This is a genomic window from Streptomyces sp. NPDC045470 (assembly GCF_040646595.1).
Classification (GTDB): Bacteria; Actinomycetota; Actinomycetes; order Streptomycetales; family Streptomycetaceae; genus Streptomyces.
Genome location: NZ_JBEZAN010000003.1, coordinates 381,839 through 439,220, shown reverse-complemented (window position 1 = coordinate 439,220; position 57,382 = coordinate 381,839). Strand labels below are relative to the sequence as shown.

Genomic DNA, 57,382 nt, shown 5'->3' with positions numbered 1-57,382 from the left:
CGGCGCTCATGTCGATCGCGGCCCCCGTACAGTCCGGGAGGGTACGCAGCAGGTGGACGAGGAGCCCTCCGGCGCCCGCGCCCAGGTCGGCCACCTTGGCCGGACGGGAGTCCACGATCTGCGAGAACGCGTGCGGATAGAAGCCCTGCGAACCGACCCAGCGCGACGAAACGGCCACCCAGCGGCCGTCACGGTCGTACTTCTCGCCCGCCGCGTCCGGGTCGCGGAGGAATTCCAGCGCGTGCTCGATGTAAGGCCGGTTCGCGTTCATGGCCCACGACAGATATCCCGACTCGTACCTGCGGTCCGCCATGTCGGCACACGGCCGGAACCGCGGAGAGTCGTCGATACGGTCGACCAGGCCCGCGACCTGCAAGGCACGCACGAACTCGGCGCAGTTTCCCAAAGGCGCGGCGGTCGCTTCGGCCACGTCCTCGACCGTGAAAGGCTCCGGGCGGTCCAGCAGCGGGGATATTCCGAGTTCCTCGGCTACTTCGAGCAGGGCGGCCACCGCGGCCAGATCAGCGGCTGTCTCGCCGTCGTGGGTGGAATCATTGACGCTCATTCGCGGCTCCGAATTCGAGGGCGATGTCCTCGGGAAGAGGGGCGACAGGTGCGTACTCGGCGAACGACATTGTCGTGTCGCCGTCTCCGTCCAATCAAGTAATCACCACCGCACCGGGAACAGGGCGGACGTCGAACTGCCCGGCCGCTGTCCAACGCGCCGGACCCTGTCCACCGAGCGTCTTTTCCGGTAGTTACCGGGCGGTTGACGGAGGGGGTGGACGGACGGGCTTCGTACACGGCCGCCGGGGGCTCTCCGAACTCTCCACCGCGCACACCGGAAAAGGCTTCGTGGTCCTGTCGTCCTTCCGGCTTCCTGGCTACCGTCGAATCCCTTCACCCGCGGATCCCGGAGGTGCCATGCGAAGGCCGCGTATCCGGCCGGTGTTCGACGACCTGCCCGCCTATCTCCCGTCGCGGCCCGTGCGGTCCGCGACGGGGGAATTCCATCCGCTCGCGGCGAACGAGTCCCCGCGCGAGCCGCTTTCCGGCATCCTCGCGGCGGTCGACGGGGCGGCGGGCACGGTGAACCGCTACCCCGACTTCCACGGGACCGACCTGACGGCACAGCTCGCGCGGACCCACGGTGTCGCCGAGGACCAGGTGGCTCTGGGGGCCGGCTCCATCGCGCTGGTCCAGATGCTCTTCCAGGCCGTCGCCGAACCGCAGGCCGAAGTGGTCCACGCCTGGCGGACGTTCGAGCTGTACCCGGTCCTCGCCGACCTCGCCGGCGTGCGCAGCGTCCGGGTGCCGCTGGTGGCCGAGCGGCACGACCTGCCCGCGATGGCGCGGCACGTCGGCGACCGCACCCGGCTGGTCCTGCTGTGCAACCCGAACAACCCGACGGGCACCCTGCTCGACGCCGAGGAACTGCGCGCCTTCGTGGACCGGATACCCGAGGACTGTCTCGTCGCGGTGGACGAGGCGTACTTCGAGTACGTGCGTGACCCGGCGGCGCGGAGCGCGATCGCCCTGGTGGCGGACCACCCCAACCTCGTCGTGCTGCGCACGTTCTCCAAGGCGTACGGGCTCGCGGGACTGCGGATCGGCTACCTCATCGGCTCGCCGTACCTCGTCGCCCAACTGCGCAAGGCGTGCCTCCCGTACTCGCTGAGCAGCGTCGCGCAGGCCGCCGCGTCGGCCGCGCTGCACCACCGGAAGGAGCTGTTCGCCAGGGCCGACGACCTCGTCGCCGAACGGACCCGGGTGCGCGGGGCGCTGCGCGCCGACGGGTGGGACGTGCCGCACAGCGAAGCCAATTTCGTGTGGCTGCGTCTGGGCGCCGCCAGCACCGCCTTCGGCGAGTGGTGTGCCGCCCGAGGGGTCGCGGTGCGCACCTTCCCGGAAGAGGGCCTGCGGGTCTCAGTGGGGTCACCGGAGGACAACGACGCCTTCCTGGCCGCGGCCGCGGGCTGGCGGAGGAAGGTACGGGCGCCCGTCGGCGATCACTCCCGGCCGGTGCCGGACCGGCCGGCGGCGTCGGGTGATCCGGCGTCCTGACGGCGAACGGAACGGACCGGCCGGCCGGGTGCGGCGCCACGCCGCGGCCGGTCACACGAGGCCGATGTCCGCCTCCGCCGACGGGGGGTGTCCAACTGCGGATTTACGCAGTTGGACACCCCCTGAGGCGAGCGGCGTCACAGCAGTCGACTCCGGTGTCCGATCCGGTGTCGTCTGATCTGGAGCCGTCCGATCCGGCGTCGACTGATCCGGTGCCGTCCGGCTGCCGACCTGGTCGGCCAGCCGGCCCCAGTCCTCGGCGAAGGACTTGGCGAGATCGGCCATCTGCTGCGTCCGGTGGCTGGGGACGGCGCCCAGAATGCGGTCCCATTCCCTGGCGGCGGACAGGGAGACCTCCAGCCAGCGCAGCAGCAGCCGGCCCGATTCCGACAGCCGCAGTGACGGATCGCGCCGCAGGGCCTGGACGATGGCCGCCTGACGGTCGTGGGACGCCGGGCCGTTCGGGATCCGTTCGACGACCCGGCCCGGCCGTACCCGCTCGTAACTGACGTCCCGCCGGGTCCGGCCGGGCTTGCCGCGGCGGCTCTGCGGCACCGGGTCCTCACCACGGGCCAGCCGCTGCCGTACGTCCCGCACGGTCTCCGGTGAGATGCCCGCGTCCTTGGCGATCTCCCGCAGCGACGCCTCGGGCCGTGCGGCGATGAGACGGCCGGCGAGCCGGCGCCCGTCGGCGGCTTCGAGGGGCCGCGCACGGCCGTCCCGCCCCAGTCGCACCTCGTCCGCCTCCCGGACGGAGTCGCTCGACGACCGTATGTCGGCCACGGTCCTGGCGGACAGTCCGGCGACCGCGGCGATCCGCCGGTCGGACCAGTCCGGATGGGAGGACATGATCCGGACGGCGGCCGCTCGGCGCTCGGCCACGGACAGCGGCAGCCCGTGCCGGACGTTCGCCTCGACCGCCCGGACGAAGGCGCTGTCCTCGCTCCCGTCGAAGAACTCCACCCGGACGCTGTCCCGGCCGGCCAGGTGCATGGCCCGCAGGCGGTGCACACCGTCGATCACCTGCATGGTGCTCCGGTGCACGACGATGGGGGGCAGGTCGTCGACCACTTCCGACAGCAGCCGGGTGTGGGCGACGTCCTCACCTGTGAAACGCGGGCCGTCCCCCACCGCCAGTGTGCCGATCGGTACCCGCTGGGCGGAGTTCGCCTCCGCTCTCCCGCGTGTGCCGACCGTGTCCGGTGCCGTCTCCCCGGTCAGTGCAGTGAGCTCGTCCTGGTCGGTCCCGTCAAGCGTGCTGGAGTACTGATGACCGGTCATTACCTCACCTTTCGGACCTCTTCGCAGCGAGAATCAAGCGGTGCAGACCGAAAGAACGTAGCCACCTCCAGGCGGGGCGAATCGACTCCGGTTCACTCTGCCGGGCGGCGTCTTCGCGCCGTGTACGTGTACGGGGGAACCGCGCGTCGCGGACGCGTCGTGGCCGGGGCGGTGCCGGGCATGCCGCGCCGCGCCGACGGGCCCGGGGCCCGGCAGCACGGCAGGATCGGTGCACGTTCCATGTGACCCCCGTCGACGATCTCCGTCACTGCAGCACAGACATTCCTCGCGGGACTACCGGGACTTCACGAAGAGGCGGCCGGTACGGCGTCGCCGAGGTGGACGGTGTCCTCGCGCGGGCGGCACACGCGTCGCCGTACGGACGCGGCCTCTGCGGGCCGGGTCACGGGACGGGCCGCTCCGGTGCGCATGGGTTCCCCCTTCCCCGGCCCGATCACCGGTCTGGCGAAGCAGCGCGGACTCCCCGTGGACGGAGCTGAGCAGGACGGGGCGGGCGCCTGAAGCACGCTGGTAACTCGCGCCACACTACGATCGTGTCTCGGCGGGATCAATCGCCGTACACCGTCCAACGGGCTGTTCCGCGTGGGGAACCTGTGGCGACGGGCGAGCGCCGCGGAGGTGCTTTCGCCGCCCGCCGTCGGCCCCGCCCCGCGCCCACCTGAGCAGGCGTCATGCCCCGCCGGACCGGCTCCGGTGCCCCGGCAGCCCGTCCTTCACCGGCCGCTCGACGCGCTCTGTCAGCACTCCGGCACGACTCCCGGGCCGACACCGAGCGAAATGGCCGGTAAGGGTCTAGGTCGGGGATCTGGCGCCGTTGTTGAACGGTGTCTGCGCGCCATGTGTGGGCCGGGGGCCGGTGGCCCGGCCGCTTGTCCATGGACAGGGCGCAACCACGGACGCAGGCCGGGGCGTTCGGGCCAGAGCTCGAACCGGTCATGACGCGGTCCGGCCGGCGCGGCCGGTGCGGACGGCCACCGGTCGGGCTCCGGTCGGGCTCCGGCCGTTCGCGCCGGTCCGAGCTGGGAATCCTCGGTCATGGGCCGCGGTTTCCGCGCTTTTCGCTGACCGTAAGTGCACTGGTGCGCGATATCGCGCGCGTGACAGGATGCGGGCTGCGGTTTCGGCGGTGGCAACTGCGTGCGGGGCGCGGGGCGGCCGGAATCCGGGGGAACGCAGCCGGGGGGCGGATGCTGATGGGGGGCGCGCGGACCGGGAACGGGGCGCGGAGCGTGCGTACGAAACGGTGGGGCCGCCTGCGCGCCGGGCCCGCGGGCCCGGCGCGCACGGTACCGGTGCCGCCGACTGATCACGGAACTCGGCCTGCCCGGACCGACAATCCAGGCGGACGTGTGCGACGCCGTCGCGGCGCGCCTGGGGGAGCCCGTACGGATCGTGCCGACGAGGCTGGGTGGTACCACGTCCGGCCTGACGTCCCGTACCGCCGACGGGTACCGGATCTTCTGCGAACGCCGGACCGCACCCTGGCACCGGACACACACCGTGCTGGTCGCGCTGCTCATGGAGCGGGTGGCGCCCTCGGCGCCCGACCACGGGCCCGGCCCGACGGGACGAGCCGCCGGCCTCGCCGCGGCCCGGGAGCCCGCACTGCGGCACCGGCGCGCCGAGCGGAACGGCACGGGACGCGCGGGCGGCGCGGACGGGAAGGACGACGCCGCGAGCGGCGCCGGCACAGTTACCACGGACGGGGGAACGGGTGTTTGACGTGCTGTACCTGTGTTTCGGCGGGGCGGCCTGGGCCGTCGTCGTCCTCAAGACACGCGCCTGGCTCGGCGACCGCGGCAACACGGACCTGGGTCTGACCTGTGTGATGAGCGCCTGTGTCGCGACCGGGTTCGTCCTCTCCGCCCCCGGCGTGTACCGGTGGTTCGACCGGCTGACCGGTGTGCCGAACCTGTCGATGGTCGTTCTCTACTCCGCGGTCGTGGTCTTCTCGGCCGGCGCGTTCGTCCTGCTGTTGCGCTGGAACAGCGGTACGGGGGCGGAGGGCCGCGCGCGGGCCCGGAGGCGGTCCCGCGCGGCGGTGGCGGCCGTGGCCGTCGCCTGGGCGCTCGCGGTCCTGTGCTTCGCCGTCGGGCGGCCGGGCGGCGTGGAGGACTCCCGCGACTTCAGTACGGCGTACACCGGCTCGCCGGGCGTGATGACGTTCCTGGTGCTGTATCTGGCCATCTTCGGCGCGAGCCTCGCGGGGCTGGGCACCCTCTGCCCGCGCTACGCCCGCCGAGTCGGTCCGTCCTGGCTCGCCCGCGGCCTGCGGGTGCTGGCCACCGGCTGCTGGCTCGGCCTGGTGTACTGCGCCTGCAAGCTGGCCGGCTGCGTGCTGTCCTGGGCCGGGCACGAGGCGCCGTGGCTCTCCGACGGGGTGGCGCCGCTGAGCGCGTCGGTCGCCGCGGTCCTGGTGCTGGCCGGACTCGCGCTGCCGGCCGCCGGTACCCGGGCGTACGCCTGGCGCCGGCTGCGCCGCCTGCACCCGCTGTGGAAGGACGTCGCCGCGCAAGCTCCCGAGGTGGCCGCGCGGCGTCCGGCCGGGGCCGGCCGGTGGCGGCTCACCGGCCTCCAGCGGCGCGCCGACCGGCAGATGGCGGAGATCCGGGACGTCCAGCGCGGCATCCGGCGGTACGTGGAGTCGGACACCATCGACATCGCGCGGGAGCGCGGGCGCGCGGTCGTGGCGGACGAACGGCAGTTGGCGGCCGTCGCGGAGGCTGCCGCGCTGCGCCGCGGACTGGAGAACCGGGCGATCGGCCTCGTACCCGTCCTCGGTTCCGACAGTGTGGTGGTGATGGCCGAGGAGCGGGCGGGGGAGCGCGCCCGGCCGGGGGCGGCCGGGGGCCGGGAGCAACTGCCGGTCGGCCGGGCCGGTGGTGCCTGCCCCGGAGATGTGGCCGAACTGTCGGCCGAATTCGAGCACTTGGCGCGGGTCGCCGATGTCTACCACTCGCCGCTGACGGACACGGTGCTCACCGAGCTGCGGCAGCGCAGCGCCATGCAGCGGCACTGAGGCGCGGGGCGGGGTGTCGCGATGGCGCGGCGGCTTCGAGGGCACCGGCGGCCGCCCGACCGGACCGGCTGCCGACGTGTCTAGAGTCGTGCACCATGCAGAAGACCGCCGAGACCGGCCCCGACGACCTCATCGACGTGACGCACCTCCTGGACGACCCGTACGCCGGCTACGCGGCGCTGCGGGAGGCCGGGCCCGTACACCGCATCGCCGGCCCCGACGGACAGCCCGCATGGCTGGTGACACGGTACGAGGACGTGCGCCGCGGACTGTCCGACCCCCGGCTCTCGCTCGACAAACGCCATGCGGGGGGCGGTTACCGCGGGTTCTCGCTGCCACCCGCGCTGGACGCCAACCTGCTCAACATGGACCCCCCGGACCACACGCGGGTGCGCCGCCTGGTGGCGAAGGCGTTCACCCCCGCCCGGGTCGAGAAACTGCGGGAGCCCGTGCGGCGGCTCGCGGACGGCCTGCTGGACGCGGTGGCGGAGGCCGGCCGGACCGACCTGATGGCGAGTTACGCCGGTCCGTTGCCCATCGCCGTCATCTGTGACCTGCTCGGCGTACCGGAGCGGGACCGCCCGGACTTCCGGAGCTGGACGGACGCGCTGATCACGCCCGACCCGGCCCGGCCGGAGCAGACGAAGCAGGCCGTCGGGGCGATGATGCGGTACTACACCGGCCTGATCGCGGCCAAGCGGACCGCCCCGGGGGACGACCTGCTGTCCGACCTGATCATGGTCAGGGACGGCGGTACGGACGGGGAGGGGCACAGCGGTACGGACGGCGGTGCGGGCCCGGACACCGACGGGGACCGGCTGACCGAGGACGAGCTGACCTCGCTGGCCTTCCTCCTGCTCTTCGCCGGCTACGAGAACACCGTCCACCTCATCGGCAATTCCGTGCTCGCCCTGCTGGACCACCCCGAACGCCTCACGGCGTTGCGTGCGGATCCAGCCGAACTCGCGAAGGCCGTGGAGGAGTTCGCCCGCTACGACGGACCGGTCTCGCTGGCCATCCGCCGGTTCCCCGTCGAGGACGTGGAGATCGGTGGCGTGCGGGTGCCGCGGGGGGAGACCGTGCTGCTCTCCCTGGCCTCCGCCAACCGGGACCCGCACCGCTTCCCCGACGCCGGGACGCTGGACCCGGGCCGGGACGCCGGGGGCCACCTCACGTTCGGGCGCGGCATCCACCACTGCCTCGGCGCGGCCCTCGCGCGGATGGAGACGGAGACCGCGTTGGCCGCTCTCATCAGCCGTTTTCCCGGGCTGCGGCTGGATGTTCCGCGGTCCGGGCTGCGCTACCGCCGCACGCTGCGCGCACGTGGCTTGATCTCGCTCCCCGTCGCCTGGGAATCGGGGGACGAACAAGTTTTTGAGGCATAACCGTTCCTTCATGCGGTAGAAAGGTCGTGAGGCCCGCCCGGTGTGCATCCCCCGTCGCACCGGGCGGGTCCTCGTGCGTACGGGGCGGATGTGCTCCGCCTGCCGTGTCGCGGAGCGGCCGCACCGCTCCCCGCTGCCGTAGCCGCCCGTGAGCCTTTGGCCTCTGATGTGCCGGGTCGTTCGGCGCTTCGGCCGTCTGGCGTAGGCCCCTCTGCGGGCGAAGTGCGGGCTTCCTAGCGTGAAGACATGGCACTTGAGACGCTTCTGTCCCGGAATGCCGGTGTGCTGGCCGTCATCGCCGCCACCGGGCTGACGCTCACCTCCATACCGGCGGTGGCCCACGCCGAGCAGGTGGCGGTGGGCCGGCGGGCCGTGGACCCGGGGGCGGGGGCGGCCAAGGGGCAGGTGGCGGACCAACTGGGGGACCGTACGGGGCGCACGGTGGCGGGGGCCGGGGCTCCCGCGCTGCCCGACGGCGTGTCGGCCCGCGCCTGGACGGTGACGGACGTCCGTACGGGCGACGTGCTGGCGGCCAGGAACGCGCACCAGCGGCTCGCCCCGGCCAGCACCCTCAAGACCCTGTTCGCGGTCACCGTGCTGCCGAAGTTCCGCGCGGGAGCCGTGCACAAGGTCACCCCGGCGGAACTGGCGGGCATCGGCCCGGGCAGCAGCCTCGTCGGCATCAAGGAGGGCCGCAGCTACCAGGTCGCCGACCTGTGGCGCGGGGTCTTCCTGCGCTCCGGCAACGACGCCGTACGGGTGCTCGCCGCGATGAACGGCGGCTGGACGGCCACCGCCCGCGAGATGCAGGCCAGGGCGCGGCAACTGGGCGCCCGCGACACCTCGGTGAAGTCCCCGGACGGGTACGACAGCCCGGGGCAGGTGTCCTCGGCGTACGACCTGAGCGTCTTCGGCCGCGCGGGGCTCGCCAACGCCGACTTCGCCAGGTACTGCGCCACGACGACGGCCCGGTTCCCCAGCAAGGGCAGTCCCTCGTTCGAGATCCAGAACACCAACCGGCTGCTGTCCGGCGCGAACGGATTGCGGCGCTATCCGGGCATCGTCGGCGTCAAGAACGGCTACACCAGCAACGCGGGCAACACGCTGATCGCCGCGGCCGAACGGGGTGGCCGGACGCTGTTGGTGACCGTGCTGAATCCGCAGTCCGGCGCGTCCAACGCCGTTTACCACGAGGCGGGTTCGCTGCTGGACTGGGGGTTCCGTGCCGCGGGCAAGGCCCGTCCGGTCGGCTCCCTCGTGGCCGCGCCGGGCGGCCGGGCCGCCCCCTCGGCCGACGGAGCGCGGAGCGGCGCCGAGCGCCCCTCCGCCTCCGCGCGGCCGGTCGCCGCGCAGGTCTCCCGGGAACCCGGCCGGTGGTCGCAGACCACGGGGTGGGCGGTCGCCGGAGGCTTCGCCGTGGCGCTCGCGGTGGGCGCGGTCTTCGGCTGGCGCATGTACGTACGCGGACGGCGCACGCCCGGAGGCGGCTCCTGACCAGCGGCGCACCACCCGTCGTGGGCGGCTGCACGGCGCCGTCGAAATCCGGCCAATGACGAAGCCGGACCCGGGCCGCGTATCGGGCGCCGCCGCCCCCGGCGCACACCGCCCCGTCGCGCGCTGCACAATCGAACCGTGAACGTGACGCGACGCGACGAGGGCGGCGACCCGGCCTGCTGGCTGGACCAGGTGTGCCAGGAGTGCGGCCGGATCTCGGACCGCCCGGCGGAGCCCGGCTGCGAACACTGCGGAGCGGGGGACGCCGTTGCCGTGGCGAACGGCCCCGAACCGGAAGGACGGACCATGGCTGCCCGCGCCCGGAATGAAGGCCCGAGTGAAGGTCCGAGGGAAGAATCGGGTGAAGGTCTAAATGAAGACCTGGATGAGGACCTGGATGAAGGCTCGGCCGAAGCCCCGGACGAAGACCTGAACGGAAGCCCGGACGAAGCCCCGGCCGCCGCTCGGGACCGTGACCCCGAAGGCCGGGCCCGCAACGCCCGGCCGCGGGACGGTCTCGGGCGCCCGCTGCCGTACGGCGCACCGGGCGTGGCCCGCCAGCCCGAAGGCGTCGAACGCAGCCCCCGTGAGGCGCTCACCGAAGCGCAGGACCTCCTGGACCGCGGACTGCCCTTCCATGCCCACGAGGTGCTGGAGGACGCCTGGAAGATGTCGCCCGAGCCGGAGCGGCAACTGTGGCGTGGCCTCGCCCAGCTCGCCGTCGGCCTGACCCACGCCGCCCGGGGCAACGCCAAGGGCGGCGCGGCACTGCTGCTCCGGGGCGCCGGCGCCATCGCCCCGTACGCGGACACCGTCCCGTACGACATCGACGTCCCCGGACTCACGGCCTGGGCGCGGGACCTCGCGGACCGGCTCGACGGCCCGGTGGCGGCGGCCGGGATCGCGCCGCGCCTGTGCACCTCCGACGCCCAGGGCCCCCGGGCGGCCGAAACCCCCTGACGCCCCGACGCGGCCCACCCCGGCCCGACTCGCCCCGCCTCGGCCTGGCCCGCCCCGCCCCGGCTCAGCGCACCAGCGCCGGGGAAGACGCCCCGGCCACCCGAAGCGCCGGGGCGCCCGTGCCGTCCGCCGGTACGGTCCAGATGTCGCCGCCCGTCCCACCGCCGCCCGTCCCACCGCTGCCCGGCAGCGCGTAGCCGAGGGTGCGGTCGTCCAGCCAGGCTGCCTGGTCGTCCACGCTGCGCTGCTCCGCGAGCGGGTGCTCGCGCATCGTGCGCAGGTCGAGCACGTAGAGCTGCCAGGGATCGCGGGCCCCTTCGCGTACCCGCTTCTTGAAGGCGAGGCGGGTGTTGTCGGGGGAGAGGGACGGGCACTCCACGTTCTCGCGCAGGGTGCGGGCCGCCCAGCGGCGCATGTCGCCCTCGACGAGGTAGGTGCGGCCCTTCGTGGAGACGGTGGCGTAGAAGCGGTTGTCGTCGCGGGCGAAGGTGACGCCCCAGTAGTTGACGTCGGGGGAGTGGTAGCGGCGGCCGTCGAGGGTGAGCGGGATGTCCTCGATGTTCTTGATCAGGTAGCCGGTGCGGGTGTCGAGGATCGAGGTGCGGGTGGAGAAGGACGTGGTGGCGTACGAGTCGCCGGTGGCGAACATCGTCCAAGACAGCATCCGGCCGGAGGCGGAGACCCGCGCCCGGTTGGGGATGCCGGTCAGGGCGATACGGCGCTGCTCGCGCAGCCGCCCGTCCAGCACGACGGCGTACGAGGCCGGGGGGATGCCGGGGCGGCGCTGGAGGCACAGGGCGGTGCCGCCGGCCGCGTAGAAGCGCTCGCAGGCGGGGCCCCCGGTGGTGCGGCGGTCCGGGTCCGGGGCCGCTGCCGCGCTCACCGCAGCGGCGCCGTGGGCAGAGGGGCCGGAGGCAGCGGCCAGGCGCGCCACCCGCCCGGCGCCGTCCCCCTCCCGCGTACTGCGGAAGTACAACTGCCCGCGGTCCAGGCCGAACGCCGAGGGCGGGTCGGTGGATTCGGTGCGCCGGGCCGCCGTCACCGTGTACACCACGGCGACCGTGGCGAGGACGGCCGTGGCCACCGCGACGGCGATGACGCGGGCGCGCATCGAGACCCCGCCAGGGCCCGCCTTACGGGCCTGGCCGCCCGCGTCCTCAGCCTCCACCGGGCCTGCCGTGTCAGTCGCGACCATCAGGACCGCCTTTCCGTACGGGGGAGCAGCGCGGCGGCGCCCACCAGGGCAGCCGCGAGGACGACGACGGCGATGACCAGCGCCGCCCGGCTGCCCCACAGCGTCCAGGCGGCGCCGAACCCCGCCGCGGCGAGCAGTCGGCACAGTGCCTGGCCCGTTTGCAGCAGGGCCATGCCGCTCGCCTGCCGTGCCGCGGGCAGGGCCGGCCCTGCCAGGGCCATCAGCACGCCGTCGGTCGCGGCGTAGAACACGCCGACCAGGAGCAGCACACCGGCCAGCAGGACGGTGCCGTCGCCGACGGTGAGCAGCAGCAGATACGCGGCGAGCAGCGCCGCATGGCCGAAGAGGAAGGGGACCCGGCGTCCGATGCGGTCACCGAGCCGTCCGGCGGGTACCGCCAGCAGCAGATAGACCGCGGCGGTGCCGAGCGGCAGCAGCGGGAACCAGCGGACCGCGAAGTCCAGTTGCCGCTGGAGCAGCAGGTAGACGAACGAGTCGCCGATGGTGGCGGCGCCCAGCAGGGCGGCGGCCGCCATGATGCGCCGGAAGGCGGCGTCGCGCAGCGGCTCGGCGATCCTGCTGCGCAGCGGGACCCGCGGCCCGGCGGCGGGCGCGGCCACCGGCCCCAGGGTGCCCCGTCCGGGGACGAACACGACCAGCAGCAGTACGCCGAGCAGCCCGACGCAGAAGCTGACGACGAACACCGCGTCGTAGGCGTCCGCGGTCGCCCACAGCAGGGCGAACGCGGCCAGCGGGCCGAGCAGCGCGCCCGTGGTGTCCATCGCGCGGTGCACGCCGAACGCCCGGCCCAGTGCGTCGGGCGGGCTGCTGAGCGAGATCAGCGCGTCGCGCGGGGCGGTGCGTACGCCCTTGCCGATGCGGTCGGCGGCGATGGCCGCGCTGATCCCGGCCGTGCCGCCGCCCGCGAGCAGCAGGCCCAGCCGGGACAGCGCGGACAGCGCGTAGCCGGTGCCGGCCACCAGCTTGTGCCGTCCGCCGCGGTCGGCGGCGTGCCCGCCGGCCAGCCGTACGAGCGCGGTGACGCCGTTGTAGAGCCCGTCCAGGAAACCGAACTGGAGGGGGGAGAGCCCGAGCTGGAGGACGAAGTAGAGCGGCAGTACCGCGGTGACCATCTCGGAGGAGATGTCGGTGACCAGGCTGACCGTGCCGAGGGCGAGGACCGGTCCGGCGACGCGGCCACGCGTCAGCCGTGTGGTGGCGGCGGCCGCGCCGGTGGTGGCGAGATACATGGCGGGTGGGTCCCGGGCCGGTCAGTGGCACTGGTAGGACGGGCTGCTGTCCTTCGTCCTGCCGTCCGTGCCCACCAGGTCCCAGGAGAACCCGTCGTCGGTGAAGTTCAGCTTGACCACGCCGAAGGTCTTGGTCAGCCGCTTCTCGCTGTTCGGCTGGACCTCCTCGATCTTGTACGGGTTGGCGCCGCCCATCCCGGCGAGCAGTTCGACCAGGCCCTTCGGGTCGGCCTTGCCGTCCGGGTTCTGCGGCGCGAAGCGCTCGTAGTGGTGGTCGTGCCCGTTGAGCACCAGCTCGGCCTTGGCGTCGTACAGCAGCTTCCAGACGGGCTTGCCGACCGGGTTGTTGCCGTGCTCGCCGGAGGAGAACAGCGGGTGGTGCCAGTAGGCCGCCACGCACTTCTTGGTGTTGGCGGCGAGGTCGTTCTTGAGCCACTTGGTCTGCGCGGAGTCCAGGCTGTTGGAGTCCAGTGCGACGAAGTGCCAGTTGCCCTGGTCAAAGCTGTAGTAGCTCTTGCCCTGGGGGTAGGCGACGGAGCCGAAGTAGGACTTGTACCCGGCCAGTTTGCCGGCCGGGTCGTACGTCTCGTGGTTGCCGGCGACCGGGCGGGTCCTGGACTTGAAGGCGCCCCAGGAGGTGTCGTAGTACTTCTGGAAGTCCTTGAGCCGGGCGTCGTCGTACTGGTTGTCGCCCATGGTGAGCACGAAGGCCGGATCGATCTTCTTGACCTGGGCCGCGGTCTTCGGGTGCACGCAGCTACTGCTGCTCGCGGTGCACTGCTCGGCGATGTCACCGGCGGCGACCACCGTGAACCCGCCGGCCCGCGCCGCCGTCCGCTCCGGCGCGGCGTCCGCCCGGCCGGCCGGCGACCACAGCACCGCACCGCCGACGAGCGCGAGGACCGCGCCCGCGGCGGTGGGTATGCCGGTGCGGGGGTTGGTGAGGAAGGGCCTGGCCGGGCGGGTGGTGCGGGACTTCGCGGCGCGGGGGGTGGGCGTCATGTCCGTCTCCTCGGTCGGCGGAGGTGCCGTTCGGAGGAATCTTGACGACGGCGCATGTACGCGTCAATAAGCCTGACGGAGAATGGTTAGGAAACTTTCCTACTCACTGCCGCGCCGTGTCGCTCACACCAACTCCGTGTCGTGGAAGCACAGATGATCCTTGATCTGCTCGACCGCGGACTTCGGCGCAGGGTAGGCCCACGCGATGTCCTCCGGGCCACCGGAAAGTGACCAGTAGGAGGCGTCTCCCTTGAACGGGCAGTGGGTACGAGTCTCGGACGGGACCAGCAGATCCGTCCGGACGTCCTCCGGCGGCAGGTAGTAGCGCACCGGATAACCGGTCTCGCGCAGCAGCAGCGGACGGCGGCTGTCGGCGACCACCTGGCCGTCGTGGACGACCCGGACGTGCTCGGTGCCCTGCTCGACGGTGATGCGGTGCCCTGGTACGGACGGCATGACGGTTCCTCTCCGACGGGGTGTGAGGCTCCTAGGGTGACACCGCGCGGCAGGCGGACGGCCGACCCGACGGCGGCGCGGCGTGCCCCCGGACGGCCGGGGACACGCCGTGCAACGCCGCCTCACGCCTTCCGGATTCCCGGCCGCTGCACCTCCCTGATGCCCCGCCCGGCCCAGTCCGGAGCCGGACCGGCCAGTTCGGCCAAGCCCGCCAGCCGCCGGTACGCCTCCTCGGGCAGCGGCGCGGCGCGTCCCTCGCCCTGGTGGACGTGCAGGGCGAAGATCTCCTCGGTGGCCACCGGATCGCCGGCCGCGTCCCCCACGTACATCTCGTGGACGCAACGCACCTTCTTCGCGCCCACGCCCAGGACCGTGGTCCGTACGAGGAGTTCGGCGCCCCGCGGCACCTCCGCGAGGTAGCGCACATGCGCCTCGACCGTGTAGAGCGAATGGCCGGTGCGGGCGCGGTAGGCCGGGCCGAGACCGGCCGCGTCCATGAGGGCGTCCGTGGCGAAGCCGAAGACCAGGACGTAGTACGCCTCGGAGAGATGGCCGTTGTAGTCGATCCAGTCGTCCTGGACCGTCCGCCGGAACAGCGGCAGCCGCGCCGTCACCGGTCGGGCCCGTCCAGCCGGCCGGTGGCCCGCAGTACGTCGATGACGCCCTGGTCGCGCTCGGCGACGAGCTGGGCGTACGTACGGCCGTCGGCGGCCCGGTCGCAGCCGTCGACCACCGCGTCCCGCAGCGCCCGGTCCAGCTCCGGGGCCTCCAGCCGGGTCCAGGGAGACTTCAGCGACGGGCCGAAGTGGTCGAGCATGTGGGCCATCCCGCCCTCGCCGCCGGCCAGCGCGAACGTCAGCATCGGGCCCATGAACGCCCAGCGCAGCCCCGGCCCTTCGGTGATCGAGGTGTCGATGTCCTCGACCGTGGCCTCGCCGTTGGCGACCATGTGCAGCGCCTCGCGCCACAGGGCCTCCTGGAGGCGGTTGGCGATGAAGCCGGGCAGCTCCCGGTCCATGGTGATCACGGACTTGCCCGCCGCCTCGTAGAACTCCGCGGCCCATGCGACCGCCGTGCGGTCGGTCCGCTCCCCGCCGACCACCTCGACCAGCGGGATCAGGTACGGCGGGTTGAACGGGTGCCCGACGACCAGACGGCCGGGCGTGGCGGCCGTCGTCTGCATGTCGGTCATCGGGTAGCCGGAGGTGGAGGAGGCGATGACCACGCCGGGCGGGGCGGCGGCGTCGAGCTGGGCCAGCAGATCGCGCTTGAGCTCCAGCTTCTCGGGGGCGCTCTCCTGCACGAACTCGGCGTCCGCGACGGCTTCGGCGAGGGTCGGAGCCATGGTCAGACGGTCGGGCGAGGCGCCCTCGGCCAGGCCGAGCTGCTCCAGGGCCGGCCAGGCGGCCGTGACCAGGCGGCGCAGCTTGTCCTCGGCGTCCGGCGCGGGGTCCCAGGCGGTGACGTCGTAGCCGCGGGCGAGGAAGTGGGCGACCCAGCCGCCGCCTATGACGCCGGCGCCGACGCACGCCACACGGCGTACGGAAGAGGGAGGGGTGGGGGACACGAAAGGCTCCTGAGTGTGAGGGGGCGAGGGGGAACCGGGCTTCAGCCGCGCGGCTTCAGGCCGAGGCGGGCACGGGCCTGGTCCGGGGTGGCGACCGTCGCGCCCAGCAACTCCGTGATCTGCACGGCCCGTTCGACCAACTGGCCGTTGGTCGCCTTGACGCCCTTGCTCAGGTAGAGGTTGTCCTCCAGCCCCACCCGGACGTTGCCGCCGAGCAGGATGGACTGCGCGACCCACGGCATCTGCATCCGGCCGAGCGCGAAGCTGGCCCACTGCGCGCCCTCGGGGAGCATCGCGACCATCGACTGGAGCACGCCCGGGTCGGCCGGCGCGCCCCACGGCACGCCCATGCACAACTGGAAGACGGTCGGGTCGTCGAGCAGTCCTTCGGCGAGCAGTTGCCTGGCGAACCACAGCTGCCCGGTGTCGAAGATCTCCAGTTCGGGCCGTACCCCCAGCTCCTGGATGCGCCGGGCGCCCGCGCGCAGCATGTCGGGCGTGGAGACGTAGAGGTTGGAGCCCTCGCCGAAGTTCAGCGAGCCGCAGTCCAGGGTGCAGATGTCGGGCAGCAGTTCCTCGACGTGCGGCAGCCGCTCCAGGCCGCCGACCAGGTCCGTACCGGGCAGGTGCCGCAGTGGCTCGTCCGGGTCGATGACGAGGTCGCCGCCCATCCCGGCGGTCAGGTTGATGACGACGTCGGTGCCGGTCTCCTTGACGCGTTCGACGACCTCGGCGTACAGGCGCGGGTCGCGGGACGGGGCGCCGGTCTCCGGGTCGCGTACGTGGATGTGGACGACGGCGGCGCCGGCCGAGGCCGCCTCGACGGCGGACCTGGCTATCTGTTCGGGGGTGACGGGCACGTGCGGCGAGCGGCGCACGGTGTCACCGGCTCCGGTCAGCGCGCAGGTGATGATGACCTCGTTGTTCACGGCGGGTCCTTCGGTCGGTGGGGTCGGAACGGCGGGGGAGCCGCCCGCTCAGGGGGCCAGCTCGTGGTCGATGAAGGTGAGCAGCGCGGCGTGCATGGTGTCCGGGCCGGTGCTGTCGGGCGCGGTGGCCAGCACCTGGGTGGCCAGGCCGTCGATGAGCGCGGTCAGCCGCAGTGCGGTGGGCTCGGGGTCCACGGCGCGGAAGACGCCCTGGTCGACGCCCCGGCGCAGGACTTCGGCGACGGTGGTCCGCCACTGCCGGTAGTAGTGCTCGTGCAACTGCCCCACGGCGGTGGAGCGCGCGGCCTGCGCCCACAGGTCGAGCCAGACCAGCCACTGCCGCCGCTGCTGTGCGGTGCGCGGCGTCTGCAACGCGATCAGGTGCAGCAGTTCGGCGCGGGCGTCCGGCGCGTCGGCCAGGCCCGCGGCGCGCCGCGCGGTGTCCTCGTCCATGCACCAGCGCACGGCCGCTTCCAGCAGTTCGTCGCGGCCGGGGAAGTGGTAGTGCACGGCGGCCGTGCTGGTGCCGCAGGCGGCGGCGATGTCGGCGACCCGGACGCCGTGGAAGCCGTGCTCGGCGATCAGCCGGACGGTCTCCCGGACGATCTGCAGCGGCCGGCCGCCCTCGGGCACCGCGACCGGCTCCCGGCCCCGGGCCGGTGCCGGGGCGCCGCCCCGGGACCCGAGCAGCCACGCCACGTCCACGCCGCCGATGTCCGCGACGCGCACGATCTCGGCGAGGGTGAAACGCCGGGTGCCGCCCAGCGACCTGGACAGCTTCGAGGGGTCCATCACGATGCGCCGGGCGAACTCGCGGCGGCTGCAGCCGAGGCGGTCGACCACCTGTCGTACGCGGTCGCGCACGTCGCTGTCGTCGGGGATCCGGGTGCCGGGGTCTTCGTCCGTGGACATGGTCAGGGACCGTAACAGTGTGTTGAGATCATCGCAACGACCTCCACGGCGCCGACTGGGGCCAGTCTGCTGTAACAGCGCCGAGAGGCGTGTGTTGAGCACTGACTGATGCGTAAGTCAGTGGCGTCGGCGCGCCGGGTCCGGCCTCGCGGGCCGGCCGCGTACCGGACACCGGTGGACCGGCCACGTATGGGGCAAATGTGGCAAAGTTGCGGACATGGCTGACCGGGGCGCGAAGCGGCCGACCGTGTCGGTGCCGGACGACTGGCCCGCTCATCCGGACCTGACGCTGGCCCTCAACGGCATGGGCGGCTTCGACTGGGACCTCGACAGCGGCCGTATGCACATGGACGGCTCCGCTCTGGAGGTCTTCGACCTGCCGCCGGAGGAGTACGACTCCGACCCGGCCGCCCTGGGCTGCCGTCTGCCGCCGGACGAGGCGGCCCGCCTGGACAGCGTCGTCTCCCAGGCCCTGAAGGACGGCAGCGACTCCTACGGCGCCTACTTCCGCGTCCGGCTGCGGGACGGCACGGTGCGCTGGGCCCACACCCAGGCCAGCATTCGCCGCGACGGGGCCGGAAAGCCGCACCGCGTCATCGGCGTCGTCCGGGACGCCAGCCAGGAGTACGCCCAGGCGGCGGAACGGGCCCAGGCGCACGCGCGCAGACTGCGCAACACCGGCCTCGTCGAGCGCACCACGGCGGCCCTGGCGCACGCCAGGACCGTCCGCGACGTCATCGGTGTGCTCGGCGACGACCAGGCGCTGACCCGGCTGGGCGCGCGGAACGTCATCGTCGGCCTGGTCGAGGCGGGCCGCATCCGGGTGGTTCACGAAGGGCTGGCGGGCAGCTTCGTACCGCAGCACGAGGTGCTGCGGGTCGAGGAGGAGTTCCCGATGAGCGAGGCGGTGCGCACCCTCCAGCCGTGCTTCATCCGCTCCCGCGCCGAGTTCGCCGAACGCTACCCGGCGCTCTGGCCGCACCTCGAAAGGATGGACTTCGGCTCCGCCGCGTACCTGCCGCTCATCGCGCAGGCCCGGCCGATCGGAGTGGTGGGCCTGTTCTACCGCTCGGAGAACCCGTTCGGCGTACAGGAGCGCAACCTGCTGCTGGCGCTCGGCTCCAGCGTCGCGCAGAGCCTGGCCCGCGCCATGCTCTACGACCAGGAGCACGACCTCGCCGAGGGCCTCCAGCAGGCCATGCTGCCGCGCCGCATCCCCGGCATCCCAGGCGCCCAGATCGCCGTACGCTACCGGGCCGCCCGGATCGGCCGGGACATCGGCGGCGACTGGTACGACGTGATCCCGCTGCCCGAAGGCCGGGTCGCCGCGGTCATCGGCGATGTACAAGGGCACGACACCCACGCCGCGACCGTCATGGGCCAGCTACGGATCGTGCTGCGCGCCTACGCCGCCGAGGGGCACCCGCCCGCCACCGTCATGGCCCGCGCCTCCGCCTTCCTCGGCGAACTGGACACCGACCGCTTCGCCACCTGCACGTACGCGGACGCCGACCTGGCCACCGGGACGGTGCGGCTGGTGCGGGCCGGGCACGTGGACCCGCTGCTGCGGCACGCCGAGGGGCTGTGCCGGCGCCTGGAGGTGGCCGGTGGCCTGCCGCTGGGCATAGCGACCGGTTTCCGCGACCTGGACTACCCCGTCACCACCGCCCACCTGGGCATCGGGGAGACCCTGGTGCTGTACACCGACGGGCTGGTGGAAGAGCCGGGCATCGACATCGAGGACGGCGTACGGCACCTGGCCAGAGTGATCCGCGACGGCCCCCAGGACGTCCAGCAACTGGCCGACCGGCTCTGCGACCTGGCGGCCGAGCAGACCGGCGACGACGACATGGCGATGCTGATCCTGCGGCGCGGCGGGGAGCCCGCCGCGCCGGCCGCCGGACGGCTCCAGCAGCACGTCGCACCCGACGACGCCCGGGGGCTGTCCGCCGCCCGCCACATGATCCGCGCCGCGGTACGGGCCTGGGGCGCACCGGAGCGCGCCGAGGAGGTCGAACTGGCCGCCGACGAGCTGATCACCAACGCGCTGCTGCACACCGACGGCGCGGCGGTGGTGACGGTACGGATGCCGCACGGCACCGACCGGCGGCTGCGGCTGGAGGTGGCCGACCGCTCCAGCGCCCTGCCGCGCCGCCGGGACAGTGACGAGTCCGCGATGTCCGGGCGCGGACTGCTCCTGGTGGAGCGGCTGTCGGATGTCTGGGGTGTGGAGCCGCGCGGCAACGGAAAGTGCGTATGGTGCGAGTTCGACTGTCCGTGACGGCCGGTACGGCCCCCGGGAGCGGGACGGCCGCGCCTGCCGTCCGGCGGGACACCCGCGGCAACCGCCCCTGAACGGGGCACCGCGGCACGGGCAGCGGACAGGGCACAGTTCGATCGGCCGCCGAGTGAGCGGCCCGGCGGAATGAGGACACGCGCTATGGAACCGGGGCCTGCGCAGCAGTGGGGCGACGCCCGCCGGACGGCGGCACGGCTGGACGCGGAGCACGTCCGCGCCATCGCCCTCACCTGGGTCGACAACGCGGGCATCGCCCGTACCAAGACCGTGCCGACGGCCCGGCTGGCGCCCGCCGTGCAGCGCGGCGTCGGCATGTCACCGGTCTTCGACGTCTTCACCTCCGACGACGCGATCACCGCGTCCGCGCACCTCGGCGGACCCGACGGTGACCTGCGGCTCTTCCCCGACCTGGAGCGGGTCACGGTGCTGGCCGCGCAACCCGGCTGGGCCTGGGCGCCGGTCGACCGCTACGACCAGCTCGGCACGCCGCACCCCGGATGCCAGCGGCAGTTCGCCCGCCGCATGGTGGACCGGGCCGCCGACGCGGGACTGGTCCTGCGGATGGGGTTCGAGACGGAGTGGGTGGTCACCCGCGCGCCGGAGGCCGGCGGCGGTCGCCCCGACAGCTCCACGGGCGCCGAGGAAACCCTCGACTACGCCTGCGCCGGCCCCGCCTACGGCATGACCCGCGTCGTCGAACTCTCCGACTACCTCCGCGACGTGGCCGAGGCGCTGGCCCTCCAGGACATCGACGTCCTCCAGCTCCACCCCGAGTACGCGCCGGGCCAGTTCGAGGTGTCCACCGCGTCGGCCGACCCGCTGCGCGCCGCCGACGAGCTGGTCCTCGTCCGCGAGACCGTACGGGCCGTCTCGCTCCGGCACGGCCTGCGGGCCAGCTTCGCGCCCTCCGTCGTGGCCGGCCAGGTCGGCAACGGCTGCCACCTCCATCTCAGCCTGCACCGCGGCGAACGCAGCCTGCACCGGGCCCGGGACGCCGAACACGGCCTGGACCCGGACGCCGTACGGTTCCTCGGCGGCGTCCTGGAGACGATGCCCGCGCTGCTCGCCGTCGGCTGCCCCTCGCCCGCGAGTTACCTGCGGCTGGCCCCGTCCGTGTGGGCCGGCGCCTACCAGTGCTGGGGCGTGGAGAACCGGGAGGCCGCGCTGCGCCTGGTCACCGGCGCCCCCGACGATCCGGACGGGGGGCACGCCGAGATCAAGCCGTTCGACGCCGCGGCCAACCCGTACCTGGCGGTCGGTGCGGTGATCGCCGCCGGGCTGCACGGCCTGTCCACGGGCGCGGCGCTGCCCCCGCCGGTCACCGGCGACCCGGGCGTCCTGGGGGTCCGTGAACGCTCCCGGCGCGGCATCGTCCGGCTGCCCTCGTCGCTGACCGAGTCCACCGACCGGCTGGCGGAGTCGGCGGTGCTGCGGGAGGCCATGGGCGAGGTGCTGTACGGCGCCGTGATCGCCGTACGCCGCGCCGAGGCGGCGCACTTCGCGGACAGCGAGCCCGAAGAGATCGCCGCGGCGACGCGCTGGAGGTACTGATGGCCGTGCCCGCCCTCGTGCCCGCCCCCGGTGCGCCGGCCGCCCACGGACGGCGGGGCCGATGACCGCGCAGGCCACCGGCGGCGCCCCGGACCCGTTCCCGGACCTGCCGCCGCTGATCGACCAGCACTGCCACGGAGTGCTGCGCGGCGACCTGACGGCCGCCGAGTTCGAGTCGTACCTGACCGAGTCCAACCGGCCCGCCGCCGCGGGCACGACCTTCTTCGACACCCAGGCGGGCTTCGCCGTCCGCCGCTGGTGCCCGCCGCTGCTCGGCCTCGCGCCGCACTGCACGCCCGGCGCGTACCTCGCCCGGCGGCGCGAACTGGGCGCGGCCGAGACCCGCCGCCTGCTGCTGGGGGGCACCGGCATCGGCACGTACCTGGTGGACACCGGTCTGCCCGGCGACCTCACCGGGGCGCACGAGACGGCCGAGGCGGGCGGCGGCACCGGGCACGAGATCGTCCGCCTGGAGACGCTGGCGGAACGGGTCGCGGCAGGCGTACGGGCGGCACGGACGGCGGGGGAGGAGACCGCGGACGTGGCCGCCGAGGTGTTCGCTGCCGGGCTCGCCGACGCCGTACGGGACGCGGCCCGCACCGCCGCGGGCTTCAAGTCCGTCGCCGCCTACCGGCACGGGCTGGCCCTGGCTCCCGAGCCGCCCACCGCCGCCGACGTCGTGACCGCCGCCCGCGACTGGCTCGCCGCCGGCCCCCACCGCCTGACCGACCCGGTCCTGCTGCGCCACCTGCTGTGGCTCGCCGTCGGCACCGGCCGCCCCCTGCAACTGCACACCGGCTTCGGCGACCCCGACCTGCGCCTGCACCACGCCGACCCGGCCCTGCTCACCGACTTCGCCCACGCCATCGCGGGCGCCGGCACCGACCTGATCCTGCTGCACTGCTACCCGTACCACCGCCAGGCCGCCTACCTGGCCCATGCCTTCCCGCACGTGTACGCCGACGTCGGCCTGGCCCTCGGGCACACCGGGCCCCGCGCGGCAGCCGTGCTCGCCGGATTCCTCGAACTGGCCCCCTTCGGCAAGCTCCTCTTCTCCACCGACGCCTACGGCCTGCCGGAGCTGTACACCGTCGGCAGCGCCGCCTTCCGTACGGCGCTGGCGGAGGTGCTGACCGGCTGGGTGCGCGTGGGCGCCTGGTCGGCGGCGGACGCCGACCGTGTCGCGGCGCTGGTCGCGGCCGGTAACGCCCGCCGGGTGTACGGGCTTTCGGAGGGCCGGTAGCCGTGCGGCCGGTGTCATGATCAGGCCACCCGGGTAAGTGGCACCACCACGGACCGTGCTTTACTGCCCCGTGCCTCCTGCCATATCCGACACCGAGCCCCGTCCTCCGCTGTACACCCGCCTCTTCGCCGACATCACCCCGCTGCGCATCTCCGCCGACTACCGGCGCCTGTGGTTCGGCAACACCGTCTCCTGGGTCGGCCAGCAGATGACCGCCCTGGCCGTCTCCCTCCAGGTGTACGCCCTCACCGGCTCCACCTTCGCCGTCGGCGCGGTCGGCCTGTGCTCCCTGGTCCCGCTGGTCGTCTTCGGGCTGTACGGCGGCGTCATCGCCGACACCGTCGACCGCCGCAAACTCGGCCTGTACAGCGCGGTGGGCGCCACCGTGCTCTCCGTCGCGCTGGCCGCCGCCGCGCTCGCGGACGTACGACAGGTGTGGGTGCTCTACACGGTCGTCGCCCTCCAGGCCGTCTGCTTCGCGATGAACGCGCCCGCCCGCTCGTCGATGATCCCGCGTCTGCTGCCGGCCGAGCAGTTGCCCGCCGCCAACGCCCTCTCCTCGCTCACCAGCAACCTCGGGATGATGGGCGGCCCGATGCTCGGCGGTGTCTTCGTCGGCCTGTGGGGCTACCAGGCCGCCTACCTGATCGACGTGGTCTGCTTCTCGGCCGCGCTGTACGCCATGTGGCGGCTGCCCGCCATGCGCCCCGACCACGGTGACGGCGACGAGGCGCCGCGCCGCCCGTCCGTCCTGGAAGGGCTGCGCTTCCTCGCCACCCGGCCCAACCTGCGGATGACCTTCTTCGCCGACCTGGCGGCCATGGTGCTGGCACAGCCCCGCGCGCTGTTCCCCGCCGTCGCCGTCCTCTGGTTCGGCGGTGACGCCAAGACGGTGGGCCTGCTCGTCGCGGCGCCCGCGGTCGGCGCGGTGCTCGGCGCGCTGTTCTCCGGGTGGCTCGGTGCCGTCCGCCGGCACGGCCTGGCGATCCTCGTCTCGGTCGCCGCCTGGGGAGCGGCCGTCGCCTGCTTCGGCCTCACCCGCCACCTGTGGCTCGGCCTGTTCTTCCTCGCCGTCGCCGGGTGCGCGGACACCGTCTCGATGGTCTTCCGCGGCACCATGCTGCAGGCCGCCGCGCCGGACCGGATGCGCGGCCGCCTGCAAGGCGTGTTCATCGTCGTCGTGGCGGGCGGCCCCCGGCTCGGCGACTTCCTGGCCGGGTCGGCGGCCGACCTCGCCTCACCGGCCGTGGCGGTCGTCGGCGGGGGACTCGCCTGCGTCGTGACGGTGTTGCTGCTGGCCCTGTGGCGGCGCGACTTCGCCCGCTACGACGCTCGCGACCCGCAGCCCTGACGGGCGGCCCCGGGGCCGGTTCCGCACCCGGCCCCGGGGCCACCCGCCGCCGTCACCGGCCGCCGCCCGGCCAGTTCCACTCCTCGACCTCCGGCAGGTCCGTGCCGTGCTCGCGGATCCAGGCGTGGTGGCGCTGCCGCACGTCCGCCATCGCCTGCCGTACTCCGGCGGCCCGTACGGCCAGCCCCGGCACCCGGTCGATCACGTCCATCACCAGCCGGTAGCGGTCCATGTCGTTGGTGACCACCATGTCGAACGGCGTGGTCGTGGTGCCCATCTCCTTGTAGCCCCGCACGTGCAGATTGGGGTGGACGGCCCGGCGGTAGGTGAGCCGGTGCACCAGCCACGGGTAGCCGTGGTACGCGAAGACCACCGGCACGTCGTGCGGCAGCAGCGCCTCGAACTCCCGCTCCGTCATGCCGTGCGGGTGCTCCTCGTGGGGTTGCAGGCGCGTCATGTCGACGACGTTGACGACCCGTACCGACAACTGCGGCAGGTGGGTACGCAGCAGGGAGGCGGCGGCCAGCGTCTCCTGCGTCGGCACGTCACCGGCGCACGCGAGCACCACCTCGGGCCGGCTGCCGGGCTGTTCGGTGCCCGCCCACTCCCAGATGCCCGCGCCGCGCGCGACGTGCCCCCGCGCCTGCTCGATGTCCAGCCAGTCGAAGCACGGCTGCTTGCCCGCGACCACCACGTTGACCACGTCACGGGTGCGCAGCACGTGGTCGGCCACGCACAGCAGGCTGTTGGTGTCCGGCGGGAGGTAGACCCGTACGGTGTGCGGGTCCTTGTTGAGGATGTGGTCGACGAAGCCGGGGTCCTGGTGCGAGAAGCCGTTGTGGTCCTGGCGCCAGACGTGCGAGGTCAGCAGGTAGTTCAGGCCCGCCACGGGCACCCGCCAGGGGATGTCGCGGGCCGACTGGAGCCATTTGACGTGCTGCGAGGCCATGCTCGACACGATGTGCGCGAACGCCTCGTACGAGGAGAACAGGCCGTGCCGGCCGGAGAGCACGTACCCCTCCAGCCAGCCCTGGCACAGGTGCTCCGAGAGCACCTCCATCACGCGCCCGTGCCGCCCCAGGTGCTCGTCGGTGGGCTCGGTCCGGGCCTGCCACGCCTTGTCGGTGGCGTCGTACACGTCCTGGAGGCGGTTGGAGGCCGTCTCGTCCGGGCCGAACAGCCGGAAGTCGCGGCGGTCGGCGGTCCGCTCCATCAGATCGCGCAGCAGGCCGCCGAGGACGCGGGTCGGTTCGTGCATCCGGGTGCCGGGCTTGTCGACGGGCACCGCGTACTTCTCGGGGTCGGGCAGCGGCAGCGTACGGACGAGGCGGCCGCCGTTGGCGTGCGGGGAGGAGCCGAGCCGCCGGTCGCCGCGCGGCACACAGGCCAGCACCCGGTCCACCGGCCGCCCCTCGCCGTCGAACAGCTCGCCCGGCGCGTACGACCGCAGCCAGCCCTCCAACTGGCGCAGATGGTCCGGGTTGTCCCGGACGCCGGACAGCGGGACCTGATGGGCGCGCCAGGTGCCCTCGACGGGCGCGCCGTCCACCTCGCCGGGGCCGGTCCAGCCCTTGGGGGTGCGCAGCACGATCATCGGCCAGCGGGGCCGGGAGCGCGCGCCGTCGCCGCGGGCGGTGCGCTGGGCGTCGTGGATGCGCAGCAGTGCGGTGTCCATGGCGGCGGCCATGTCCCGGTGGACCTGCGCGGGGTCGGAGCCGGTGACGTACAGCGGCTCGTGCCCGTAGCCACGCAGCAGCGCGTCCAGCTCGTCCTCGTCCAGCCGGGCCAGGACCGTCGGGTTGGCGATCTTGTAGCCGTTCAGGTGCAGGATCGGCAGCACAGCGCCGTCGTGCGCTGGGTCCAGGAACTTGTTCGCGTGCCAGGAGGCGGCCAGCGGCCCGGTCTCCGCCTCGCCGTCCCCGATCACGCACGCCACCAGCAGGTCCGGGTTGTCCAGCGCGGCGCCGTACGCGTGCGCGAGGGAGTAGCCCAGCTCGCCGCCCTCGTGGAAGGAGCCCGGCACGTTCGGCGCCGCGTGGCTCGGCACCCCGCCGGGGAAGGAGAACTGCTGGAACAGCCGGCCCATCCCGGCCGCGTCCCGCCCGATGTCCGGATACAGCTCCCCGTACGTGCCCTCCAGCCAGGCACCGGCGAACACCGAAGGCCCGCCGTGCCCCGGGCCCCACACGCACACCGCTTCCTGCCCGTGGGTGCTGATGACCCGGTTGACGTGGGTGTAGACGAGGTTCAGGCCCGGACAGGTGCCCCAGTGGCCGAGCAGGCGCGGTTTGATGTGCTCGGGGCGCAGTTCCTCGGTGAGCAGCGGGTTGCCGGTCAGATAGATCTGACCTGCCGCGAGGTAGTTCAGCGCCCGCCAGTGGGCGTCGAGATCGAGCAGGTCGTTCTCGGTGAGCGGGGTCGGCGACTCCATCGGGGCCCTCCGTCGGGGGAAAGGTGATCAGGGAGCGCCTCTCCACCGTACGGGCCGTCATGCACCGGCGCCGCACATAACGGGCCGACCGGACGCGCCGGGCCCTCGGAGCCGGTGTCCCGGAGCCCGTCCCTCAGAGCAGCACCGGTGTCAGGTCCGGGTCCTCGAAGCCCGCGTCGTCGAACGGGTAGAGCGGGCGGGTCACCCGGTGGTGGCCCAGGCGCGGCAGGTCCTGGTCCACGCCGCCGGGGGTGAGGGCGAGCAGCCAGTCGGCGGCCATCGCGTACAGCTCCGGCTCCAGGTAGCCGATCTTCACCACGACGATGTCGTACGCCGTCGGGTCGAGCGTGCCGAAGTCCGCGCGGGTGTGGAAGGGCTTGCGCCGCTCGGTGAGGACGGCCGTCACGCCGCCCCGGGTGACGGCGGCGGTGCGGCCGCCGCCGTCGTACGCCGGGTTGCCGCGCGGGGCACCGGCGGCGGGCGCGGCCGGGTCTTCGAGGGCGGTCACCGTGCCGGTCAGCTCGTACGGTTCGGCGTGCGGGCCGGTGCCGGCGCTGACGTGGCCGCCGACCTCCAGGGTGACGCGGGCGCCCACCCCGGCGGCGAAGCAGGCGGCCACCGCGGCCGGATCGGTGATGCCCGGGTGCAGCGCGGTGACCCGGCCGCTCGCCAGGTCCTCGTCGGCCAGCAGACGCCGCAGCATGTACGCGAGGTCGCCCGCGCCGCCCGCGGTGGGATTGTCGCCGGAGTCGCTGATCAGGAACGGGCGGGCGGGGGACGCGACGGCGTGGGCGACGCACGCGTCGGCGTCGCCGGTCGGGCCGGCGAAGACGAAGTCGCGGCGCACGTCCCAGTACTCCCGGGCCAGGCCGCGGGCCTGCTCCAGCGCCAGGTCCGGGTCGTCGCCGGTCACCACGACCGCGGCCCGGCAGCGCGCCTCGTCGGCCCAGGCGTAACCCACCCAGAGCGCCGCGTCCACGATGCCGTCCAGCGCCTCGACCGAGGCGAGCCTGCCGTACAGGGACTTGGCCGGTTCCAGGCGGGTGCTGGTCTTCTCGCCGGGGAGCAGGACCGGTACCTGCACCCAGGCGCGGTACGGACGGCCCTTGCCGGACACCAGCCGTCCGACCAGTTTGCGGGCGGCCCGCTCGCGCGTCTCCCAGGCGTCCTCGTGCGGGGCGAGGCGGTGCGCGGTGAGCAGGTCGAGGCGGTCGGCGAAGCGGCGCGAGACGTTGCCGTGCAGGTCCATGGCGGCGGAGAGCAGCACGTCCGGGCCGAGCGCGTCCCGTACGGCGTCGGTGAGGTCCGCCTCGGCGTCGTCCAGGCCGACGACGCTCATGGCGCCGTGGATGTCGTAGACCATGCCGTCCAGCGGCCCGGCCTCGTGTATCCGGGTGACCAGTTCGGACTTGATCCGGTCGTACGTCTTCCGCTCGACGGGCCCGCCGGGCAGCGCCACCGCGTGCACCAGGGGCACCCACTCCACCTGGTCCGCGAGGTCGCTGTCCGGCCGGGTCCAGGTGTAGCGGTCCAGCAGCGCGGCGCCGCGGGTCACGCGGAAATCGTCGTACGTCGAGCGGTGCGGGCAGAACTGGCTGGACTCGATGGCCATGCCGCCGATGGCGATACGCATGTCGGTCGTGCACCTTCCGTGGGGGCGTGGGGGTGTGGGGACACGGGGGACGAGGGGGACGCGGGGACCGGGGGCCGTCGGGGAGCTACGTACGGACGACGGGCAGGGCCGGCAGCCCGCCGTCGGCGGCCAGTTCGCGCAGCGCGGCGTGGCCGGCGCCGAGCAGCCCCGCGTCGGGGCCGCAGCTCGCCGCGACGATGGACAGTTCGCTGGTCGCCATCGGCAGGCACCGCTCGTACAACACCCCGCGCACCGCCGCGACCAGCGGTTCCGCGGCGGCGAGCGCGCCGCCCAGCACCACGGCCTCCGGGTTGAAGAAGTTCACCACGACGCCCAGCACCCCGCCGATGTGCCGCCCGGCCTGCCGCACCAGGGTCGTCGCGTGCGGTTCGCCGTCCTCGACGAGCCGCAGGATGTCGGTGGTGGAATCCGCCTCGATGCCCTGGCCGCGCAGCGCGGCGGCGATCGCGGCGCCGCTGGCCACCGACTCCAGACAGCCGATGTTCCCGCAGGAGCAGGGGCGTGCGGCGGCGGCGTCCACCCGTACGTGGCTGATGTCCCCGGCGCAGCCGCGGGCGCCCCGGTAGAGCCGGCCGTGGCTGATCACGCCGGAGCCGATGCCGCGGCCCGCCTTGACCACCACCAGGTGCCGCCGGGCAGGGTGGGCGGCCCGGTGCTCGCCCAGGGCCAGGACATTGGCGTCGTTGTCGACCAGCACGGGCATGCCGAGCCGGTCGGCGAGCCGGTCGCGCAGCTCGTACAGATGCCAGCCGGGCATCCGGGACGGCGCGATGACCCGGCCCGACCCGGGATCGACGGGCCCGGGGAAGCCGATGCCCGCGCCGCACACGGTGCGTCCCGCCGCGCGCTGGCGGTCGGCCAGCGCGGTCAGCCGTTCGGCGAGCAGGCCGACAGCCGGTTCCGGGCCGGTCGTCAGGTCGAAAGCGCACTCGTCGATGTCGAAGCCGGTGCCCGTCAGGCCCACCGCGCCGGTACGGATGTGATGGCTGCCCAGGTCGGCGGCGAGCGCGACGGTGCCGCCGTCCGGGACGCGCAGCAGCCGCGGCCGGCGCCCGCCACGCGAGGCGCCCTCGCCGGACTCGGTCAGCAGCCCGGCGTCGACCAGTTCCTGGACGCGGGCGGAGACGGTGGAGGCGGCGAGCCCCAGCTCCCGTACGAGGTCGGCGCGCGAGCGGGCGGTGCCGGTCGCGACGAGTTCGAGGACGTGTGCGGCGGAGCCGGGCTGTTCCTCGGCGGCGGTCACGTCGGGGCCTCGGCGGCGGTCGGGGTGGTGGTCATGGTGACGGTCATGGCGCTGCCTTTCGGCCGCGAGCGGCGGGGAACGACGGAAATCCGGCGGGTAGTTCCTCTTCTTTCTTCGAATACCGAAGAAAGAAGAGGTAAGAAGTAGCTTTCAGTACACCCCAGTTGCCGATGTTCCGCCAGACCCTTGACTTCTTTTCGCGGCCGTCCGTACTTTTCTCGCATTCTTCGACCGGCCGACCCTTTCCGGAGGCAGCATGGGCCCGCGCAGAACCCGCCGACGCGGGCCCGTCCACCCCCTGCTCCGCGCGGTGACCGCGCTGCTGCTCGGCCTGGTCACCGTCACCGGATGCGGCCCGGCGGACGGCGCCGTCACCGACGTCGGAGCCACCGGCGGTACCCGCGTCGAAGGGGGCACCGCCACCATGGCGCTGCCGCCCGCCGCCACGCCCAACTGGATCTTCCCGATCGGCACGGCCGGTTACCTGGCCTCGTACAACAACGCCGTACAGGACCTGCTCTACCCGCCGCTCTACACGGCCGAGAAGAAGGGCGCGGGCCTGACCATGGACAGCCCGCGCAACCTCGCCGGGCAGCCCCGCTACAGCGACGGCAACACCACCGTCACCATCACGCTCGAGCAGGGCCACCGCTGGTCCGACGGCACGCCCGTCACCAGCCGTGACGTGGAGTTCTGGTACGACCTGATCAAGCACGACAAGGAGGAGTGGGCGGGCTACTCGCCGGGCCTGCTGCCCGACAACGTCAAGAAGTTCGAGGTGCTGGACGACCACACCTTCCGGCTGCGCCTGGACCGCGCGTACAACCCCGCCTGGTTCACCGGCAACCAGCTCGACAACTTCACCCCCCTGCCCAAACACGCCTGGGACCCGCACGACGAGGACCCGAAGAAGGTCTTCGCGCGGCTGCTCCAGCACGCCAAGCGGCTCTCCGAGTTCGCCACCGACCCGCTCTGGAAGACCGTCAGCGGCCCCTGGCGCATCGAGAAGTGGACCACCTCCGGGCAGGTGTCCCTGGTTCCCAACAAACAGTACGGCGGCCCCGACAAGCCCCATCTCGACCGCGTCGTCCTCAAGCCCTTCACCACCGCCGACTCCGAATTCAACGTGCTGCGCGCCGGCGGAGTGGACTACGGCTACATCCCGCCGTCGGTCATGGCCCAGTCCACGCGGTTCGAGAAGATGGGCTACCGCATCGACCCGTGGGAAGGCTGGGCGATCACCTACATCGTCCTGAACTTCCACCACCCCACCGCCGGACCGATGCTCCGCCAGACCTACCTGCGCCGCGCCCTCCAGCAGCTCGTCGACCAGAAGACGATCTCCGACGTCGTCTGGCACGGCAGCGCGGCACCCACCCGCGGCCCGGTGCCCGCCGCGCAGTTGGACCACGACCCGTTCCCGTACGACCCGAAGAAGGCCGAAGCCCTGCTCGCCGCGCACGGCTGGCAGCGCACCGACGGCAGGCTGCGCTGCGCCCGCCCCGGCACCGGCCCCGGACAGTGCGGCAAGGACATCCCCGGCGGACAGCCGCTGCGCCTGGAACTCCTCTCCCAGTCCGGATCCACCGAGACCTCCAACACCATGCAGGAGATCAAGTCCGCCATGGACCGGGCCGGCATCACCCTGGACGTCCGGCAGCAGCCGCTGAACACCGTCCTCGGCACCACCGTCCCCTGCAAGCCGGCCGAACCGGTGTGCTCCGCCTGGCAGACGGGCTTCTTCGGTACCCAGGGAAGCTGGTACTTCCCGACCGTGGCCAGCGGGGAGTCGCTCTTCGCCACCGGGGCGCCCTCCAACATGGGCAACTGGTCCGACCCGAAGGCCGACGAGCTGATCAAGCGCACCGAGTTCTCCGACGACCCGACCGCGCTGCGCGACTACGCCCGCTACACGGCGGACCAGGTGCCCGTCCTGTGGACGCCCAACCCGGCCTACCAGGTCTCCGTCATCCGCAACGACCTGCGCGGCATCGACCAGAACCCCACCCTCGGCCTCGCGCCGCAGGACTGGTACTTCGTCAAGAAGGGCGGTGCGCACCGGTGATCCGTTTCCTGGTCAAACGCGTCGCACAGGCCGCCGTCGTCCTGCTGCTGGTCTCCGTCATCGTCTTCGTCCTGCTGCACCTGCTGCCCGGCGGCCCGGCCCGCGCCATCCTCGGCGTCAAGGCCACCCCGGAAGCCGTCACACACTTCAACCACCAGCAGGGCTACGACCGTCCGCTGCCGCAGCAGTACGTGATGTACCTCGGGCGGCTGCTCACCGGAGACCTCGGCGAGTCCTACAAGCTCAACCAGACCGTCACCTCCCTGCTCGGCGAACGCCTCCCGAAGACCGCGCTGCTGGCCGGCCTGTCCCTCGCGCTCGCCGCCGTACTGGCCGTACCGCTCGGCATCCTCCAGGCCGTACGCCGCGGCAGGGCCGCCGACCACCTGCTCACGGGAGCCGCCTTCCTCGCCTACGCCACCCCGGTCTTCTTCCTCGGCCTGGTCCTCGTCCTCGTCTTCAGCCAGCAGCTCCAGCTCTTCCCGGCCGAGGCACCGCAGGCCGACACGGTCGGCGGACTGCTCGCCGAGGCCCCGGCCCTGGTCCTGCCCGTGGTGACCACCGCCCTCGGCATCATCGCCGCGTTCAGCCGCTACATGCGCTCGGCCGTACTGGACAACCTCCAGGAGGACTACGTACGCACCGCGCACGCCAAGGGGCAGTCAGGCACCCGCGTCCTGGCCCGGCACGTCCTGCGCAACGCGCTGATCCCGCTCGCCACCCTCCTCGGGCTGTACCTTCCGACCCTCTTCAGCGGCACCCTCGTCGTCGAGTCGATGTTCAACTACCCCGGAATGGGACTGCTGTTCTGGAACGCCGCGCAGGGCTCGGACTTCCCCGTACTGCTCGGCGTCACCCTGATCGTCGGCGTGGCCACCGTGCTCGGCTCGCTGATCACCGACATCGCCTACGCCGTACTCGACCCCCGGATCAGGAGCGTCTCGTGACCGCACCCTCCATGGACGCGCCGGGCCACGCCGGGGCCGCCCGGCCCGGGGACGAGGACCGGGCCGCGGCGGCACCCGCCGCCCCCGGGCCGCTGCGCCGCTCCCTCGCCGTCTTCGCCCGCGGCAGACTCGCCCTGACCGGCACCGTCGTCCTCCTGGCCCTGCTGCTGTTCTGCTACGTCGGCCCGCTGCTGCACCCCACCGACCAGACGCACACCGACCTGTCCCGGGCAAGCCTGCCGCCCGGCAGCCCCGGCCACCTCCTCGGCACCACCGACCTCGGCTACGACATGCTCGGCCGGCTGATGTACGGCGGACAGACCTCCCTGGAGGTCGGCCTCGCCGCCGGACTGCTGGCCACCCTCTTCGGCACCGTGTACGGCGCGGTCGCAGGCTACTTCGGCGGCTGGGTGGACGCCGCCATGATGCGCGTCACCGACGCCGCTCTCGCCATCCCCGCACTGTTTCTGCTGGTCGTGGTCGCCGCCATCGTCACCCCCGGCAAAGCCGTGCTCATCCTCATCATCGCCTCGGTCGCCTGGCTGTCCCCGGCCCGTCTCATCCGCGGTGAGGCCCTCGCCCTGCGCAGCCGCGACTACGTGCACGCCATGCGCCTGATGGGCGGCGGCGGAGGCCGGGCCGTCTTCCGGCACATCCTGCCCGGCGCCGTCGGCACCGTCATCGTCAACGCCACCTTCCAGATCGCCGACGCCATCCTCTACGTCGCCTACCTCTCCTTCCTGGGCCTGTCCATTCCGCCCCCGGCCGCCGACTGGGGCTCCATGCTCTCCGCCGGCATCACCTACACCCAGGTCGGCCACTGGTGGCTGATCTTCCCGCCCGGCCTCGCCGTCGTCCTCGTCGTCGCCGCGTTCAACTTCGTCGGGGACGGCCTGCGGGACGCCTTCGACGTGCGCCTCCAGAAGAGCTGAGGAAGGGCCCATGACCGCCGACCCCCTGTCCGCGACCGTCCGTCCGCCGTCCGGGACCGCCGCACCGCTGCTCAGCGTCGAGGACCTGCACGTCGAGATCACCGGCCGCGGCCGTACCGTGCACGCCCTGGACGGTGTGCACCTCGACCTCGCCCCCGGGGAAGCCCTCGGCGTCGTGGGCGAATCCGGCTGCGGCAAGACCATGACCGCGCTGTCCGTCCTCGGCCTGCTGCCGAAGGGCGGCCGGATCACCGGCGGACGCATCCTCTTCCGGGACGGCGGCACCGGCGCGGACCGCACGACCGACCTGGCCGCCGCGCCCGGACCCGTCCTGCGGGGCGTCCGCGGCAACACCATCGGCATGGTCTTCCAGGACCCGCTGACCTCCCTCAACCCGACCATGACCATCGGCGCCCAGGTCGCCGAACCCCTGCTGCTGCACAAGGAGATCACCCGGCGGCAGGCCTGGGCGAAGGCCGAGGAGACCCTGCGGCTGGTCGGCATGCCGCAGCCCGCCGAACGGATGCGGAACCACCCCCACCAGCTCAGCGGCGGCATGCGGCAGCGCGTCGCCATCGCCATGGCCCTGGTGTGCGAGCCCAGACTGCTGATCGCCGACGAACCGACCACCGCCCTCGACGTCACCACCCAGCACCAGATCCTGGAGCTCATCGACGACCTGCGCACCCGCCTCGGCATGGCCATGATCCTGGTCACCCACGACCTCGGCGTCATCGCCAAGCGGGTGGACCAGGTCGCGGTCATGTACGGCGGCAAGGTCGCCGAACGCGCCGGTGTGCACCGCCTCTTCGCCACCCCCCGGCACCGCTACACCCAGGCACTCCTCGCCGCCCTCCCCGAACGCGCCACGGGCCAACGGACCACCCTCGCCACCATCCCGGGCCTGCCGCCCACGCTCGTCACCCGGCCCGTCGGCTGCCGCTTCGCACCGCGCTGCGCCTTCGCGAGCGAACGGTGCCGTACGGAGGAGCCGGAGCTGTCGGCGGACACGGACCACGGGTACGCGTGCTTCCACCCCGTGGAGAGCCCGGCGGAGGAACGGGCGACCGGCCACGAGCCGGGCACGGCCGCCACCTCATCCACCTCCGTCTCCGCCCCCGCGGCCCGGGAGCCCCTCCTCACCCTCACCGGCGTCACCAAGCACTACGCCCTGCACGCCGGCCCCTTCGCCCGGCGCAAGGGAGCCGGGGAGGTCGGCGCCGTCGCCGGGGTCAGCCTCACCGTCGCCCGCGGCGAGACCTTCGGCATCGTCGGCGAGTCCGGCTGCGGCAAGTCCACCCTGGGGCGGATGGTCGTCGGCCTCGAACCGCCGACCGACGGCACGATCCGCTTCGCGGGCCGCGACATCGGCGCTCTGACCCGCCGAGAATTGCGCGCCCACCGCCGCGACGTCCAGCTGATGTTCCAGGACTCCTACGCGTCCATGGACCCCAGGATGCGCGTCGGCACGATCCTGCGGGAGCCACTGGTCATCCAGGGCATCGGTGACCGCGCCGCGCAGGAGCGGCGGGTCGCCGCCCTGCTGGACGACGTCGGCCTGCCCCGGGGCGCCGTGGACCGCTATCCGCACGAGTTCTCCGGCGGCCAGCGCCAGCGCCTCGGACTGGCGCGCGCCCTCGCCCTCTCGCCCTCTCTCGTCGTCGCCGACGAACCGGTCTCCGCGCTCGACGTCTCCGTCCAGGCGCAGATCCTCAACCTCATGCGCGACCTGCAACGCGACAAGGGGCTGACGTACCTCTTCATCTCCCACGACCTGGCGGTGGTACGGCACCTCGCGGACACCGTCGGCGTCATGTACCTGGGCAAACTGGTGGAGACCGGACCGGCCCGGGACGTCTTCGAACACCCCCTCCACCCGTACACCCGGGGCCTCCTCGACACCGTCAACGCCCCCGACCCCGCGGCCCCTGCCGCGGGCACCCCGCTCCCCGGTGAGACCCCTTCCGCCGCCGCACCGCCCTCCGGCTGCCGCTTCCGCACCCGCTGCCCGGTGGCCCGCGCGCGCTGCGCGGAGAGCGAGCCGGAGCCCACCGGACCGACCGCTCCCGGACACCGGGTGGCCTGCCACTTCCCCCTCGCGGCGGCCCCCGGCCCGGGAGCGGTCAGTAACGCGTGACGGCCGTACGCCCGGAATCCGTACCGATCGCGATGTGCGGCCGGGCGGCCGGCCGCACCCACGCCACGATGCGGGCCATCGCCCGGGCCGGTACCGACACACAGCCCGCCGTCGCCCCACGCCCGTCGACGTGCAGGAAGATGCCCGCGCCTCGGCCGCGGACCGGACGGTGGTAGTTGAAGCCGATGACCAGGGCCCGGCGGTACTGCGCCGGATAGTCGGCCAGCCGCTCGGCCTCCTTCGCCGCGCAGTCGCGCGGGCGCGGGTCCACCCAGCGGTTGTAGGCGGACGAGCCGTTGTCCTGGCACCACCAGGACGTGTTCCGCACCGGCCGGTACGGGACCTCCGTACCGGCCGGTGCCTTCGCGAGACCGAAGGCGAACGGCAGGTCGTACAGGCCCGTGGGCGTGGTCGAGGTGCCCTGCTTGCGTGTGTCGCCCTCGGCCAGCCCGTTCGCCCCGAAGCGCGCGGGCGCCGTACCGACCCGGTGCCAGCGGCTCCCGTGCCGCTGCCACCAGCTCACCGTGCCGGTCGTCGAGCGCGGGCTCGCGGCGCGGGCCGTGACGAGCTGACTGCCGCCGCCGGTGTCGGCCATACGGGTGGGCAGCGGCTGTCCGGCAGCCGGGACGGCAGCCGGAGCGGGAGTCGGGCCGGGAGTCGGGGACGCGGCGGGGGAGCGGGTTACGGCGACGGCGGAGGCGGGCACGGTCAGGGCGAGCACGGCCGCGCAGGCCGCGGCCGCCAGGGTCCTCGCGGAGATCATGACCGCAATGTAAAGGGCCGGAAACCGTGCGTCGCCGAACGAAGCGGACAAGCCACCCGAAGGAGCGTGGCGGGCGACCGGGGGCGCAATCCGTCGCGCGTCAGTGCGATAGACCGGCGAAACCCGGGTACCGGGGCCGGAGAACCACCTGCCGTCCGACCCAGGAGGTCTGCTGTGGAGCGGCAACCGACACCGCACCGTACGCGCGAACCCGGGCAGGAGACCGAGCCCGTACCGCCGACACCCACCCCCTCGCCGGGGCCCGGCGGGCCCGAACCCGGTCCGGGGCCCGGACCCGTGCCGGGGCCCACTCCGGGACCGCCGGTGCCCGGGCCGCCCGACCCGACACCGCCCCCGCCCACGCCGCAGCCGCCGACACCCAGCCCCGACCCCGTACCGCGCCCGCCGGGCCCCGATCCCGTACCGGATCCGTCCCCGGCCCCCGGGCCGCTCACGTAGCCCGCGGCCGGCACCGGCCACCGGTCCCGCGGCGGTCTCCCGGCCGCCGCGGCCCCCAGCTTCACCCAGCCCGCCCACCACCCCACGGGAGGTGCATCCACATGGCCATCGCCACGGTCGACCCGGCCACCGGCGAGACGCTCAAGACCTTCGACGCGCTCGACACCGACGCGATCGAGGAGCGGCTCGCCCGCGCCGAAGCAGCATTCCGCAGCTACCGGACGACGACCTTCGCCGAACGCGGCGAACTGCTGCGCAACGCCGCCGGCCTGCTGGAGGCGGGCCAGGACGGCATCGCCCGCACCATGACCACCGAGATGGGCAAGCCGCTGGCGGCGGCCCGCGCGGAAGCCGCCAAGTGCGCGAAGACGATGCGCTGGTACGCCGACCACGCCGAGGAACTGCTCGCCGACGAGGTACCGGACCCCGGCGACGCCGAGGACGCCGGGGCGTCCCGCGCCTATGTCCGCTACCGGCCCCTCGGCACCGTCCTGGCCGTCATGCCGTGGAACTTCCCCCTCTGGCAGGTGATCCGCTTCGCCGCGCCCGCGCTGATGGCCGGCAACACCTGCCTGCTCAAACACGCCTCCAACGTGCCGCAGACCGCGCTGTACGTGGAGGACCTGCTGCGCAGGGCGGGCTTCCCCGAAGGCTGCTTCCAGACCCTGCTGGTCGGCTCCGGCGCGATCGAGGACATCCTGCGCGACCGCCGGGTCGCCGCCGCGACCCTCACCGGCAGCGAACCGGCCGGCCGCTCGGTCGCCTCCATCGCCGGTGACGAGATCAAGAAGACGGTGCTGGAACTGGGCGGCAGCGACCCGTACATCGTGCTCCCGTCCGCCGACCTCGACGCGGCCGTACGCACCGCCGTCACCGCCCGGGTGCAGAACAACGGGCAGTCCTGCATCGCCGCCAAACGCTTCATCGTGCACACCGACGTCTACGACGAGTTCGCGGTGCGCTTCACCGAGCGGATGGCCGCACTGACCGTCGGCGACCCGATGGAGGAGAGCACCGACGTCGGCCCGCTGGCCAGCGAACAGGGCCGTTCCGACCTGGAGGAACTGGTCGACGACGCGGTACGCCGGGGCGCCGCCGCACTGTGCGGCGGCAAACGCCCGGAGAAGCTGACCGCCGGCTGGTTCTACGAGCCGACCGTGCTGGCCGGCATCACCCCCGAGATGCGCATCCACCAGGAGGAGGCGTTCGGCCCGGTCGCCACGCTCTACCGGGTCAACAGCCTCGACGAGGCGATCGCCACCGCCAACGACACCCCGTTCGGCCTCAGCTCCAACGCGTGGACCCGAGACGAGGACGAACAGCGACGCCTCGTCCGCGACATCGAAGCCGGCGGCCTCTTCTTCAACGGCATGACCGCCTCCCACCCCGCGCTCCCCTTCGGCGGCGTCAAACGCTCCGGCTACGGCCGCGAACTGGCCGGTCACGGCATCCGCGAGTTCTGCAACGCGACGACGGTGTGGCACGGGGCGTGAGCTCCCGGGGCCCCAAGGCCGACCTGGCCTGATCCAGCCGGACGTACGGGGGCCGGGCGGGTGCCGCTATTCCGCGCCCGGCAGGCCGAATTCGCACCACAGGGCCTTGCCGCTGCCCCGCGGTTCCGCGCCCCAGGCGTCGGAGAGGGCTTCGACCATCATCAGGCCGCGGCCCGAGGTGGCGGTCTCGCCGGGGGTGCGGCGGCGGGGCCAGCGGCTGGAGCGGTCCTCCACCTCCAGGCGCACGCGGCGTCGGGAGCTGCCCGGCGGGCCGGCCGGCAGGAGTTCCACCGTCACCAGGGCGCCGCTGTCCGTGTGGGTCAGCGCGTTGGTGACGAGTTCGGTGGCGGCCACCTCGATGTCGTACGCGATCGAGCCGGCCCGCCACTGGTCCATCGTGCGCCGCAGCATCGCCCGTACCTCCGAGGCTCCGGACGGGTCGGCCTGGTGGACATGGAGCCGCAAGCGCGGGGTGACGGCGGTGGTGCCGGCCGCCGGGGCCCGGTGCAGCAGGACGAGGGCCATGTCGTCGTCGGAGCCGGACCGCGCCCACAACTGGTCGGAGAGCTGATCGGCCAGTGCTTCCAGGTCGGCGGGGCCGTCCCGTACCGCGGCGGTCAGTGCGTCGATGCCGACGGCGATGTCCTGGCCGGGCTGTTCGACGAGGCCGTCGGTGCACAGCAGGAGGGCCGAGTCCGGTTCCAGGAACAGCAGGGTCTCCGGGAAGTGGTCCTGGCCGAACGCGGTGGCCAGCCCGAGCGGCAGGCCGCCGCGTACCGGGTGCCAGTCCGTGTGCCGGGCCGCGTCCCAGACCAGCGGGCCCAGGTGCCCGGCCCGCGCCACGTGCAGCGCGCCGGATTCCAGATCGGCCTGGACGTAGGTGCAGGTCGCGAACCGTTCGGTCTCCAGCTCGGCGAGGAAGCGGGAGGCGCGCACGAGCACCGTCTCCGGGGAGTGGCCCTCGGTGGCGTAGGCGCGCAGCGCGATGCGGAGCTGGCCCATGACGGCCGCGGCGTGTGTGTCGTGGCCCTGGACGTCGCCGACGACCAGCCCGATCCGCCCCTGGGGCAGCGGGATGACGTCGTACCAGTCGCCGCCGATGTCCCGCCCGGTGCTCGCCGCGTGGTAGCGGACGGTGACCTCGCCCCCGGCGATCTCGGGGACCCGGCGCGGCAGCATCGTGGCCTGCAGCCCGGTCGCGAACTCGCGTTCCTGGTCGAAGAGCATGGCCCGCTGGAGGGACTGGGCGACGACACCGGCCAGCGCGAGCGCGAGGTTGCGGTCCTCCGCCGAGTGCTGTTTGGGCTCGGTGTTGAACAGTCCGAGCGCCGCGATGACGCGGTCCTGCGCGACCAGCGGCAGGAAGACGGCGCTGCCGGAGGGGACGCGGTCCAGGTACGGGCGCAGCCGCGGGTAGCGGGCCATCAGCTCGCCGCGGGAGGACAGGAACGCGGCGCGGCGGGACAGCGCGGCGTCCGACAGCGGCAGGGTGTCGTCGAGCCGGGAGGCCATCATGTCCTCGGGCGTGGCGCCCGGCAGGCCCGTGACGGCGATGACCTCGAAGCGGTCGTTGTCGACCAGCCCGAGGATCAGCGCGTCGGCGCCGAAGCGGCGGGCACCGCCCGTCCCGGTCAGGACCCGGGTGACGTCCGCGACCGACAGGGCCCGGGAGAGCGCCGCCGTGGTCTGCTGCACCATCGCGGTCTGCCGCTGCCGGTTCTCCTGGAGCGACCGCAGCAGCACGGAGTCGGCCATCTCCGTACCGGCTTCCCGGACGAGCCCGGCGATCCGGTACGGGCGGCCGTCCGCGTCCCGCAGGATGCGGCCCTGGGTGTGGGTCCACCGGGGTGAACCGTCGCGGCGGTGGATGCGGAAGTACGCGCCGTACGAGGGTGCCGCGTCCTGGACGGCCTGGGAGATGGCCGCGTCCAGCCGGTACCCCTCCTCGGGCGGCACGCGGGCGGCGAGCGCCGTGGGCTGCCCGTCGTACTCGTCCGGCCGCAGGTCGAAGACGTCCAGCGCGCACGCGTCCAGCTCCAGCGTTCCGCGGTCCAGGTCCCAGTCGAAGGTGCCCGTGCGGTTGAGGGCGAGCCGTTCGCGCAGGTCGAGGGGGTCGGGCGGTGGGGCGTCGGGGGCGTCGGCCGGACCGGTTCCCGGCCCGGTGGTCGCGGGCGGCACGCCGCGGCGCGGGTCGTAGCGGCCGGGCGGAGTGGTGTTCCGTCCGGTCATGACCTGCGACGCTCCTGTCCCGCGGCCGGTGCGGACGGACGGCTGCCGGACGTGTCCCCGGGCCGGGGGCGGAGGCCGCACACCGGAGGCGCGCCGGCCCCGGCTGCCCGCCAGGCAGTCGGGGCCGGCGACGCCGGGGCCACCACGCCCGCCGCTTCCCCGCACGGCCCGCCGAAGGGGGACCATCGCAACCGGGAAGCGGCCATGCGCCCACGTTAGGACAGAGGTCCGGAATGCGCACTTTCAGCGGGGCGTGGGGGTATGCCGGTGGCGCGGCGGCCGGTCAGGCGGGGGCAGGCTGCGGCCGCCGGACCGGTGCCAGGTGTCCGCCGCGGGCGAGAGCGGCGAGGGCCGTCGCGCAGGCCAGGCCGGTCGCGGCCAGGACGCTCCAGGTCAGCCAGCGGGCGTCGTGGCGGGCGGCGAAGTCCCACAGGGCACCGGTGACGAGGTTGCCCACGGTGACACCCAGGCCGGAGACGGTGTTGTAGAGGCCGTAGTGGGTGGCCACCAGGCGCCCTTCGGACAGCGCGACGACGGTGTCCATCTCGAAGGGGTAGACCACCGCGCTGCCCGCGGCGAGCAGCACGACGGCGGCGACGAGCGCGGCGAGGACCGCCCCGGGTACGCCGAAAGAGGCGAAGGCCAGGGGGAGGAAGGCGAGTCCCATGGCGGCCAGACCGCGCACCAGGGCCTGGCTGGGGCTCCACCGGGCTTTGGCCCAGCCGGTGAGCCGGAGTTGGCCGACGACGGTGACGGCCGCCGAGACGACGAACAGGCCGCTGGTGACGAGGGTGCCCCGGGCGCCCAGGGCGTCGGAGGCGGCCAGCGGCAGGGCGAGGTAGACCTGGAAGGTCAGGACGTAGGAACCGATCATCGCCAGCGAGAACAGCAGGAAGGGCCGGTTCGAGGCGACCGCGCGCCACTGCGTGAGCACCCGCTCCCGGGCGGCGGGGGCCGTACCGCTGCGCCGGGGAAGAGCGCGCCACTGGAGCAGGGTGAGCGCGGCGAACACGGTGGCGGCGACCGTGCACACCAGGCGGAAGTCGGCGGTCAGCAGCGCCAGGCCGACGAGCGGGCCCGCGAGCATCCCCGCTTGGTAGTAGACGTTGAAGGTGGCGAACGCGTCCACCCGCCGCGGTCCGGCTTCGACGGCGAGGTAGGCGCGGACCGCGGGGTTGAACAGGGCGCCGGCGAAGCCGGTCGCCGCGGAGACGGCGATCAGGGCGGGCAGGGTGTCGACCCAGCCGAGCAGGCCGAAGCCGACCGTACGCAGCAGGCAGCCGGCCATGATGGGAATCTTGTAGCCGACCCGGTCGGCGAGGGTGCCGCCGATCAGGAACATGCCCTGCTGCGAGAAGTTGCGCACGCCCAGGACGAGGCCGACGGCCCAGGCGGCCAGGCCCAGGGTGCCGGCCAGGTGGGCGGCGAGGTACGGCATGAGCATGTAGAAGGCGAGGTTGATGGCGAACTGGTTGGCCATCAGCAGGCGTGCCGCGGGCGGGAAGGAGCGGGTCTGCTGCCACAGGTGCTTCATCGGGCGGCTCCCGCGGTGGTCAGCTCGTCGTGGGCGGCCGGGCGGGTCGGGTCGGTGACGTGGGTGCAGCGGGTCCAGCGGGTGACGACCTGCCGGCCGGGGTCGTCGATCGCGTCGGGGTCCTCGGCGGGCAGCCGGTCCAGCAGGTCGTGCTCGCGGCCGTAGGCGTCGTCGAAGACGGTGCCGACGTAGCGCTGCGGGCCGTCCGGGAAGACGGCGACGATCCGTTCCTCGGCGGGCAGGGTACGGGCCAGCCAGCGGGCGACCAGGGCGACGGCGCCCACGCTCCATCCGCCGGTGGCGTAGTGGTCGCGGGCCAGGCGACGGGCGGCCCACACGGCTTCGGGCGCGGCGACCCAGTGGACCTCGTCGAAGAGGTGGTAGGCGACGTTGCGGGGGTAGATGCTGGAGCCCAGGCCGCGCATCAGGCGGGGCGCGGCGGGCTGGCCGAAGATCGTGGAGCCGGTGGTGTCGACGCCGACGACCCGCAGGCGCGGGAAGAAGCCGCGCAGCACGGACGCGATGCCCGCCGAGTGGCCGCCGGTCCCCACCGAGACCACCAGGGTGTCGATCCGCCCGAGCTGGGCGGTCAGTTCGTGGGCGAGCGGCGCGTAGGCGGCCACGTTGTCGGGGTTGTTGTACTGGTCGGGGCACCAGGCCTCGGGCTGCGCGGCCAGGAGTTCTTCGACGCGGTGGCGGCGGGCCTGCTGCCAGCCGCCGACCGGGTGGGGGCGGTGCACGAGGTCGACATCGGCCCCGTAGGCGGTGAGCAGACCCGTCATCAGGGGCTCCATGCCAGGGTCGGTGACGACGGTGACCGGGTGGCCGAAGGTGGCGCCGGCCAGGGCCAGGCCGAGGCCCAGGGTGCCGGAGGTGGATTCGACGATACGGGCGCCGGGCCGCAACTGCCCGCGCGCCCGCGCCTCGTGGACCATGTGCAGGGCCGTGCGGTCCTTGATGCCACCTGGGTTGTGGCCTTCGAGCTTGGCCCAGAAGCCCCGCCCGGCAGCGGTGAAGGGTTCGCCGATCCACAGGACGGGGGTGTCGCCGACGAGGCCGGCGGGGGTGTGCATCGGGCGCCGGGCGCCGGCCAGCAGTTGGGCGGGGGCGACGGGGACGGGCGTGCGGGTGAGCTGGTTCATGGCGTGTTTCTCCTGCGGCCGGCGCCGTGCGGTGGCGACCGGCCGTGAGTCGGGGGAAAGGCGGATCTGCTCACTGGCCGCGCCGGGGTGCCGGCGCGGCCTCCGAAGTGATCAGGTCCGCCACACGCCGAGGCGGGCCCGCTCCTGCCCGGCCGCCGTACGGCCGGGACGCGGGGGCGGCGACCGGTCGGCCGCCACGCCGACCGGCCCGGCGTCGGCGAAACCGGCCGGCACCAGGCTCGGAAGGGACGGCAGAGGGGAAGCGATCTGCCGCGAAGGCTGCAACGTCGGGCTGTCCGGACCCGAGCAGAGCTCGGCCCTGCCGTGCCCGTGCGGTGAGTGGGAGGCAGCGGCGTCCGTGAGCTGTCCGGGCGCGCCCGCACAGTCGAAGGCGGCTGCCGCGACGGGGGTGTCGACCTGGCCGCCACCTGCCACAACCGGCCCGTGTGCGCAGACCAGCACGTGTGCCAGGGCAGCGAGCAGTACCAGGATCACCGCTCCGGTCCGGGACACGGAGCAGCCGGGTGGTACCGCACGGTCGGGGGGCATCGGCGGCAACAGTAATCGTTCATGCGCGGGAAAGTGCGTCGGGCGGCAAATTCAGCCGGTGCGGGCAGTGTCGTCCACCCGGTTGCACCGCGGACGTGACGGGCGGCCGTCGGGGACGGCCGCCCCGGCCGGCTAGTGCGCCCCCGCCCCCGCCCCCGCCGGTGCCCCGGCCCTCGCCGCCACCGGCCGGGTGGTCCGCGTCCGGTGGGCGAGGCGGGGCTTCTTCGTGGCGATGTCGACCGTGTACGCGTCGATCGTCATCGCCCCGGCCCCCGCCTTCAGCACCATGAAGCCGTGGCGGGCGAAGTCCTGCCAGGCGGCGGGGTGGGTGAAGTGCGCCTTGCCGTCGCCCGTCTTGGCGGCGGCGCCGCAGACGAGCTGCCGGGTGCCGCGGGTACGGTCGGTGGGTTCCAGGATCTGGAGGGTGTGGTCGTGCCCGGACATGATCAGGTCGGCGCGGCCGCACACCACCTCCTCGTACAGCTTCTTGAGGTGGATGCCGCTGGTGTAGTTGCCGATCACGAAGCCGTCGTACGCGCCGGCGCTGCCGTGCTTGCCGTTGTTCAGGTACGGGTGGTGGCCCAGGACCACCTTCCAGCGCGCGCGGGAGGCGGTCAGCGCGGCGTCCAGCCAGCGGCGCTGCTCGCGCATGTACGGGCCGTTCCAGTAGTAGTGCGGGTCGGTCTGCGCGACGTAGGAGGCGACCGGGTTGGTGTCGAGCGCGAAGAACTCGACGAGCGGCTCGCCTTGGGAGCCGTCTGCCGGGAGGGCGACGTTGTAGTAGCGGCTCGGCATGTACCAGCGGCGGGACGTCGCGGCGTACGCGACCTCGCGGTCACCTCGGGAGGGGTCGCCGCCGCTGCCGGGAATCAGCCCCGAACAGTCGTGGTTTCCCAGCACCATCAGCCACGGCACGTCGATACCGGTGTTGGGCCGCTCGAACTTCTCCGCGAACTCCGCGTCGTGGTCGGACTCCGGGCCGTTCTCGTAGAGGTTGTCCCCGAGGCCGACCGCCAGCCCGACGCGTTCGGCACGGCAGACCTCCGCGGCCGCCGCCGCGACCGCGTACTGCTCCGCCTTGCCCGTCCCGGCGTCACCGGTGATCAGGACGGCGTACTCGCCGGAGGGGCCCGGCGCGGACGGGAGCGGGAACCGCCCCGGGGCGCCCGTACGCGGCGCGGCGACCGCGGGCTGCGTCCCGAACGGCAGCGCGGCCAGCGCCGCTCCCGCCGCCGCTCCGCCCAGCAGCGTCCGCCGGTGCACACCGCGCGCCGCGACCGGCGCGTCCGGCGTGCCGGCCGGTACGGCGGCGCCGGCCGGGCCGGTGCCGGCTGTCCGCTTCCACTGGTCCTCGGTCAGGTCCGCCCGCGGCGGGATCAGCTCGTCGTCGCACATGGCTGGTTTCTCTCACGGGCGGCGGGGCAACTGGTGACGGAGCCATGAACGCCGTGTGGACGTATGGGGAGTACGGAGTGGCGCGGCTCCGGTGGTCCCGTGGCGGCGCGGCCCGGCGGCTCCGGACGGGGCCGCGCCGCTACGGCCTTCCGGTCAGCGGCCGCGGTGGGCCAGCCGGCGCAGCGTCCGGCCGCAGTGCCGGGCGTACAGACGCTGGAACACCGGGACCACCGGCCCCGCCAGCCGGGTGTACCAGCGGCCCGGCACGCTGAAGGCCGTCATCGTGAACCACACCGCGCCGTCCTCCCGCATCTCGACCACGAACGACTCCTCGCCGCGCTGCGGGTGGCCGGCCAGTGTGCCGTACGCGAAGCCGATGCGCTCGCTCTCGTACTCGCTCCACACCACCCGGCACGGCACCCACAGCCGCGCGGGGCCGAGCCCCAGCGCGCACTCCACCCGGACGCCGGGCGCGGCCTCCGGCGCCGAGGCCCGTACCCGTACGCCCGCCGCGCGGTGCATCCGGAAGGACGTGACCGCGTGGCCCGCGGCTTCGAGGACCGCGCGGCCGTGGCCGAGGTAGGTCGCCTCGTGCAACTGGCGGTATCCGCCGGGCAGCGGGCGGCGGCGGGTGGCGCCTTGCTCGGCGTAGTTGAAGGGGCTGCGGGTGGCGGTGCTGCCGGTGGTCATGGGGGCCTGCTTCCTCGGGGGGCGGTGGATGCGGGTGGAGGTGTCGGGCGGGGCGGTCGGTGGAGCGGTCACATGGGTACGGGTGCGGTCGGTGGAGCGGTCACGCGGGTACGGGGGCGGTAGGAGGGGGCGCGGCGGGCACGTTCCTGAGGCGGCGCCAGGCGAGCAGCGCGCACAGGGCGAAGCCGAGCGCGTTGCCCAGGCCGTGGGTGGCCGCCATCCATGCCAGTGTGGGGTGCGGGATGCCGGTTGCCTCGCCGAGCGCCCAGCTCAGGGCGAGCAGCATGGTCGCGACGAGGACGGCGGCGGAGACGCCGAGCAGCGCCCGGGTGATCCGGTCCGGCGCGGTGGTACGGACGTCCCGCCAGGTGACCAGGGCGACCAGCCACATGCCGGTGGCGAGGATCACCGCGCCGACCAGCTCGGCCCAGTCGTCGACGAAGTAGCCCGCCAGGACGAACAGTGTCCCCACGGGCACGCTCAGCGCGGCCAGCGGCCCGGCCCGGCCGGGGCGTGCGGCGCGGCAGACGAGCCCGGCCACCAGGGCGGCGGCGAATCCGGCGAAGTGGAAGTGCGGCACGGTCAGCGCCAGGATGTCCAGGTCGAAGCCGAACAACTGGTGGCCGGAGCGCTCGGCGACCAGGGCGGTGCCGGCGACGGCCGGGGTGACCAGGGCCGTCAGTACCGCGATCTCACCCGGTGCGAGGCTGCGTGTACGGGCCAGCCGGCGGGGAGCGTGCAGGGCGAGGGCGAGGGTGGCCAGCCCGTAGGCGGCGGCCAGTGCGGTGGCGGCGGCTCCGCGCGGCAGCCACAGTGCCGCCGCGCCCGCCGTGGCGGCGAGGGGCCAGCGGCGCCGTAGCCACCGGGTGCCCGGTTCGCCGATCAGGGCGAGGCCGGTCGGCACCACGACGAACATGCCGAGCATGACGATGAGGTCGACCAGTGCGGTCATGAGTCCCCCCAACCCGGCAGGAAGCCGGTTTGAACGTGTTCAACCCGTCACGTGAGACAGTACGGGACGGGTTGAACACGTTCAATTCCGCCCCCCTCGGGGGGCGGTGGGACGTCAGCGCACCGAGCCGTCCCACGGCCAATCCGCGCGCCGCGGCAGCCCGGGAAGAGCGGCCCGGCCCGTGCGTTGGAGCAGGACGTCACGGCGTCCGCATGACCCCAGGGGTGCCAGGCGCGGACATCGGGCGGAGTGTCGCTGACCGTGGACCCGAGCAGACGGGCCGCGATGCGCACCCCCTCCAGGCAGGCCGGGACCGGAGCCCGGGGGTCGAGCGAGGCGAAGAGGGTGATGTAGCGGTCGGTGGGGCGGGCGATCAGCAGGCCCGCGTATCCGGTCAGGCCGAGGGCGAGGTGGTCGAGGGTCTCCCGGCAGGTCCAGGCGAGGCCGTCGGCGGGGCGTGACCAGTCCTGGCCCGCGCCTTCGAGGAGGGCGTCCAGGCAGGTCTCGGTGGCGGCGGCCGGCAGGCCGGGCCATGCGGCGGAGGGCGGCACCGGCGTGCGGGACGGGGTGGTTGTCGCGGTCGTGGTCACCGGGCGTCCGCCGCGCCCTTGAGGCCTCGGCCACGCTCGCGTAGCTGCTGGAGCCGTGGCCCGCGGCGCGGGCCCGTTCCATGGTGGCCTTCAGGAGTCCGGGCAGCGTGGTGTCGATGCCGCGGGCCGCCGCGGCGTGCAGGAGGTGGTCGATCGCGGCGATCTGCACGTCCACGGTGGCGTCGTCGCCCGGGTAGTGTCCGGCGTCGACCTGGGGCGCGTACGTGGCCAGGAAGCCGCTCACCGCGCCCGGCCAGCGGATCGCGACCGGAGTGAAGTCGGCGGCCCGGGTGCCTTCCGCGCCGACCAGCGCGGTGCCGTGCAGCCAGCCGGTCAGGGCGGCCCGCATCAGGCCGAGCGGCGCGGCGTCGTACAGGGACGCCAGCCCCGGGTCGGTGCCCAGGTGCAGCGGGTCGCCCAAGGCCGCGAGGGTGGTGCGGTGGGTGTCGAACACCGCGCGGGGGCCGCTGTAGAGGAACATCGTCCCGGTGCTGCCGACGCCCGGGAGCGTGGTCATGATCGCGCCGTCGAGGTGGCCGGCGCCGTGCGCCCGCGCCCACGCGGCGGCCTCGGCGGCCTGCTCCGGCGAGCCGGAGGTGAAGTTGACCAGCGTCTTGCCCACCAGAGTGTCGGCCACCGGGTCCAGGACGGCGTGCAGCGCCGGATGGTCCAGTACGCAGGCGATGACGAGCGGACTCGCCGCCACGGCCTCGGCGGGCGACGCCGCCGCCACGGCGCCGCGCTCGGTCAGTGCCTCGGCCTTGTGCGCCGAACGGTTCCGCACCGTCGTGGCATGGCCCTGCGCCAACAGCGCGGTCGCCGGCGCCGATCCCATCGCTCCCAGCCCGAGCACCGTCACGGCCGCGCCTTCGTTCCCCATGTGCGTCTCCTCGTAGAGCCGCCGGCAGGACGTCCGGGCCGGCGGCGGTCGATCACGTACGGGCCACGCTCGCAGCGCCCGGCGGCCGGAACCAGTGGCAGTACTGACGGCCGCCACCACATTCCTGCCATGCTCTAAGCCGCCGCGCACGGGCCTTGTCCTTCGGGCATGAGCGCAGGAACCGTCGCGGTGGTCGTGACCGAGGAGATCGGTGTCCCGTCCTGGGACCTGTACGAACTGAGCATCCCCTGCACGGTCTTCGGCAAGCCGCAGCCCGACCTCGCCGACCCGTGGTACGACCTGCGTCTGTGCGGCACGGGCGAGCGGGACGGCGGCTCCGCGGGCGGCGCCGGGCTGGCGCTGCACCCCGTACGGCCTGGACGACCTCGTCGGCGCGGACACGGTCGTCGTCCCCTCCGTACCCGACCCCTGCGTGGAGGAGGGCAGGCCGCTGCCGCCGGCCCTGATCGACGCGCTGCGCGGCGCCTACGACGCCGGTGCCCGCATGGTGTCCCTGTGCACCGGCGCCTTCGCGCTCGCCGAGGCCGGACTGCTCGACGGCCGCCGCGCCACCGCCCACTGGATGCACACCGCCCAGCTCGCCGCGCGCTACCCGAAGGTACGGGTCGACGACTCGGTGCTGTACGTGGACGACGGTGACGTGCTCACCAGCGCCGGGCTGACGGCGGGCCTGGACCTCTGCCTCCACCTGGTACGGCGTGACCTGGGCGCGCACGTCGCCAACCAACTGGCCCGCCGGATGGTCGTGCCTGCCCACCGGCCCGGGGCGGCCAGGCGCAGTTCATCGACCTGTCCGTGCCCGCCACCGACGACGAGGGCCTGGCTCCCGTCCTGGCCTGGGCGCGCGCCCGCCTCGACCAGCCGCTGACGGTGGAAGACCTCGCGGAGCGCGCCGCGCTGAGCCCACGGACGTTCTACCGGCGTCTCCAGGCGGCCACCGGCACGACCCCGCTGCAATGGCTTCTCGACCAGCGACTGGCGCGCGCCCAGAGCCTGCTGGAGGTGACGGACCTGCCGGTCGAGAAGATCGGCGAACTGAGCGGCCTGGGCACGGCGAACAACCTGCGCCACCACTTCCTCAAGCGCGTCGGGGTGTCGCCGTCCGACTACCGCCGGGCGTTCCCCCGTACAGCGCCGGAGGCGACGCTCGCCGGGTGAGGTGCCACCGGCCCACTACGTGTCCATCGCGCGCCGGCTGTGGCGCCACCGGCCCGCCGCACGTCCCTACACGTCCATCGCCCCGTGCCTCCCCGCCCCCGAAGCGAAGCGCTCGGCGCCCTTCATCGCGTCCGCCAGGACACTCCCCCCGTACCGGAGTTCGGCGGCCATGGCAGCATGCTCCGGCAGGCCCTCCTGGGCCAGAACGGAAGCGCGGTCGCTGCGCAGACACGCCTGGGGGAAACGGGCGATGGCGGCGGCCAGTTCCTCCGCCTCGGCGCGCGCCCGGCCGGGCGGCACCACCCGGTTGACCAGGCCCATCCCCAGCGCCTCGGCCGCGCCGACCGGCCGCCCGGTCAGCACCATGTCCAGGGCCCGGCCGGTGCCGACGATCCGGGGCAGCCGTACCGTACCGCCGTCGATCAGCGGCACGCCCCAGCGGCGGCAGAACACCCCGAAGACCGCGTCCTCCTCGGCGACCCGCAGGTCGCACCAGAGGGCCAGCTCCAGGCCGCCCGCCACCGCGTGCCCGCAGACCGCGGCGATCACCGGCTTGTCCAGCCGCATCCGGGTGGGGCCCATCGGCCCGTCGCCGTCCGCCGCGACCCGGTTGCCGCCCTCGGTGCCGATCGCCTTGAGGTCGGCGCCCGCACAGAACGTGCCGCCCTCGCCCCACAGGACCGCGACGTGTGCGTCGTCGTCCGCCGCGAAGGCGCGGAAGGCGTCGGCCAGTTGGCGTGCGGTGGAGCCGTCCACGGCGTTGCGCGCTTCCGGCCGGGAGAGGACGACCGTCGTCACCGGGCCGGTGTGTTCGATGCGTACGGTGCGTGCCGGCCCGCCGTCCGGGCCCCCGCCGGTCATCCGGCGGCCTGTGCCGGGGACACGGGCCGGGCCCGGTCGAGAATCGCCGTCAGGTCGGCCGAGGTGGGCAGCGTCCCGAAGGCGTTCCCCCACTCCCCGTCGAGCCGCGAGGCGCAGAACGCGTCGGCCACCGCCGGGTGGCTGTGCCGGACCAGCAGCGCGCCCTGGAAGGCGAGCGCCATCCGCTCCGCCAGCGTCCGGGCGGCACGCTGCGCCCGCTCCGGATCGTCGAGCGTGCCGAGCATCTTGCGGATGCCCGCGACGGCGGCGTCCAGCCGCCGGTCGGCGCCCGCGGCCGCGTCCGTCTCCGCGAAGTACGCGTCCAGCGCGGCCGGTTCCTTGCCGAGGGCGCGCAGCACGTCCAGCGCGGCGACGTTGCCAGAGCCCTCCCAGATCGACAGCAGCGGGGCCTCCCGGTAGAGCCGCGGCATGCCCGACTCCTCCACGTACCCGTTGCCGCCGAGGCACTCCAGGGCTTCCGCCGCGTGCGCGCTGCCCCGCTTGCACACCCAGTACTTGCCGACGGCCAGCCCCAGGCGGCGCAGCGCGGCCTCGTGCGCGTCCCCGGCCTGGCTCCGGTCGACGGCGGTCGCGAGGCGCATCGCCAGCGTCGTCGCCGCCTCCGACTCGATCGCCAGGTCGGCCAGGACCGCCCGCATGAGCGGCTGTTCGGCCAGCGCGCGGCCGAACGCGCGGCGGTACGTGGTGTGGTGCAGGGCCTGACGCAACCCGGCGCGCATCCCGGCCGCCGTGCCGATCACGCAGTCCAGCCGCGTCATGTTCACCATCTCGACGATGGTCCGCACGCCGCGCCCCGGCTCGCCCACCGGCCAGGCCACCGCCTCGTCGTACTCGATCTCGGCGGACGCGTTGGAGCGGTTGCCGAGCTTGTCCTTCAGGCGCATCAGCCGCAACCCGTTGCGGGTCCCGTCCGGCAGGACACGCGGCAGCAGGAAGCAGCTCACCCCCTCGGCGGTCTGCGCCAGCGTCAGGAACAGGTCGCTCATCGGTGCCGAGGTGAACCACTTGTGCCCGGTGACGCGGTACGTGCCGTCACCGGCCGGCACCGCCCGGGTGGTGTTGGCCCGGACGTCGGAGCCACCCTGCTTCTCCGTCATCGACATGCCCGCGATCAGCCCCGCCTTGGACAGCGGGGGCCGCAGTCCGTAGTCGTACGTACGGGCCGCCAGCAGCGGTTCGTACTGCTCCGCCAGCGCCGGCGCGGAGCGCAGCGCGGGGACGGCGGCGTACGTCATGGAGACCGGGCAGCCGTGCCCCGGCTCGGCCTGCGACCAGACGTAGAACTTGGCCGCGCGCACGAGGTGGGCGCCGGGCCGGGCCTCGGCCCACGGCGCGGCGTGCAGTCCGTGCTCCACCGCCACGGTCATCAGCCGGTGCCAGGCGGGGTGGAACTCCACCTCGTCGATCCGGTGGCCGAAGCGGTCGTGGGTGCGCAGCCGGGGCGGCTGCTCCTCGGCGGCCCGGGACTGTTCCTGCACCGCTTCCGTCCCGGCCAGCGCGCCCAGCTCCCGCACCTCCGGCGCGCCCCACCCGGCGTCCGCCCGGTGCAGTGCCTCCAGCAGGGCGGGGTCGTCCGCCGTGCTGAACCCGGTCAGCGGCGGCGCCTGATTCACGACTTCATGGGTGACGGTCATACCGTGGACGTTACAGATTCGCAACAGGCGTGGGAAGGGTGTAATAGGGTGCGGGCCCGTGATCACCGGGGTCGGCCCCGGCGCGTGGCCCGCTTAAGGTGGAGGCCGACCGACGGACTTCGAGGAGACGGAACGTGACAAGACCGGGCCGGACCACCGGGGAGAGCGGTGCGGACCGTACGGAGCGGGCGGGCGGCAGGCGGCGGGTGCCGCTGCTCCTCGCGGTGGCGGGCGCCGCCTACCTGCTCGACCTGGGCAGCAAGGTGGCCGTGGTCGCGGAGCTGGAGAACCGTGCCCCCGTCGAGGTGTCCGGCGACTGGCTGGAGCTGCGGGTGATGCGCAACTCCGGCGCGGCGTTCGGCATCGGCGAAGCCACCACCCTCCTGTTCACGCTCATCGCCGTGGCCGTCACCGTGGTGATCGTCCGCCTGGCGCGCAAGCTCTACAGCGCCCCCTGGGCGATCGCGCTGGGCCTGCTGCTGGGCGGCGGGCTCGGCAATCTGACCGACCGCCTCTTCCGTACCCCCGGTGGCTTCCAGGGCGCGGTGGTCGACTTCCTCCACGTGCGCGGCTTCAGCATCATGAACTTCGCCGACTGTGCGATCGTCTGCGGCGGCGTCCTGATCGTGCTGTTCTCCTTCCTCGGCTGGGAGCTGGACAACAAGGGCAACCAGGGCAACAAGGGCAACAGGGACAAGCTGGAGAAGGAGGCGGGGGAGGCGGTGGGGCAGACGGCCGTCGCCGACCCGCCGGGCGCCTCCTAGGATCCGCCCGATGGACGACGACACCTCCGTACGCGCCTCCATACGCGGCCCTGTGCGCGACTCCGTACGCGCCCCCGTACGCGACGACGCGCGGCACCTCGGCCTGCGGCCGCTCACCGCCCGCTCCATCGTGCTCAGCACCCTCCTCGGTCACCACCCGCCCCGCCTCCCGGCACGCGCCCTGGTGCGCGTCGGTGAACTCTTCGGCATCGCCGAGGGCACCGTGCGTGTCGCGCTGTCCCGGATGGTCGCCGCCGGCGACCTCCAGCAGGACGACGGCACGTACGGGCTCACCGCGCGGCTGCTGGAACGCCAGGCACGGCAGGACGAGAGCCGTACGCCACGCACCCGGCGCTGGACCGGCGGCTGGGAGATCGCCGTGGTCACCGCCGAAGCCCGCCCGGCCGCCGAACGCACCGCGCTGCGCCAGGCCATGGCGGAACTGCGCCTCGCCGAACTGCGCGAAGGCACCTGGCTGCGCCCCGGCAACCTGGAACGCACCCGTCCGCCCGTGATCGCCCGGCAGTGCACCCTGTTCACCGGCGCCCCGGACGGCGACCCGGCGGAGCTGGCGCGCGGGCTGTGGGACCTGGACGGCTGGGCGGCGCGGGCCGGCGCGTTGCTGGCCGCCCTGTCCGATGCCACGTCACCGGCCGGACGCTTCACGGTCTCGGCCGCCGTACTGCGGCACCTCCTCGCGGACCCGCTGCTGCCGGACGCCCTGCTCCCGCCCGACTGGCCCGGCACCGAACTGCGCCGCCGCTACGACTCCTTCGAGGCCGAGCTGCGCGAGCTGCTGCGGCAGTACGTGACGCCGGACGGCGCGGCCTGAGGGGGCTCCGGTGTCCCCGGCCCGGCTCCGGCTCCGGCTCCGGCTCCGAAAAGCCTCAGCGGCCCTCGAAGAGGAAGTCCAGGAAGAGGGCCGCCGACAGCAGCGCCGCGCTGCCGCCCGCCGTGAGGCCGTTCCGGGTCATCCGCGCGTCCAGCCGGACGAACGCCTTCCGCCCGCGCGCGGTGCCGAAACCGCCCGACGACAGCACGTCACGCGCGTCCATCTGCACCGACAGCAGGCCCTGCGAACCGCCGCGCTGGAGCAGCGTCGTGTCGTCGAGCGTGGACAGCAGCGCGAGCAGCGCGTCCATCCGGGCCGTCACCTCGGAGGCGCCGGCCGCACGGGACTGGCGCAGCGCGGGCAGGGCCACACCCAGCACGTTCGGGAAGCCGGAACGGGCCTGGCCGACGGCGCCGGGCACGCCGTAGTACTGCCGGGCCCGGCCGCCGGGCGACCGGCTGGCCGCCGGGGCGCCGCCGTCCGGCAGACGGGCCAGGGTGGCGGCCGCCTCACAGGTCTCCACGTCCGAGCGGCAGTTCGTGGCGGCGGCGCCGGCCACCAGCAGACCGACGGACCACAGGGCGCCCCGCTTGCCGGGCGCACCCGCACCCGCCTCCAGGGCCCGCTGCTCACCCGCCCGGCCCAGGCGCCCGAGCTGTTCGCGCAGCCGCCGGTCCAGCGGTCGGCCCATGGCGGCCTCGGCCATGGAGGCGAAGGGGGCGTGCAGCAGCTCGGCGGCGTGCAGCGCGAGCGGGTCCGGCTTCGGGGCCAGCACCGTCTGCGCCGTACAGGCGGCGACGGCGAGATCGGCGAGCCGCAGGGGGAGGGGGCGGTCGGGGGAGGGGTGCGGAACCGTGTGCAGGACGGGGCGCTCGTGCGACGGCGGCACGGTGCCGCGCGCGGTGTCCGGCCACAGCCTCTTCATGATCGACCGGCCGCGGACCGCGGAACGGGCTGAAGAAGTAGGGGTACCCATCGGTTCGCGCTCCCTCCGTGTTACGCCACGCCCTCCGAATCCCTCCAAAAGAGTACGGCTTCGCTCGCCCGGCCGACGCTCCGCCCCCTGGTATGTCCGGTCTGCGCCCCCGCGCCTCCCGTCCGGAGTGCCGCACCGCCGGTCCCCCGCGATGCGGATGATCTTGTCGCTTCCTCCAGCGAGGCTCGCACATGCCAGGTGCTTTCCCACGGAGTAATTGCAGATGAGAGACTATGTGCCATACGGTGCCGCACATGCAGTCCTACACGATCGGCCAGGCCGCCCGCCTGCTTGGCGTCAGCCCCGACACGGCCCGCCGCTGGGCCGACGCCGGCAAGGTCCCCACCCACCGGGACGAATCCGGCCGCCGGCTGATCGACGGCCGCGACCTGGCCGCGTTCTCCACCGAACTCGCCAAGAACGGCAGCACGGAGGACGACACCTCCCTCACCTCGGTCCGCAACGCCTTCCCCGGCATCGTCACGGCGATCAAGCTGGGCGACGTCGCGGCCCAGGTGGAGATCCAGGCCGGTCCGCACCGGCTGGTCTCCCTCCTCACACGGGAAGCGGTGGAGGAGCTCGGACTGGAGGTCGGCATGCGGGCCACCGCCCGCGTGAAGTCGACCAATGTCCATGTCGACCGCGCCTGACGCGCGCCCGCCCCGCCCCGTCCCCAAGGAGCCGATCCCGATGTCCCGCACCTTCGGCGTCACCCGTCGCCGCGCCGCCGCCGCGGCACTGACCGTCGCCGTCCTCGCCCCGCTCACCGCCGCCTGCGGCAGCGGTGACGACTCGTCCACGGCGGAAGGCAGGACCACGCTCAAGGTCCTCGCCGCCGCGTCGCTCACCGATGTCTTCGCCAAGGCCGCCGACGCGTACCACAAGGAACACCCCGACGTCACGGTCAAGTTCTCCTTCGCCGGCTCCCAGCAGCTCGCGGCCCAGGTCAACCAGGACTTCCCGGCCGACGCCCTGGTCACGGCGGACACCCGGACCATGGACGGGCTGCACGGCAAGACCGGCGCACCGCAGGTCATCGCGAAGAACCGCCTGGTCATCGCCACGGCCGAGGGAAACCCCCACCACATCACCGGCCTGAAGGATCTGGCCTCCACCAACAAGCTCAAGGTCGTGCTCGCCGCGCCCGCCGTACCCGTCGGCCGCTACAGCAAGAAGGTCCTGGACCGGCAGGACATCACGGTGCAGCCGGTCTCCCAGGAGCAGGACGTACGCGGCGTACTGAGCAAGGTCGAGCTGGGCGAGGCGGACGCGGGCATCGTCTACGCCACCGACGCGATGACCGCGCCCGGCAAGGTGGACGCCGTCCAGGTGCCGGACGAGCAGAACGCGATCGCCGAGTACCCGGCGGCCACGCTCAAGGTCTCCCGGCACGCGAAGGAGGCCGACGCCTTCGTGAAGTGGCTCGGGGGCGCACCGGCGCAGAAGATCCTGCACGACGCCGGCTTCCAGAAGCCGTGACCCGAGCCGCCGTCTCGTGAAGCGCCACCACCGCGAACGGGGGCGGACCGCCGCCCCCGGCCTGCGCGCCCCCCTCGCCCTCGCGCTGCCCGCCGTCCTGGCGGTGGCGTTCCTGCTGGTGCCCATGGCGGGCATCCTCGCCCGGACGTCCTGGGGCGACCTCGGCACCCATCTGACCTCTCCCTCGGTCACCGAGGCCCTGCGGATCTCCCTGGTGGTGTCCTTCTGGTCGCTGGGCCTGTCCCTGCTGCTCGGCGTGCCGCTGGCCTGGCTGCTGGCGCGCGTCGACTTCCCCGGCAAGGCCGTGGTGCGCTCCCTGGTGCTGCTGCCCATGGTGCTGCCGCCGACCGTCGGCGGTGTGGCGCTGCTCCTCGGCTTCGGGCGGCGGGGCCTGCTGGGCGGCTGGCTGGAGAGCTGGTTCGGTGTGCAACTGCCGTTCCACACCGCGGGCGCCGTGGTCGCCGCGACCTTCGTGTCGATGCCGTTCCTCGTCATCAGCCTCGAAGGCGCACTGGCCGGACTGCATGTGCGCTACGAGGAGACGGCGGCCTCGCTCGGCGCCGGCCCGCTGCGCGTCTTCCGCACGGTCACCCTCCCCATGATCGCCCCCGGGCTCGCCGCCGGAGCGGCCCTGACCTGGGCACGGGCGCTCGGCGAGTTCGGCGCCACCATCACCTTCGCCGGCAATCTGCCGGGTGTCACCCAGACCCTGCCCCTTCAGGTCTACCTCCTCCTCCAGGACAGCACCGAGGCCGCCACCTCCGTCTCGCTCCTGCTCCTCGTCATCGCGACGGCCGTCCTGGTCGCCCTGCGCGGCAGATGGGCGGGCGGGGGCGGCACGGTCCGGGGGCGCACGAGCGGCGCGGTGACGCGTACGGACGCGGACGGCGACGGGGCATCGGATGCCGGCGGCACGTGGCCCGACCACATGACCGGCGCGTCCGCCGCCCCCGGCACGCCCGCCTCCCCGGGCCCGCCCACCGCCACCACCGCGCACGCCGAGGGCGCCGACGCGGCCCCCACCGCCCCCGGCGGCCCCGGCGACGGCTCCGGCACCGGACGGTGGCCGCTGCACGCGGACGTCACCGGCTTCAACCGGCTCACCCTCGACGCCGCCCCGGGCACCACCATCGCCGTCGTGGGCCCCAACGGCGCGGGCAAGACCACGCTGTTGCGCGCCCTGCTCGGCCTCACGCCGCGGGCGCACGCCGCACTGACACTCGGCGCGCAGGACGTCAGCGCCCAGCCGCCGCACCGCCGCGGCGTCGCCTGGGTCCCGCAGGACGGCGCGCTCTTCCCCCACCTGACGGCCCTCGGCAACACGGCGTACGGGCTGCGCGCCCACGGCACCGGACGCGCCGAAGCCCGCCGCGAGGCCCAGTTGTGGCTGGACCGGCTCGGTGTCGGCCACCTCGCGCACCGTCGGCCCGCCCAGCTCTCCGGCGGCCAGGCCGGACGGGTCGCGCTGGCTCGCGCGCTGGCCGCCCGCCCGCGCCTGCTGCTGCTCGACGAGCCGCTCGCCGCCCTCGACCAGAGCACCCGCGCGCACGTCCGGCACACCCTGCGCCGGCA

Annotated in this window: 45 protein-coding genes and 2 pseudogenes (2 of these 47 cut by a window edge); 21 read left to right on the top strand and 26 right to left on the bottom strand. The window is 73.8% G+C overall.

Annotation, left to right across the window (positions count from 1 at the left end):
- Window positions 1-565: the 5' portion of a class I SAM-dependent methyltransferase gene (locus AB0A97_RS12265; RefSeq protein WP_361148083.1), read on the bottom strand. The gene continues 431 nt to the left of window position 1, outside the view; only the first 565 of its 996 coding nucleotides appear in the window; it begins with the start codon at window positions 563-565; the stop codon falls past the left edge of the window.
- 359 nt (window positions 566-924) lie between these two features.
- Between AB0A97_RS12265 and hisC the strand changes: the two genes are divergently transcribed.
- Window positions 925-2,064 (top strand): histidinol-phosphate transaminase, encoded by a 1,140-nt coding sequence (gene hisC, locus AB0A97_RS12260; protein WP_361148081.1) that lies wholly within the window; start codon window positions 925-927, stop codon window positions 2,062-2,064.
- A gap of 51 nt (window positions 2,065-2,115) precedes the next feature.
- Here the strand turns inward: hisC and AB0A97_RS12255 are convergent, their stop codons facing one another.
- Together AB0A97_RS12255 and AB0A97_RS12250 are read right to left on the bottom strand one after the other, a co-directional pair.
- Window positions 2,116-3,345 (bottom strand): ParB N-terminal domain-containing protein, encoded by a 1,230-nt coding sequence (locus tag AB0A97_RS12255; protein ID WP_361148079.1) that lies wholly within the window; start codon window positions 3,343-3,345, stop codon window positions 2,116-2,118.
- 305 nt (window positions 3,346-3,650) lie between these two features.
- The gene (locus tag AB0A97_RS12250; protein ID WP_361148077.1) at window positions 3,651-3,776 is read right to left on the bottom strand and encodes a hypothetical protein; all 126 of its coding nucleotides are present in this window, start codon (window positions 3,774-3,776) and stop codon (window positions 3,651-3,653) included.
- A 937-nt stretch (window positions 3,777-4,713) separates the two neighbouring features.
- On the opposite strand from AB0A97_RS12250, the gene AB0A97_RS12245 reads away from it, so the two are divergent.
- From AB0A97_RS12245 to AB0A97_RS12225, 5 genes are all read left to right on the top strand, one after another.
- The gene (locus AB0A97_RS12245; RefSeq protein ID WP_361148075.1) at window positions 4,714-5,088 is read left to right on the top strand and encodes a hypothetical protein; all 375 of its coding nucleotides are present in this window, start codon (window positions 4,714-4,716) and stop codon (window positions 5,086-5,088) included.
- Window positions 5,081-6,385 (top strand): MAB_1171c family putative transporter, encoded by a 1,305-nt coding sequence (locus AB0A97_RS12240; protein ID WP_361148073.1) that lies wholly within the window; start codon window positions 5,081-5,083, stop codon window positions 6,383-6,385. The genes AB0A97_RS12245 and AB0A97_RS12240 overlap by 8 nt, the downstream gene beginning before the upstream one ends.
- 95 nt (window positions 6,386-6,480) lie before the next feature.
- Complete coding sequence (locus AB0A97_RS12235; RefSeq protein WP_361148071.1) at window positions 6,481-7,770, top strand: cytochrome P450; 1,290 nt, start codon at window positions 6,481-6,483, stop codon at window positions 7,768-7,770.
- A gap of 246 nt (window positions 7,771-8,016) precedes the next feature.
- Window positions 8,017-9,264 carry a serine hydrolase gene (locus AB0A97_RS12230; protein WP_361148069.1) on the top strand — a complete coding sequence of 416 codons (1,248 nt, stop codon included), beginning with the start codon at window positions 8,017-8,019 and terminating at the stop codon, window positions 9,262-9,264.
- A 138-nt stretch (window positions 9,265-9,402) separates the two neighbouring features.
- Window positions 9,403-10,224: a DUF309 domain-containing protein gene (locus AB0A97_RS12225; protein ID WP_361148067.1), complete on the top strand. Its 822-nt coding sequence runs from the start codon at window positions 9,403-9,405 to the stop codon at window positions 10,222-10,224.
- A 64-nt stretch (window positions 10,225-10,288) separates the two neighbouring features.
- Here AB0A97_RS12225 and AB0A97_RS12220 read toward each other — a convergent pair whose 3' ends face one another.
- The 8 genes from AB0A97_RS12220 to AB0A97_RS12185 all read right to left on the bottom strand — a co-directional run bounded on the left by AB0A97_RS12220 (window position 10,289) and on the right by AB0A97_RS12185 (window position 17,535).
- The gene (locus AB0A97_RS12220; protein ID WP_361148780.1) at window positions 10,289-11,335 is read right to left on the bottom strand and encodes a hypothetical protein; all 1,047 of its coding nucleotides are present in this window, start codon (window positions 11,333-11,335) and stop codon (window positions 10,289-10,291) included.
- A gap of 83 nt (window positions 11,336-11,418) precedes the next feature.
- Window positions 11,419-12,669 carry an MFS transporter gene (locus AB0A97_RS12215; protein WP_361148065.1) on the bottom strand — a complete coding sequence of 417 codons (1,251 nt, stop codon included), beginning with the start codon at window positions 12,667-12,669 and terminating at the stop codon, window positions 11,419-11,421.
- Window positions 12,670-12,690: 21 nt separating this feature from the next.
- Window positions 12,691-13,671, bottom strand: a complete 981-nt coding sequence (locus tag AB0A97_RS12210; RefSeq protein ID WP_361148063.1) for a metallophosphoesterase — start codon at window positions 13,669-13,671, stop codon at window positions 12,691-12,693.
- Between the two features lie 123 nt (window positions 13,672-13,794).
- Window positions 13,795-14,127 (bottom strand): DUF427 domain-containing protein, encoded by a 333-nt coding sequence (locus AB0A97_RS12205; protein ID WP_361148061.1) that lies wholly within the window; start codon window positions 14,125-14,127, stop codon window positions 13,795-13,797.
- Window positions 14,128-14,249: 122 nt separating this feature from the next.
- Entirely contained in the window at window positions 14,250-14,741 is a 492-nt protein-coding gene (locus AB0A97_RS12200) for a thioesterase family protein (protein WP_361148059.1), read from the bottom strand.
- Window positions 14,738-15,694, bottom strand: coding sequence for a 3-hydroxyacyl-CoA dehydrogenase NAD-binding domain-containing protein (locus AB0A97_RS12195; protein WP_361148057.1), 957 nt, complete (start codon window positions 15,692-15,694; stop codon window positions 14,738-14,740). The genes AB0A97_RS12200 and AB0A97_RS12195 overlap by 4 nt, the downstream gene beginning before the upstream one ends.
- A gap of 41 nt (window positions 15,695-15,735) precedes the next feature.
- A complete protein-coding gene (locus tag AB0A97_RS12190) occupies window positions 15,736-16,623 on the bottom strand; it encodes a 3-keto-5-aminohexanoate cleavage protein (protein ID WP_361148055.1) in 888 nt (295 codons plus the stop codon).
- Window positions 16,624-16,671: 48 nt separating this feature from the next.
- Window positions 16,672-17,535, bottom strand: a complete 864-nt coding sequence (locus tag AB0A97_RS12185; protein WP_361148053.1) for a TetR/AcrR family transcriptional regulator — start codon at window positions 17,533-17,535, stop codon at window positions 16,672-16,674.
- Between the two features lie 217 nt (window positions 17,536-17,752).
- Here AB0A97_RS12185 and AB0A97_RS12180 point away from each other — a divergent pair, with 217 nt between their 5' ends.
- From AB0A97_RS12180 to AB0A97_RS12165, 4 genes are all read left to right on the top strand, one after another.
- Entirely contained in the window at window positions 17,753-19,816 is a 2,064-nt protein-coding gene (locus AB0A97_RS12180) for a SpoIIE family protein phosphatase (protein ID WP_361148052.1), read from the top strand.
- A 159-nt stretch (window positions 19,817-19,975) separates the two neighbouring features.
- Entirely contained in the window at window positions 19,976-21,385 is a 1,410-nt protein-coding gene (locus tag AB0A97_RS12175; protein WP_361148050.1) for a glutamine synthetase family protein, read from the top strand.
- A gap of 61 nt (window positions 21,386-21,446) precedes the next feature.
- Complete coding sequence (locus AB0A97_RS12170) at window positions 21,447-22,628, top strand: amidohydrolase family protein (protein WP_361148048.1); 1,182 nt, start codon at window positions 21,447-21,449, stop codon at window positions 22,626-22,628.
- A 70-nt stretch (window positions 22,629-22,698) separates the two neighbouring features.
- Window positions 22,699-23,979, top strand: coding sequence for an MFS transporter (locus AB0A97_RS12165; protein WP_361148046.1), 1,281 nt, complete (start codon window positions 22,699-22,701; stop codon window positions 23,977-23,979).
- A 52-nt stretch (window positions 23,980-24,031) separates the two neighbouring features.
- On the opposite strand, the gene AB0A97_RS12160 is transcribed toward AB0A97_RS12165, so the two are convergent.
- The 3 genes from AB0A97_RS12160 to AB0A97_RS12150 form a co-directional block, all read right to left on the bottom strand.
- The gene (locus AB0A97_RS12160) at window positions 24,032-26,410 is read right to left on the bottom strand and encodes a phosphoketolase family protein (protein ID WP_361148044.1); all 2,379 of its coding nucleotides are present in this window, start codon (window positions 26,408-26,410) and stop codon (window positions 24,032-24,034) included.
- Between the two features lie 133 nt (window positions 26,411-26,543).
- Window positions 26,544-28,043, bottom strand: a complete 1,500-nt coding sequence (locus tag AB0A97_RS12155) for a M81 family metallopeptidase (RefSeq protein ID WP_361148042.1) — start codon at window positions 28,041-28,043, stop codon at window positions 26,544-26,546.
- An 85-nt stretch (window positions 28,044-28,128) separates the two neighbouring features.
- Window positions 28,129-29,307, bottom strand: coding sequence for an ROK family transcriptional regulator (locus AB0A97_RS12150; RefSeq protein ID WP_361148040.1), 1,179 nt, complete (start codon window positions 29,305-29,307; stop codon window positions 28,129-28,131).
- Between the two features lie 256 nt (window positions 29,308-29,563).
- Between AB0A97_RS12150 and AB0A97_RS12145 the strand changes: the two genes are divergently transcribed.
- Genes AB0A97_RS12145 through AB0A97_RS12130 form a run of 4 tightly spaced genes read left to right on the top strand, consistent with a single transcriptional unit; the run spans window position 29,564 to window position 35,388 of the window.
- A complete protein-coding gene (locus AB0A97_RS12145) occupies window positions 29,564-31,372 on the top strand; it encodes a peptide ABC transporter substrate-binding protein (RefSeq protein ID WP_361148038.1) in 1,809 nt (602 codons plus the stop codon).
- Window positions 31,369-32,319 carry an ABC transporter permease gene (locus AB0A97_RS12140; RefSeq protein WP_361148036.1) on the top strand — a complete coding sequence of 317 codons (951 nt, stop codon included), beginning with the start codon at window positions 31,369-31,371 and terminating at the stop codon, window positions 32,317-32,319. Before AB0A97_RS12145 ends, AB0A97_RS12140 begins: the two co-directional genes overlap by 4 nt.
- On the top strand, window positions 32,316-33,251 hold the full coding sequence (locus AB0A97_RS12135) for an ABC transporter permease (RefSeq protein ID WP_361148034.1): 936 nt from the start codon (window positions 32,316-32,318) through the stop codon (window positions 33,249-33,251). The genes AB0A97_RS12140 and AB0A97_RS12135 overlap by 4 nt, the downstream gene beginning before the upstream one ends.
- A 10-nt stretch (window positions 33,252-33,261) precedes the next feature.
- A complete protein-coding gene (locus tag AB0A97_RS12130; protein WP_361148032.1) occupies window positions 33,262-35,388 on the top strand; it encodes an ABC transporter ATP-binding protein in 2,127 nt (708 codons plus the stop codon).
- Here AB0A97_RS12130 and AB0A97_RS12125 read toward each other — a convergent pair.
- Complete coding sequence (locus tag AB0A97_RS12125; RefSeq protein WP_361148030.1) at window positions 35,375-36,151, bottom strand: L,D-transpeptidase family protein; 777 nt, start codon at window positions 36,149-36,151, stop codon at window positions 35,375-35,377. The genes AB0A97_RS12130 and AB0A97_RS12125 overlap by 14 nt on opposite strands.
- A 560-nt stretch (window positions 36,152-36,711) precedes the next feature.
- Between AB0A97_RS12125 and AB0A97_RS12120 the strand changes: the two genes are divergently transcribed.
- Complete coding sequence (locus AB0A97_RS12120; RefSeq protein ID WP_361148028.1) at window positions 36,712-38,103, top strand: NADP-dependent succinic semialdehyde dehydrogenase; 1,392 nt, start codon at window positions 36,712-36,714, stop codon at window positions 38,101-38,103.
- Between the two features lie 66 nt (window positions 38,104-38,169).
- Here the strand turns inward: AB0A97_RS12120 and AB0A97_RS12115 are convergent, their stop codons facing one another.
- From AB0A97_RS12115 to AB0A97_RS12080, 8 genes and pseudogenes are all read right to left on the bottom strand, one after another.
- The gene (locus AB0A97_RS12115; protein ID WP_361148026.1) at window positions 38,170-40,332 is read right to left on the bottom strand and encodes a SpoIIE family protein phosphatase; all 2,163 of its coding nucleotides are present in this window, start codon (window positions 40,330-40,332) and stop codon (window positions 38,170-38,172) included.
- 283 nt (window positions 40,333-40,615) lie between these two features.
- Window positions 40,616-41,866: an MFS transporter gene (locus AB0A97_RS12110; protein WP_361148025.1), complete on the bottom strand. Its 1,251-nt coding sequence runs from the start codon at window positions 41,864-41,866 to the stop codon at window positions 40,616-40,618.
- Window positions 41,863-43,008, bottom strand: coding sequence for a PLP-dependent cysteine synthase family protein (locus AB0A97_RS12105; RefSeq protein ID WP_361148023.1), 1,146 nt, complete (start codon window positions 43,006-43,008; stop codon window positions 41,863-41,865). The genes AB0A97_RS12110 and AB0A97_RS12105 overlap by 4 nt, the downstream gene beginning before the upstream one ends.
- 111 nt (window positions 43,009-43,119) lie before the next feature.
- A complete protein-coding gene (locus AB0A97_RS12100) occupies window positions 43,120-43,557 on the bottom strand; it encodes a hypothetical protein (protein WP_361148021.1) in 438 nt (145 codons plus the stop codon).
- A gap of 132 nt (window positions 43,558-43,689) precedes the next feature.
- Complete coding sequence (locus AB0A97_RS12095) at window positions 43,690-44,952, bottom strand: metallophosphoesterase (protein WP_361148019.1); 1,263 nt, start codon at window positions 44,950-44,952, stop codon at window positions 43,690-43,692.
- A 153-nt stretch (window positions 44,953-45,105) separates the two neighbouring features.
- Complete coding sequence (locus tag AB0A97_RS12090; RefSeq protein ID WP_361148017.1) at window positions 45,106-45,642, bottom strand: DUF1990 domain-containing protein; 537 nt, start codon at window positions 45,640-45,642, stop codon at window positions 45,106-45,108.
- Between the two features lie 100 nt (window positions 45,643-45,742).
- The gene (locus AB0A97_RS12085; RefSeq protein ID WP_361148015.1) at window positions 45,743-46,594 is read right to left on the bottom strand and encodes a YndJ family protein; all 852 of its coding nucleotides are present in this window, start codon (window positions 46,592-46,594) and stop codon (window positions 45,743-45,745) included.
- 615 nt (window positions 46,595-47,209) lie between these two features.
- Window positions 47,210-48,064, bottom strand: a pseudogene (locus tag AB0A97_RS12080) (NAD(P)-binding domain-containing protein); the annotation flags it as partial.
- A 168-nt stretch (window positions 48,065-48,232) separates the two neighbouring features.
- Here AB0A97_RS12080 and AB0A97_RS12075 point away from each other — a divergent pair.
- Window positions 48,233-49,243 (top strand): annotated as a pseudogene (locus AB0A97_RS12075) (helix-turn-helix domain-containing protein).
- Window positions 49,244-49,309: 66 nt separating this feature from the next.
- Here AB0A97_RS12075 and AB0A97_RS12070 read toward each other — a convergent pair.
- Window positions 49,310-50,104, bottom strand: a complete 795-nt coding sequence (locus AB0A97_RS12070; protein WP_361148013.1) for a crotonase/enoyl-CoA hydratase family protein — start codon at window positions 50,102-50,104, stop codon at window positions 49,310-49,312.
- Window positions 50,101-51,759, bottom strand: a complete 1,659-nt coding sequence (locus AB0A97_RS12065) for an acyl-CoA dehydrogenase family protein (protein WP_361148011.1) — start codon at window positions 51,757-51,759, stop codon at window positions 50,101-50,103. Before AB0A97_RS12065 ends, AB0A97_RS12070 begins: the two co-directional genes overlap by 4 nt.
- 134 nt (window positions 51,760-51,893) lie before the next feature.
- Between AB0A97_RS12065 and lspA the strand changes: the two genes are divergently transcribed.
- Window positions 51,894-52,523, top strand: coding sequence for a signal peptidase II (gene lspA / locus AB0A97_RS12060; protein WP_361148009.1), 630 nt, complete (start codon window positions 51,894-51,896; stop codon window positions 52,521-52,523).
- 10 nt (window positions 52,524-52,533) lie between these two features.
- On the top strand, window positions 52,534-53,355 hold the full coding sequence (locus AB0A97_RS12055) for a PaaX family transcriptional regulator C-terminal domain-containing protein (protein ID WP_361148007.1): 822 nt from the start codon (window positions 52,534-52,536) through the stop codon (window positions 53,353-53,355).
- A gap of 55 nt (window positions 53,356-53,410) precedes the next feature.
- On the opposite strand, the gene AB0A97_RS12050 is transcribed toward AB0A97_RS12055, so the two are convergent.
- Window positions 53,411-54,331 carry a triphosphoribosyl-dephospho-CoA synthase gene (locus AB0A97_RS12050; protein ID WP_361148005.1) on the bottom strand — a complete coding sequence of 307 codons (921 nt, stop codon included), beginning with the start codon at window positions 54,329-54,331 and terminating at the stop codon, window positions 53,411-53,413.
- Window positions 54,332-54,585: 254 nt separating this feature from the next.
- Between AB0A97_RS12050 and AB0A97_RS12045 the strand changes: the two genes are divergently transcribed.
- The 3 genes from AB0A97_RS12045 to AB0A97_RS12035 all read left to right on the top strand — a co-directional run.
- Entirely contained in the window at window positions 54,586-54,981 is a 396-nt protein-coding gene (locus tag AB0A97_RS12045; RefSeq protein WP_361148004.1) for a helix-turn-helix transcriptional regulator, read from the top strand.
- A gap of 40 nt (window positions 54,982-55,021) precedes the next feature.
- Window positions 55,022-55,810: a molybdate ABC transporter substrate-binding protein gene (gene modA, locus AB0A97_RS12040; protein ID WP_361148002.1), complete on the top strand. Its 789-nt coding sequence runs from the start codon at window positions 55,022-55,024 to the stop codon at window positions 55,808-55,810.
- 124 nt (window positions 55,811-55,934) lie between these two features.
- On the top strand, window positions 55,935-57,382 hold the 5' portion of the coding sequence (locus tag AB0A97_RS12035; protein ID WP_361148778.1) for an ABC transporter permease. It continues 523 nt past the right edge of the window; only the first 1,448 of its 1,971 coding nucleotides appear in the window; its start codon is at window positions 55,935-55,937; its stop codon lies beyond the right edge, outside the window.

What these genes read in the sequence shown, in the direction of transcription:
- AB0A97_RS12055 (WP_361148007.1), top strand. Translation starts at nt 52,534, where the DNA reads ATGGACGACGACACCTCCGTACGCGCCTCCATACGCGGCCCTGTGCGC.
- AB0A97_RS12125 (WP_361148030.1), bottom strand. Translation starts at nt 36,151, where the DNA reads ATGATCTCCGCGAGGACCCTGGCGGCCGCGGCCTGCGCGGCCGTGCTC.
- AB0A97_RS12145 (WP_361148038.1), top strand. Translation starts at nt 29,564, where the DNA reads ATGGGCCCGCGCAGAACCCGCCGACGCGGGCCCGTCCACCCCCTGCTC.
- AB0A97_RS12235 (WP_361148071.1), top strand. Translation starts at nt 6,481, where the DNA reads ATGCAGAAGACCGCCGAGACCGGCCCCGACGACCTCATCGACGTGACG.
- AB0A97_RS12095 (WP_361148019.1), bottom strand. Translation starts at nt 44,952, where the DNA reads ATGTGCGACGACGAGCTGATCCCGCCGCGGGCGGACCTGACCGAGGAC.
- AB0A97_RS12155 (WP_361148042.1), bottom strand. Translation starts at nt 28,043, where the DNA reads ATGCGTATCGCCATCGGCGGCATGGCCATCGAGTCCAGCCAGTTCTGC.
- modA (WP_361148002.1), top strand. Translation starts at nt 55,022, where the DNA reads ATGTCCCGCACCTTCGGCGTCACCCGTCGCCGCGCCGCCGCCGCGGCA.
- AB0A97_RS12170 (WP_361148048.1), top strand. Translation starts at nt 21,447, where the DNA reads ATGACCGCGCAGGCCACCGGCGGCGCCCCGGACCCGTTCCCGGACCTG.
- AB0A97_RS12070 (WP_361148013.1), bottom strand. Translation starts at nt 50,104, where the DNA reads ATGACCGGCGGGGGCCCGGACGGCGGGCCGGCACGCACCGTACGCATC.
- AB0A97_RS12185 (WP_361148053.1), bottom strand. Translation starts at nt 17,535, where the DNA reads ATGTCCACGGACGAAGACCCCGGCACCCGGATCCCCGACGACAGCGAC.
- AB0A97_RS12220 (WP_361148780.1), bottom strand. Translation starts at nt 11,335, where the DNA reads ATGCGCGCCCGCGTCATCGCCGTCGCGGTGGCCACGGCCGTCCTCGCC.
- AB0A97_RS12210 (WP_361148063.1), bottom strand. Translation starts at nt 13,671, where the DNA reads ATGACGCCCACCCCCCGCGCCGCGAAGTCCCGCACCACCCGCCCGGCC.
- AB0A97_RS12130 (WP_361148032.1), top strand. Translation starts at nt 33,262, where the DNA reads ATGACCGCCGACCCCCTGTCCGCGACCGTCCGTCCGCCGTCCGGGACC.
- AB0A97_RS12230 (WP_361148069.1), top strand. Translation starts at nt 8,017, where the DNA reads ATGGCACTTGAGACGCTTCTGTCCCGGAATGCCGGTGTGCTGGCCGTC.
- hisC (WP_361148081.1), top strand. Translation starts at nt 925, where the DNA reads ATGCGAAGGCCGCGTATCCGGCCGGTGTTCGACGACCTGCCCGCCTAT.
- AB0A97_RS12255 (WP_361148079.1), bottom strand. Translation starts at nt 3,345, where the DNA reads ATGACCGGTCATCAGTACTCCAGCACGCTTGACGGGACCGACCAGGAC.
- AB0A97_RS12085 (WP_361148015.1), bottom strand. Translation starts at nt 46,594, where the DNA reads ATGACCGCACTGGTCGACCTCATCGTCATGCTCGGCATGTTCGTCGTG.
- AB0A97_RS12180 (WP_361148052.1), top strand. Translation starts at nt 17,753, where the DNA reads ATGGCTGACCGGGGCGCGAAGCGGCCGACCGTGTCGGTGCCGGACGAC.
- AB0A97_RS12100 (WP_361148021.1), bottom strand. Translation starts at nt 43,557, where the DNA reads ATGCCCCCCGACCGTGCGGTACCACCCGGCTGCTCCGTGTCCCGGACC.
- AB0A97_RS12065 (WP_361148011.1), bottom strand. Translation starts at nt 51,759, where the DNA reads ATGACCGTCACCCATGAAGTCGTGAATCAGGCGCCGCCGCTGACCGGG.
- AB0A97_RS12050 (WP_361148005.1), bottom strand. Translation starts at nt 54,331, where the DNA reads ATGGGTACCCCTACTTCTTCAGCCCGTTCCGCGGTCCGCGGCCGGTCG.
- AB0A97_RS12120 (WP_361148028.1), top strand. Translation starts at nt 36,712, where the DNA reads ATGGCCATCGCCACGGTCGACCCGGCCACCGGCGAGACGCTCAAGACC.
- AB0A97_RS12115 (WP_361148026.1), bottom strand. Translation starts at nt 40,332, where the DNA reads ATGACCGGACGGAACACCACTCCGCCCGGCCGCTACGACCCGCGCCGC.
- AB0A97_RS12105 (WP_361148023.1), bottom strand. Translation starts at nt 43,008, where the DNA reads ATGAACCAGCTCACCCGCACGCCCGTCCCCGTCGCCCCCGCCCAACTG.
- AB0A97_RS12090 (WP_361148017.1), bottom strand. Translation starts at nt 45,642, where the DNA reads ATGACCACCGGCAGCACCGCCACCCGCAGCCCCTTCAACTACGCCGAG.
- AB0A97_RS12215 (WP_361148065.1), bottom strand. Translation starts at nt 12,669, where the DNA reads ATGTATCTCGCCACCACCGGCGCGGCCGCCGCCACCACACGGCTGACG.
- AB0A97_RS12045 (WP_361148004.1), top strand. Translation starts at nt 54,586, where the DNA reads ATGCAGTCCTACACGATCGGCCAGGCCGCCCGCCTGCTTGGCGTCAGC.
- AB0A97_RS12250 (WP_361148077.1), bottom strand. Translation starts at nt 3,776, where the DNA reads ATGCGCACCGGAGCGGCCCGTCCCGTGACCCGGCCCGCAGAGGCCGCG.
- AB0A97_RS12205 (WP_361148061.1), bottom strand. Translation starts at nt 14,127, where the DNA reads ATGCCGTCCGTACCAGGGCACCGCATCACCGTCGAGCAGGGCACCGAG.
- AB0A97_RS12160 (WP_361148044.1), bottom strand. Translation starts at nt 26,410, where the DNA reads ATGGAGTCGCCGACCCCGCTCACCGAGAACGACCTGCTCGATCTCGAC.
- AB0A97_RS12175 (WP_361148050.1), top strand. Translation starts at nt 19,976, where the DNA reads ATGGAACCGGGGCCTGCGCAGCAGTGGGGCGACGCCCGCCGGACGGCG.
- AB0A97_RS12110 (WP_361148025.1), bottom strand. Translation starts at nt 41,866, where the DNA reads ATGAAGCACCTGTGGCAGCAGACCCGCTCCTTCCCGCCCGCGGCACGC.